The organism is Paraburkholderia sp. SIMBA_030, from assembly GCF_046535245.1.
Classification (GTDB): Bacteria; Pseudomonadota; Gammaproteobacteria; order Burkholderiales; family Burkholderiaceae; genus Paraburkholderia.
The window spans coordinates 172152-229340 of record NZ_JAWRXB010000002.1 but is presented as its reverse complement, the minus strand read 5'-3'; the positions used below and the strand labels follow the sequence as shown (position 1 = coordinate 229340).

Annotated in this window: 51 protein-coding genes and 2 pseudogenes (2 of these 53 running past the window's edge); 40 read left to right on the top strand and 13 right to left on the bottom strand. The window is 62.9% G+C overall.

The genetic code is table 11. The features are described from left to right. Both SB772_RS04170 and SB772_RS04165 read left to right on the top strand, forming a co-directional pair. Nucleotides 1–657: the 3' portion of a DUF1479 domain-containing protein gene (locus tag SB772_RS04170; RefSeq protein WP_410832016.1), read on the top strand. Its footprint begins 591 nt before the window's first position; 657 of the gene's 1248 nt are visible here — the last part of the coding sequence; its start codon lies beyond the left edge, outside the window; its stop codon occupies nucleotides 655–657. Between the two features lie 204 nt (nucleotides 658–861). Then, complete coding sequence (locus SB772_RS04165) at nucleotides 862–1185, top strand: hypothetical protein (RefSeq protein ID WP_410832015.1); 324 nt, start codon at nucleotides 862–864, stop codon at nucleotides 1183–1185. A gap of 102 nt (nucleotides 1186–1287) precedes the next feature. Here SB772_RS04165 and SB772_RS04160 read toward each other — a convergent pair whose 3' ends face one another. Continuing rightward, the gene (locus tag SB772_RS04160) at nucleotides 1288–2199 is read right to left on the bottom strand and encodes a LysR family transcriptional regulator (RefSeq protein ID WP_410832014.1); all 912 of its coding nucleotides are present in this window, start codon (nucleotides 2197–2199) and stop codon (nucleotides 1288–1290) included. A gap of 113 nt (nucleotides 2200–2312) precedes the next feature. Here SB772_RS04160 and SB772_RS04155 point away from each other — a divergent pair, with 113 nt between their 5' ends. Together SB772_RS04155 and SB772_RS04150 are read left to right on the top strand one after the other, a co-directional pair. After that, entirely contained in the window at nucleotides 2313–3407 is a 1095-nt protein-coding gene (locus tag SB772_RS04155; RefSeq protein ID WP_410832013.1) for a tartrate dehydrogenase, read from the top strand. A gap of 89 nt (nucleotides 3408–3496) precedes the next feature. Then, nucleotides 3497–4792: an MFS transporter gene (locus SB772_RS04150; protein ID WP_410832012.1), complete on the top strand. Its 1296-nt coding sequence runs from the start codon at nucleotides 3497–3499 to the stop codon at nucleotides 4790–4792. A 111-nt stretch (nucleotides 4793–4903) separates the two neighbouring features. Here the strand turns inward: SB772_RS04150 and SB772_RS04145 are convergent, their stop codons facing one another. Further along, nucleotides 4904–5191: a hypothetical protein gene (locus SB772_RS04145; protein WP_410832011.1), complete on the bottom strand. Its 288-nt coding sequence runs from the start codon at nucleotides 5189–5191 to the stop codon at nucleotides 4904–4906. Between the two features lie 332 nt (nucleotides 5192–5523). Between SB772_RS04145 and SB772_RS04140 the strand changes: the two genes are divergently transcribed. The 5 genes from SB772_RS04140 (at nucleotide 5524) to SB772_RS04120 (ending at nucleotide 11053) form a co-directional block, all read left to right on the top strand. Beyond that, nucleotides 5524–6654 (top strand): VIT1/CCC1 transporter family protein, encoded by a 1131-nt coding sequence (locus tag SB772_RS04140; protein WP_410832010.1) that lies wholly within the window; start codon nucleotides 5524–5526, stop codon nucleotides 6652–6654. A 284-nt stretch (nucleotides 6655–6938) separates the two neighbouring features. Then, on the top strand, nucleotides 6939–8114 hold the full coding sequence (locus SB772_RS04135) for a quaternary amine ABC transporter ATP-binding protein (RefSeq protein WP_410832009.1): 1176 nt from the start codon (nucleotides 6939–6941) through the stop codon (nucleotides 8112–8114). Further along, on the top strand, nucleotides 8107–9009 hold the full coding sequence (gene choW / locus SB772_RS04130) for a choline ABC transporter permease subunit (protein ID WP_410832008.1): 903 nt from the start codon (nucleotides 8107–8109) through the stop codon (nucleotides 9007–9009). The genes SB772_RS04135 and choW overlap by 8 nt, the downstream gene beginning before the upstream one ends. Nucleotides 9010–9016: 7 nt before the next feature. Continuing rightward, nucleotides 9017–10015 (top strand): GlxA family transcriptional regulator, encoded by a 999-nt coding sequence (locus tag SB772_RS04125; protein ID WP_410832007.1) that lies wholly within the window; start codon nucleotides 9017–9019, stop codon nucleotides 10013–10015. Between the two features lie 102 nt (nucleotides 10016–10117). Next, the gene (locus SB772_RS04120) at nucleotides 10118–11053 is read left to right on the top strand and encodes a choline ABC transporter substrate-binding protein (RefSeq protein WP_410832006.1); all 936 of its coding nucleotides are present in this window, start codon (nucleotides 10118–10120) and stop codon (nucleotides 11051–11053) included. A 110-nt stretch (nucleotides 11054–11163) separates the two neighbouring features. Here the strand turns inward: SB772_RS04120 and SB772_RS04115 are convergent, their stop codons facing one another. Continuing rightward, nucleotides 11164–12246, bottom strand: a complete 1083-nt coding sequence (locus tag SB772_RS04115; RefSeq protein ID WP_410832005.1) for a GlxA family transcriptional regulator — start codon at nucleotides 12244–12246, stop codon at nucleotides 11164–11166. A gap of 293 nt (nucleotides 12247–12539) precedes the next feature. Between SB772_RS04115 and SB772_RS04110 the strand changes: the two genes are divergently transcribed. The 7 genes from SB772_RS04110 to SB772_RS04080 all read left to right on the top strand — a co-directional run bounded on the left by SB772_RS04110 (nucleotide 12540) and on the right by SB772_RS04080 (nucleotide 21098). After that, nucleotides 12540–13934, top strand: a complete 1395-nt coding sequence (locus SB772_RS04110) for an L-serine ammonia-lyase (protein WP_410832004.1) — start codon at nucleotides 12540–12542, stop codon at nucleotides 13932–13934. A 37-nt stretch (nucleotides 13935–13971) separates the two neighbouring features. Then, nucleotides 13972–15216, top strand: a complete 1245-nt coding sequence (locus SB772_RS04105) for a sarcosine oxidase subunit beta family protein (RefSeq protein WP_410832003.1) — start codon at nucleotides 13972–13974, stop codon at nucleotides 15214–15216. Nucleotides 15217–15230: 14 nt separating this feature from the next. After that, nucleotides 15231–15545: a sarcosine oxidase subunit delta gene (locus SB772_RS04100; protein ID WP_410832002.1), complete on the top strand. Its 315-nt coding sequence runs from the start codon at nucleotides 15231–15233 to the stop codon at nucleotides 15543–15545. Continuing rightward, nucleotides 15542–18544 carry a sarcosine oxidase subunit alpha family protein gene (locus tag SB772_RS04095; RefSeq protein WP_410832001.1) on the top strand — a complete coding sequence of 1001 codons (3003 nt, stop codon included), beginning with the start codon at nucleotides 15542–15544 and terminating at the stop codon, nucleotides 18542–18544. The genes SB772_RS04100 and SB772_RS04095 overlap by 4 nt, the downstream gene beginning before the upstream one ends. Beyond that, nucleotides 18534–19190 carry a sarcosine oxidase subunit gamma gene (locus SB772_RS04090; protein ID WP_410832000.1) on the top strand — a complete coding sequence of 219 codons (657 nt, stop codon included), beginning with the start codon at nucleotides 18534–18536 and terminating at the stop codon, nucleotides 19188–19190. Before SB772_RS04095 ends, SB772_RS04090 begins: the two co-directional genes overlap by 11 nt. Before the next feature lie 57 nt (nucleotides 19191–19247). Further along, nucleotides 19248–19511, top strand: a complete 264-nt coding sequence (locus SB772_RS04085; protein ID WP_410831999.1) for a hypothetical protein — start codon at nucleotides 19248–19250, stop codon at nucleotides 19509–19511. A 168-nt stretch (nucleotides 19512–19679) separates the two neighbouring features. Continuing rightward, nucleotides 19680–21098 (top strand): MFS transporter, encoded by a 1419-nt coding sequence (locus tag SB772_RS04080; protein ID WP_410831998.1) that lies wholly within the window; start codon nucleotides 19680–19682, stop codon nucleotides 21096–21098. A gap of 74 nt (nucleotides 21099–21172) precedes the next feature. Here the strand turns inward: SB772_RS04080 and SB772_RS04075 are convergent. The 6 genes and pseudogenes from SB772_RS04075 to SB772_RS04050 all read right to left on the bottom strand — a co-directional run. Further along, nucleotides 21173–21262, bottom strand: a pseudogene (locus SB772_RS04075) (VapC toxin family PIN domain ribonuclease); the annotation flags it as partial. A 335-nt stretch (nucleotides 21263–21597) separates the two neighbouring features. Then, nucleotides 21598–21759 carry a DUF1328 domain-containing protein gene (locus SB772_RS04070; RefSeq protein WP_410831997.1) on the bottom strand — a complete coding sequence of 54 codons (162 nt, stop codon included), beginning with the start codon at nucleotides 21757–21759 and terminating at the stop codon, nucleotides 21598–21600. Between the two features lie 326 nt (nucleotides 21760–22085). Continuing rightward, nucleotides 22086–22979 carry a bestrophin family protein gene (locus tag SB772_RS04065; protein ID WP_410831996.1) on the bottom strand — a complete coding sequence of 298 codons (894 nt, stop codon included), beginning with the start codon at nucleotides 22977–22979 and terminating at the stop codon, nucleotides 22086–22088. 3 nt (nucleotides 22980–22982) lie between these two features. Further along, the gene (locus SB772_RS04060; RefSeq protein WP_410831995.1) at nucleotides 22983–23972 is read right to left on the bottom strand and encodes a cytochrome d ubiquinol oxidase subunit II; all 990 of its coding nucleotides are present in this window, start codon (nucleotides 23970–23972) and stop codon (nucleotides 22983–22985) included. A 16-nt stretch (nucleotides 23973–23988) separates the two neighbouring features. Beyond that, complete coding sequence (locus SB772_RS04055) at nucleotides 23989–25383, bottom strand: cytochrome ubiquinol oxidase subunit I (RefSeq protein WP_410831994.1); 1395 nt, start codon at nucleotides 25381–25383, stop codon at nucleotides 23989–23991. Next, nucleotides 25376–27724: an FdhF/YdeP family oxidoreductase gene (locus SB772_RS04050; RefSeq protein ID WP_410831993.1), complete on the bottom strand. Its 2349-nt coding sequence runs from the start codon at nucleotides 27722–27724 to the stop codon at nucleotides 25376–25378. Before SB772_RS04050 ends, SB772_RS04055 begins: the two co-directional genes overlap by 8 nt. Before the next feature lie 242 nt (nucleotides 27725–27966). Here SB772_RS04050 and SB772_RS04045 point away from each other — a divergent pair, with 242 nt between their 5' ends. From SB772_RS04045 to SB772_RS04020, 6 genes are all read left to right on the top strand, one after another. Beyond that, complete coding sequence (locus tag SB772_RS04045; protein ID WP_410831992.1) at nucleotides 27967–28350, top strand: response regulator transcription factor; 384 nt, start codon at nucleotides 27967–27969, stop codon at nucleotides 28348–28350. Nucleotides 28351–28573: 223 nt separating this feature from the next. Beyond that, on the top strand, nucleotides 28574–30775 hold the full coding sequence (locus SB772_RS04040) for a PAS domain S-box protein (protein ID WP_410831991.1): 2202 nt from the start codon (nucleotides 28574–28576) through the stop codon (nucleotides 30773–30775). Continuing rightward, on the top strand, nucleotides 30765–31439 hold the full coding sequence (locus SB772_RS04035) for a response regulator transcription factor (RefSeq protein WP_410831990.1): 675 nt from the start codon (nucleotides 30765–30767) through the stop codon (nucleotides 31437–31439). The genes SB772_RS04040 and SB772_RS04035 overlap by 11 nt, the downstream gene beginning before the upstream one ends. Before the next feature lie 288 nt (nucleotides 31440–31727). Beyond that, nucleotides 31728–32687 carry a helix-turn-helix domain-containing protein gene (locus SB772_RS04030; protein WP_410831989.1) on the top strand — a complete coding sequence of 320 codons (960 nt, stop codon included), beginning with the start codon at nucleotides 31728–31730 and terminating at the stop codon, nucleotides 32685–32687. After that, on the top strand, nucleotides 32674–32871 hold the full coding sequence (locus tag SB772_RS04025; RefSeq protein WP_410831988.1) for a hypothetical protein: 198 nt from the start codon (nucleotides 32674–32676) through the stop codon (nucleotides 32869–32871). Before SB772_RS04030 ends, SB772_RS04025 begins: the two co-directional genes overlap by 14 nt. 21 nt (nucleotides 32872–32892) lie before the next feature. After that, complete coding sequence (locus tag SB772_RS04020; protein WP_410831987.1) at nucleotides 32893–33288, top strand: DUF3331 domain-containing protein; 396 nt, start codon at nucleotides 32893–32895, stop codon at nucleotides 33286–33288. Nucleotides 33289–33458: 170 nt separating this feature from the next. Here SB772_RS04020 and SB772_RS04015 read toward each other — a convergent pair whose 3' ends face one another. Further along, complete coding sequence (locus SB772_RS04015) at nucleotides 33459–33809, bottom strand: hypothetical protein (RefSeq protein WP_410831986.1); 351 nt, start codon at nucleotides 33807–33809, stop codon at nucleotides 33459–33461. Between the two features lie 440 nt (nucleotides 33810–34249). On the opposite strand from SB772_RS04015, the gene SB772_RS04010 reads away from it, so the two are divergent. The 5 genes from SB772_RS04010 to SB772_RS03990 all read left to right on the top strand — a co-directional run bounded on the left by SB772_RS04010 (nucleotide 34250) and on the right by SB772_RS03990 (nucleotide 39323). Next, nucleotides 34250–34372: a hypothetical protein gene (locus tag SB772_RS04010; protein ID WP_410831985.1), complete on the top strand. Its 123-nt coding sequence runs from the start codon at nucleotides 34250–34252 to the stop codon at nucleotides 34370–34372. A 95-nt stretch (nucleotides 34373–34467) separates the two neighbouring features. Next, a complete protein-coding gene (locus SB772_RS04005) occupies nucleotides 34468–34692 on the top strand; it encodes a YtcA family lipoprotein (RefSeq protein ID WP_410831984.1) in 225 nt (74 codons plus the stop codon). A gap of 22 nt (nucleotides 34693–34714) precedes the next feature. Continuing rightward, the gene (gene mdtN, locus SB772_RS04000; RefSeq protein WP_410831983.1) at nucleotides 34715–35770 is read left to right on the top strand and encodes a multidrug transporter subunit MdtN; all 1056 of its coding nucleotides are present in this window, start codon (nucleotides 34715–34717) and stop codon (nucleotides 35768–35770) included. Between the two features lie 3 nt (nucleotides 35771–35773). Beyond that, on the top strand, nucleotides 35774–37837 hold the full coding sequence (locus tag SB772_RS03995) for an FUSC family protein (protein WP_410831982.1): 2064 nt from the start codon (nucleotides 35774–35776) through the stop codon (nucleotides 37835–37837). Further along, nucleotides 37830–39323 (top strand): efflux transporter outer membrane subunit, encoded by a 1494-nt coding sequence (locus SB772_RS03990; RefSeq protein WP_410831981.1) that lies wholly within the window; start codon nucleotides 37830–37832, stop codon nucleotides 39321–39323. Before SB772_RS03995 ends, SB772_RS03990 begins: the two co-directional genes overlap by 8 nt. On the opposite strand, the gene SB772_RS03985 is transcribed toward SB772_RS03990, so the two are convergent. After that, nucleotides 39315–40337, bottom strand: coding sequence for a LysR family transcriptional regulator (locus SB772_RS03985; protein ID WP_410831980.1), 1023 nt, complete (start codon nucleotides 40335–40337; stop codon nucleotides 39315–39317). The genes SB772_RS03990 and SB772_RS03985 overlap by 9 nt on opposite strands. A gap of 347 nt (nucleotides 40338–40684) precedes the next feature. Here SB772_RS03985 and SB772_RS03980 point away from each other — a divergent pair, with 347 nt between their 5' ends. From SB772_RS03980 to SB772_RS03940, 9 genes are all read left to right on the top strand, one after another. Further along, nucleotides 40685–42181, top strand: a complete 1497-nt coding sequence (locus tag SB772_RS03980; protein WP_410831979.1) for a UbiD family decarboxylase — start codon at nucleotides 40685–40687, stop codon at nucleotides 42179–42181. Between the two features lie 13 nt (nucleotides 42182–42194). Beyond that, nucleotides 42195–42860, top strand: a complete 666-nt coding sequence (locus SB772_RS03975) for a UbiX family flavin prenyltransferase (RefSeq protein ID WP_410831978.1) — start codon at nucleotides 42195–42197, stop codon at nucleotides 42858–42860. Next, complete coding sequence (locus SB772_RS03970; RefSeq protein WP_410831977.1) at nucleotides 42857–45919, top strand: xanthine dehydrogenase family protein molybdopterin-binding subunit; 3063 nt, start codon at nucleotides 42857–42859, stop codon at nucleotides 45917–45919. Before SB772_RS03975 ends, SB772_RS03970 begins: the two co-directional genes overlap by 4 nt. Further along, nucleotides 45916–46737 carry an FAD binding domain-containing protein gene (locus SB772_RS03965; RefSeq protein WP_410831976.1) on the top strand — a complete coding sequence of 274 codons (822 nt, stop codon included), beginning with the start codon at nucleotides 45916–45918 and terminating at the stop codon, nucleotides 46735–46737. Before SB772_RS03970 ends, SB772_RS03965 begins: the two co-directional genes overlap by 4 nt. A 29-nt stretch (nucleotides 46738–46766) precedes the next feature. Then, nucleotides 46767–47294 (top strand): (2Fe-2S)-binding protein, encoded by a 528-nt coding sequence (locus SB772_RS03960; RefSeq protein WP_410832249.1) that lies wholly within the window; start codon nucleotides 46767–46769, stop codon nucleotides 47292–47294. Next, a complete protein-coding gene (locus SB772_RS03955; protein ID WP_410831975.1) occupies nucleotides 47287–48873 on the top strand; it encodes an AMP-binding protein in 1587 nt (528 codons plus the stop codon). The genes SB772_RS03960 and SB772_RS03955 overlap by 8 nt, the downstream gene beginning before the upstream one ends. Beyond that, nucleotides 48866–49672 carry an enoyl-CoA hydratase/isomerase family protein gene (locus SB772_RS03950; protein ID WP_410831974.1) on the top strand — a complete coding sequence of 269 codons (807 nt, stop codon included), beginning with the start codon at nucleotides 48866–48868 and terminating at the stop codon, nucleotides 49670–49672. Before SB772_RS03955 ends, SB772_RS03950 begins: the two co-directional genes overlap by 8 nt. Before the next feature lie 36 nt (nucleotides 49673–49708). Continuing rightward, nucleotides 49709–51451 carry a GMC family oxidoreductase gene (locus SB772_RS03945; RefSeq protein ID WP_410831973.1) on the top strand — a complete coding sequence of 581 codons (1743 nt, stop codon included), beginning with the start codon at nucleotides 49709–49711 and terminating at the stop codon, nucleotides 51449–51451. Between the two features lie 112 nt (nucleotides 51452–51563). Continuing rightward, nucleotides 51564–52943: an MFS transporter gene (locus tag SB772_RS03940; protein WP_410832248.1), complete on the top strand. Its 1380-nt coding sequence runs from the start codon at nucleotides 51564–51566 to the stop codon at nucleotides 52941–52943. Between the two features lie 109 nt (nucleotides 52944–53052). Here the strand turns inward: SB772_RS03940 and SB772_RS03935 are convergent, their stop codons facing one another. Further along, nucleotides 53053–53994, bottom strand: a complete 942-nt coding sequence (locus SB772_RS03935; RefSeq protein ID WP_410831972.1) for a LysR family transcriptional regulator — start codon at nucleotides 53992–53994, stop codon at nucleotides 53053–53055. 449 nt (nucleotides 53995–54443) lie between these two features. On the opposite strand from SB772_RS03935, the gene SB772_RS03930 reads away from it, so the two are divergent. Then, nucleotides 54444–54950: a DUF421 domain-containing protein gene (locus tag SB772_RS03930; protein ID WP_410831971.1), complete on the top strand. Its 507-nt coding sequence runs from the start codon at nucleotides 54444–54446 to the stop codon at nucleotides 54948–54950. Nucleotides 54951–55007: 57 nt separating this feature from the next. Further along, nucleotides 55008–55481, top strand: a complete 474-nt coding sequence (locus SB772_RS03925; protein ID WP_410831970.1) for a PRC-barrel domain-containing protein — start codon at nucleotides 55008–55010, stop codon at nucleotides 55479–55481. 406 nt (nucleotides 55482–55887) lie between these two features. Here the strand turns inward: SB772_RS03925 and SB772_RS03920 are convergent. Next, nucleotides 55888–56163 (bottom strand): annotated as a pseudogene (locus SB772_RS03920) (divalent metal cation transporter); the annotation flags it as partial. Between the two features lie 131 nt (nucleotides 56164–56294). Between SB772_RS03920 and SB772_RS03915 the strand changes: the two are divergent. Beyond that, on the top strand, nucleotides 56295–56648 hold the full coding sequence (locus tag SB772_RS03915; protein WP_410831969.1) for a hypothetical protein: 354 nt from the start codon (nucleotides 56295–56297) through the stop codon (nucleotides 56646–56648). Further along, on the top strand, nucleotides 56645–57189 hold the 5' portion of the coding sequence (locus SB772_RS03910; RefSeq protein ID WP_410831968.1) for a CHAD domain-containing protein. Its footprint extends 298 nt past the window's final position; the window shows 545 of its 843 coding nt (coding positions 1–545); its start codon is at nucleotides 56645–56647; the stop codon falls past the right edge of the window. The genes SB772_RS03915 and SB772_RS03910 overlap by 4 nt, the downstream gene beginning before the upstream one ends.

Genomic DNA, 57189 nt, shown 5'->3' with positions numbered 1-57189 from the left:
GCGCACTGTGACGGCGGCTCCGTCGAGCGCTGGATCGAGGAAAATTTCCGCAAGGTCTATCGTCACGTGTTCGATGGCAACTGGCAGCGCTATGACCCGTTCGATGCCGCGTTCAGAACCGAGGTACGGGAAATCGCCTCGCCGGCGGTGTGCTCGATGTTCCGTACGTTTCAAGGTTGGACCGCCTTGACGCCGCAAGGGCCGGGAGACGGAACGCTGCAACTCGTACCGATTGCGAACGCGATGGCCTATATCCTGTTGCGCGCGCTTCAGGACGATGTCGCGGACGACGACCTGTGCGGCGCGATGCCCGGCCGTGCGCTGTCGATCAAGCCTGAATGGCATGCACCGTTATTCCGTGCGTTGTCGTCGATACCGAAAATGGCAGCGGGGGACACGGTCTTCTGGCACAGCGATGTGATCCATGCGGTCGAGGACGCGCACAACGGCACCGGCTATAGCAATGTCATGTACATCGCATCGGCGCCTGCCTGTGCGAAAAACGACGAGTATCTGAAGCGCCAGTTGCCAGGCTTTCTCAGCGGGGAAAGTCCACCGGACTTCCCGGCCGATCACTTTGAAGTGGACTTCCATGGACGTGCCACTGCCGACGACCTCACGCCGCTCGGAAGAGATCAGCTCGGCTTCAATCTGTAGCGAACGGAACGGCTGACGGCGCAGGCGCGCGCCGTCAGCGGCTCGGCGCCGTATCGCGGCAACCGGCGCCGTCGGTACCTGAAAATGCATTTGGCTGTAAGCTCTATTCGGCGCGCGCGAAGCACGCGTGCGCTTTCGCCGTTGTGAACGAAGATTCGCGGAAAGACTTTAACGACGTTGCCAACTACCGAGAGGGAATATCAGATGAAGTTTTTTGCCATGAAGAGAGTCATGCTTGGGCTGGCGGTCACGGCCATGGTCGCAGGCAGCATTCCGCTGGCTGAAGCGCAAAGCGCAAGCGCTGCGGGCGCCACCGCCGACGTCGCCACACCAGACATGGCGAGCAGCGCGAAACCCACCAAAGCCGAACGCAAAGCGGCCCGCAAACAGGCTCGCGCGAAGAAAAATGCTGAGTTGAAGAAGCTGGAGGATGCAGGCTATCAGCCGGGCAGAAACGACCCGAACTATCCGACCGATCTGCAGAATGCGCAGAAGAAGGCCGGGATCGGGGCAGGCGCGAGTCAGTAACGTGCGCGGTCGCCGCGCGAGGCGGAATAGCGCACGCGCGGCGACCGGTCCGGAACCAGGCAGGGCGTTGCGGCCCGCCTGAAGAAATCTCGGCCGCGGCGCTCAACGCGCGCCGAGCGTTTCTATCAACATATCGACGAACGCCTTGACCCGCGCCGTCATCTGTAACTGTTGCGGGTACACGGCGTAGATGTCCGCACCCGGCGTCCGATATTCCGGCAGCACATGGATCAGGCGTCCATCGGCCAGATACTCGGCAACGTCCCATTCGGCCCGCATCAGAATGCCGTGTCCGTCCAGCGCCCACTTCACCGCGATCTCGCCGTCGTTAGTGGTCAGATTGCCGCGCACGCGCACCGTCTCGGTTTTTTCGGCCGCACCTCGTCCGCTTGTTAGCCGCCATAGGCCGTAGCCGTCGCCGCCCTGGCGAATGCCGATGCAGTTGTGCTGCGCCAGCTCCGCAGGGCTGCGCGGCGGACGCCGCTTTGCAAAATAGGCCGGCGCGGCACAAAGCAGCCGCCGGTTCGGCGCCACTCTGCGCGCAATCACGCGCGCATCCGGCGGTTCACCGAAGCGCACGCAGACATCGAAGGCGTCGTCGCTGAGCGGCGGAGGGTCGACGGATAGCTGCAACTGCACGTCCACCTCCGGATAGCGCCGCACAAACTTCGATATCAGCGGCGCCACGTGACTGCGGCCGAAACCGAGCGTCGCGTTCACGCGCAGCAGGCCTTTCGGGGCCGCCTGCGAACCGCCCAGCAATTGCGCCAGATCGTCCATCTCGCTCAGGATGCGCCTCGCGCGCGTGAGATAGAGCTCGCCCTCCGGCGTGAGGCTCATGCGCCGTGTGGTCCGGTTCACGAGCGCCACGCCCGCGCGTAATTCCATCTGCGCCAGATGCTTGCTCACGGCCGCCGTGCTCAAGCCGAGTTCACGCGCAGCGGCTGTCAGGCTGCCGCTGGCGGCCAGCGTGGAAAAGAATGCGAGGTCGTCCGGCTGTATCGACGAAGTCATCGGAGCGGGTTGATTGTCAACTTCAGGTTAAGGATGCTTTGAGTCTAGCAGCGTTTTCATGCCGGCTCCTCGTTCTACGATGACGCTATACGTTCAACACCATGGAGACGCCAGTGAAGACCTATCGCATCGCAACCATCCCCGGCGACGGTATCGGCAAGGAAGTCGTGCCGGCGGGCCAGCAAGTGCTCGAAGCCATCGCCGCGCGAAGCGACGGCTTGAAATTCGAATTCGAGAATTTCGGCTGGGGCGGCGACTACTACCGGCAACACGGTGTGATGATGCCCGCCGACGGTCTGGATGCAATCCGCGACAAGGACGCGATTCTGTTCGGCTCGGCGGGCGACCCGCACATTCCCGACCATGTGACGCTCTGGGGATTGCGCCTGAAGATATGTCAGGGCTTCGACCAGTATGCGAACGTGCGCCCGACCCGCATTCTGCCGGGAATCGATGCGCCGCTAAAACGCTGTGGCCCGAAGGATCTCGACTGGGTCATCGTCCGCGAAAACTCGGAGGGCGAATATTCCGGCGTGGGCGGGCGCGCGCACCAGGGCCATCCGATTGAAGTCGCAACCGACGTCTCGATGATGACCCGTGCGGGTGTCGAGCGGATTCTTCGTTTCGCGTTCCGTCTGGCGCAGTCGCGGCCGCGCAAGCTGCTGACCGTGATTACGAAGAGCAATGCGCAACGCCACGCAATGGTCATGTGGGATGAGATCGCATTGGAAGTGTCGAAAGCGTTTCCCGACGTTCAATGGGACAAAGAACTCGTCGACGCCGCCACCGCGCGCATGGTCAACCGGCCCGCGACGCTCGACACCATCGTGGCCACCAATCTTCATGCGGACATCCTGAGCGACCTCGCCGCTGCACTCGCCGGCAGCCTCGGCATCGCGCCGACGGCGAATCTGGACCCGGAGCGCCGCTATCCGTCGATGTTCGAGCCGATTCACGGCTCCGCCTTCGACATCATGGGCAAAGGCCTGGCTAACCCGGTCGGCACGTTCTGGTCGGTCGTGATGATGCTCGAGCATCTCGGCGAGCGCGCCGCCGCGCGCAAGTTGATGGATGCAATCGAACGGATCACGGCTGACCCCGCGCTGCACACGGGCGACCTCGGCGGCAAAGCCACCACGGCTCAGGTGACCGAGGCCGTGTGCGCGATCCTCGCCGAGGACTCTGCAATCAAGTTCCAAGCCGCCTGAACGCCGGGCGTACGTGACGCAAAAAACATAACGCCCGGACGAACACGTACACGTGCACGCGTCACGGGCGGGGTTCAATGGAGACTGGCATGACCCATGAATTGCAAGCCCGCGTGGTTCGCAAGCTGACCTGGCGCATTCTGCCTTTCGTGATGCTGCTTTACTTTGTCAGCTTTCTCGATCGCGTCAACGTCGGCTTTGCAGCCATGACGATGAACAAGGACCTCGGCCTCTCGCCGACCATGTTCGGACTGGGTGGCGGCATCTTTTTTCTCGGCTACTTCCTGTTCGAGGTGCCGTCGAATCTCATTCTGAACAAGGTTGGTGCGCGCATCTGGATTGCCCGCGTGATGGTGACGTGGGGGTTGGTTTCTGCCGCCTCGGCGTTTGTCGTCGGGCCTCACTCGTTCTACACGCTGCGCTTTTTGCTCGGTGTCGCCGAAGCCGGTTTCTTCCCCGGCATCATCCTCTATCTCAGCCAGTGGTTTCCGGCCCGGCAGCGGGCCGTCGCCGCTGCCGCGTTCATGGCAGCAGCACCTTTGTCGACCGCCATCGGTTCGCCGATTTCAGGTGCAATCATGCAGATGCCTGCTTTGTTCGGCCTGAAGGACTGGCAATGGCTGTTCATCATCGAGGCGATTCCGGCAGTGATTCTCGGCTTCATTGTTCTGAAGGCGCTCACGGACTCGCCCGACAAGGCAAAGTGGCTCGCCGCGGATGAAAAGGCATGGCTCATCGCAACCTTGCGCGAAGAGCGTCTGGGGCGCGAGTCGCATGCGGGCCACGCCGCGGGTGCGCTCGCCGCGCTGCGCGACGCTCGCGTGTGGGTCATGTCGATGATTTACTTCGGCACTTCGGCAGGTCTTTACACGTTAGGCCTGTGGGCACCGCTGATCATTCGCCAGTTCGGCTTTAGCGCGTTCGGCACAGGCGCATTGAACGCGATTCCGAGTGTGCTGGCTGTGATTGGCATGGTGCTGTGGGCTCGACATTCGGACCGCAGCGGCGAGCGCACCTGGCACGTCGTCATTCCGTGCGTGGCGGCGGGCATCGGGCTCGCATGGGCGGGTTTTGCAGACACGGCGGTTGCGGTGGTGCTGGCGCTGGTGGTCGTGAACGTCGGCATCAGCGCAGCGAAGGCGCCGCTTTGGGCCATGCCGAGTACATTTCTCTCGGGCGCCGGCGCGGCCGCGGGCATCGCCATGATCAACTCGATCGGCAACCTCGGCGGTTTCGTCGGTCCGTTTGCGATCGGCTGGTTGAAAACCGTCACAGGTGGATACGCCGCCGGACTTTACGTGGTTGCTGCGAGCCTCGCAGTATCAGCCATGCTCGCTTTGGCTATCGGCCGGCGAGGATATCGGACTGCGCCCGCGCCGCAATGAGGACGCCGGGTTTCTGAATAGAGACGCGCCCAACGCCCGCGCCGTTAGTCGTTAGCTGACTTTGCATCTTGCGGACGGCGCGGGCGTGCAGGGCGTCGATGCGCGGCTTTTTCAATGGTCGAACACCGGCGAATGCTTGCCGGCGAAGCGAGCCACCGACCCCTGCGAAGAACCGCCGGCAGGCGCACCGTATCCCGAGCTGTCGGCAGAAGCCGAAGCCTTGCGTGCGGGCTGCTGATATTGCGGGCTCGACGGGTTGCTTTGCGCATCGTGCATCGAAGCAGCGTTTGACGAGGCTGACGTCGCGTCGTTCATCGGCGTGTTCGTCTGCTGTGCGAACGACAACGTCGGGATCGCGAGGATCGACGCGATAAGAATGACGTGTTTGATTGCTTTCATGATGCTTCTCCAAAAGTGTGATGGTGCAGCAGCGCCGGCCAATCCGGTCGATGCGTTCACACAGAATAAGCAGTTTTCTTTAACTTATCCTTAGGCGAGATTCAATGCTCCGATGGTGCATCGGAGCACGGAAATTGCTGCGAGATAGCGGGCACGTCCTGCGTTTTAAGTGAACCCGCTTAAGCATGTCTTAAGCATGCAGGACATGCGAAGCCGAATCGTGACGAGAACCGTTGGCGTTCTCGCTCAAGCCCCGTTTTAGGGGCTTTGTGATTTCCGTGCGTGAATCGAGTACGCTTGGTTATTAAAGACTCGCATGCGGACACTTCATCATGGCATCCAAACACGAATTAAAGCGCTACAGGGCCAATTTCTCCGATGAACTTCATAGTGCCGCGCTGTACGAAACGCTGGCGGAGGTCGAAAAGGATGACACGCGCAAGGAGGTCTATAGCGACCTGGCAAAGTCCGAGCGCGAACACGCGCAGGTGTGGGCCGACAAGCTGAAGGCCAGCGGGGTTCCGGCGAAAGGGGCCGGGCAGGCGGTCAAAACCCGCCTGATGAAGGCACTGGTGCGCATTTTCGGCGCGGGCTTCGTCTTGCCCACGCTCGCCGCGGCCGAGTACGCCGACCGTAACAAATACCAGGGGCAACCGGACGCGCGCCGCATGTCGGCCGACGAGCATCACCATGCCGCAGTGGTCCAGACGCTCGCTCACGGCCGCGGCGATCCGGACATGTCGCAGGGCGCGCGGATTGCGGCAGCGGAGACATGGCATAAGGGCGTGTCGTCGGGTAACGATCTGCGCGCAGCCGTGCTGGGCGCGAACGACGGGCTGGTTTCGAACTTCTGTCTGATCATGGGCGTGGCAGGGGCGGGCACAGGCAACAAGGCCATTCTGTTGACCGGACTCGCCGGGCTGATAGCCGGAGCGTGCTCGATGGCCTTGGGTGAATGGCTGTCGGTGACCAATGCTCGCGAGCTGGCGAGTACCCAGATCGCGAAAGAAGCCGAAGAACTGGAAATTTCCCCAGAGGCCGAAGAGCACGAACTCGCGCTGATTTATCGCGCCAAGGGTCTCGACGCAGGTGAGGCCAAACGCGTGGCATCGCAGATGATGCGCGACAAAGACAAGGCGCTCGATACATTGACGCGCGAGGAACTCGGACTCGACCCGGCAGAGCTGGGTGGAAATCCCTGGTCGGCTGCGGGCGTCTCCTTTTGCCTGTTCTCGATCGGTGCGATTTTTCCGGTCATGCCGTTTCTGTGGACACACGGGTTTAACGCAATCGTGCAGTGTGTCGTTCTCAGCATGCTTGCGCTCGCGTCCATCGGCGTCTTCACGTCACTCTTTAACGGCAGAAGCTCAGCGTTCTCCGCGCTGCGGCAGGTGGTTATCGGGCTGGTTGCCGCTGCGTTCACATTCGGGGTTGGCAAGCTGCTGGGCGTCTCCATTTCCTGACAGCAAGCTGAGGCTGGCCTACGCGTTGCCGCCGAAGCCCCAAAAAGCGCTTTTATTGCACTGCAACGCCGCCACTTGCACCAACGCGACACGCCCGCTGACCGCTTCAATCCCTCGCAAACCCTTGTCCCACAAGGCTCCGAGTGCCACGCGCCGGCGTCCGCGCCGTTGCGCTGTCGCATTTTCACATGTGGTTGTCGCAAATAGTCGGCTAGCCGTACTTTTTTCTGGCAACTATGTATGCACAGCGCGGACGGACGTCCGCCACGCTAGGAGAGCATTCAATGAATTCCCCCAAGGTCGTGGTTGAAGGGCTGTGCAAGGTGTTCGGCACCAACCCGAAACAGGCGATCGGCATGCTGGCAGGCGGCGCGACGAAAGAAGAAGTGTTCGCGCGCACCGGTCAGATTGTCGGCGTCCACAACGTGTCATTCGAAGTCAAGGAAGGCGAAATCTTCGTGCTGATGGGCCTGTCCGGCTCCGGCAAGTCGACGCTGATTCGCCTGATCAATCGCCTTGTGGAGCCGACAGCCGGCAAGGTGCTGATCGACGGCCGCGATGTCGCCAGCGTGCCGCGCTCGGAACTGACGGCGCTGCGCCGCAAGGACATGAGCATGGTGTTCCAGTCGTTCGCGCTGATGCCGCAACGCACCGTGCTGTCGAACGCTGCGTTCGGGCTCGAAGTGGCGGGCCTCGGCCGCAAGGAACGCGAGCGGCGGGCGATGACCGTGCTCGAGCAGGTCGGTCTCGCGCCGTTCGCCGAGAAGCTGCCGGCACAACTCTCGGGCGGCATGCAGCAGCGCGTGGGTCTCGCGCGGGCGCTGGCGGTCAATCCGTCGCTGATGATCATGGACGAGGCGTTCTCCGCGCTCGACCCGCTCAAGCGCAAGGAAATGCAAAACGTGCTGCTCGACCTGCAACGCGAGCAGCAGCGCACCATTCTGTTCGTGTCGCACGATCTGGAAGAGGCGATGCGCATCGGCACGCGGATCGCGATCATGGAAGGCGGCAAGGTGGTGCAGATCGGCACGCCGCAGGAAATCATCACGAATCCCGCAGACGATTACGTGCAGGCGTTCTTCGAAGGTATCGACACGAGCCGCTATCTGACAGCCGGCGACCTGATGCAGACCGATGTCGTGCCGCTCATGCACTCGCCGCACATCGACGCGTCGAGCGTTGCCGCCACGCTGAACGGCAGCGCCGGGTACGCGTTCGTGCTCGACGGCGAGCACCGGATTCGTGGCTTCGTTTGCCGCGATGCGACGGGCAGCGCGTCGCCGCAGGTCAACCACATCGAATGCATTCGCCATAGCACGCCGCTCGACGACGTCGTCGAGCGCGTGGTGGCGAGCCGCGCGCCGTTGCCGGTCGTCGACGCCGACGGTTTCTACTGTGGTTCGATCAACAAGACGAACGTGCTGAACGTTCTTACGCGTCATCGAGGTTCCCATGTCTGAAATCATTCCGCTTGGCGCCTGGGTCGATCACGGCGTCCACTACCTGCTCGACCACGACGCGAAAACCTTCGATTCCATCGGCAAGGTGATCGAAAGCTTTGCCGCGCTGATCGAGCACGGCCTGCAATCCGTGCCGATGTGGGCGCTGATGGCATTCTTCGTCGGCATCGGCCTGTGGCGGGTCGGCTGGCGCTTCGCGCTGTTCACGCTGCTGGCGATGCTGCTGATCTACGGCACCGGCTTCTGGGATCAGATGGTGATTACCCTGGGCCTGACGCTGTCGTCGACCTTGATCAGCCTGCTGCTCGGCGTGCCGCTCGGCATCTGGACCGCGAAAAGCCGCTATGTCGAAATGATGGTGCGCCCGGTGCTCGACCTGATGCAGACGATGCCCGCCTTCGTTTATCTGATTCCGGCCGCGATGCTGTTCGGTCTTGGCCGCGTGCCGGGGATTCTGTCGACCGTGATCTTCGCGATGCCGCCCGCGGTGCGCCTCACCTCGCTCGGCATCAAGCACGTCAACCGCGAAATCGTCGAAGCAGGGCAGGCGTTCGGCTGTACGCCTTTGCAGCTGCTCTACAAGGTGCAGTTTCCAAATGCGCTGCCGTCGATCATGACCGGCGTGAACCAGACCATCATGATGGCGCTCTCGATGGTGATCATCGCGTCGATGGTCGGTGCGGGCGGTCTCGGCAACGACGTGCTGGCGAGCATTCAGCGCCTCGACATCGGACTCGGCTTCGAAAGCGGCCTCTCGGTGGTGATGCTCGCGATCATTCTCGACCGCATCACGGAAAGTTTCGGCCGCTCGCCGGGCATGGCGCGCGCACCGCTTCTGTCGGGGCTGCGCAGCGTGATGCGCGTGCGGCGTGCGCCGGCGGCGCAACACAGCTGAGCGGCGTATGAAGCGCGACGCGATCACCCCAGTCGAGGCGCAGTCCGATTCGCCGCTGTCCGGGCTCGCGCACTTCGGCTTTCTGACGCTGCCGAACTTTTCGATGATCGCGTTCACGAGCGCGGTCGAAGTGCTGCGCATGGCGAATTACGTGGGCCGCGAGCAGCACTACAAGTGGTCGGTGATCACGCCCGACGGCGAACCGGCACGGGCAAGCAACGGCATCGTCGTGAAGCCGACCACGACGCTGGCCGAAGCGGGCATGCCCGATGTGCTGATCGTTTGCGCGGGCTGGCACGTGCGCGATTATGTGGACGACACGGTCATCGCGTTGCTGCAGGACGTCGCATCGAAAGGCATTCCGCTCGGCGGTCTCTGCACGGGTCCGTATGCGCTGCTGGCGGCGAACCTGCTCGACGGTTATCGCTGCACGGTGCACTGGGAAGACATGTCGCCGCTGCACAAGAGCTATCCGCACGTGCGTTTTGCCGATGAGCTGTTCGTAATCGACCGAGACCGGCTGACCTGCACGGGCGGCACCGCGCCGCTCGATCTGATGCTCAACCTGGTCGGCATGAGGCTGGGGCAGGCACATGCGGCGCAAGTGTCGGAGCAGTTCATCGTTGAGCGGATTCGCGGTTCGACTGACTATCAGCACATTCCGGTCGATGCGCGGGTCGGTTTTTCGCGCGCGGAACTCATCGAGGTGGTGCGGCTGATGGAAGCGAATATCGAGGAACCCCTGTCGCTCGATGAACTTGCGCGGCTCGTGCACCTGTCGCAACGTCATTTGCAGCGCATGTTCAAGATGTTCCTGAGCGTATCGCCGACGCACTATTACCTGACGCTGCGCTTGCGGCGCGCGCGCGAGCTGCTGCGCAATACCGATGCGACGATTGCCCGCGTGACGACCGTCTGCGGCTTTCATTCGCCGTGTCATTTCAGTAAGGCATACCGCGCGCAGTTCGGCCATGCGCCGAGCGTCGAGCGGCGGCTATCAGCGTAGATGTGCCAGCTGTACCAGCGTCATTTCGCCGGTGCACACCCGGCGGCTTGGCAGTCTGCATAAAAACATCCAATCCGGCATCAACCACCCTGAGGAAAAACCATGAAACGTCTGTGGGCCGCGTCGCTGTGCGCGTTGTCAATGTCGGCTCTTTATGCTGCCGAACCCGCCACCTGCCAGAACGTCCGGTTCGCCGACGTCGGCTGGACCGACATCGCGGCGACCACCGGTCTCGCGTCGACGGTGCTCGAAGGGCTCGGCTACAAGCCGACCAAAACGATCGCCTCGGTGCCGATCACGTTCGCGGGCGTGAAGAGCAAGCAGATCGACGTGTTCCTCGGCTACTGGTCGCCGACCATGGACCCGATGATCGATCCGTTCAGAAAGGCAGGCCAGGTCAACGTGCTGCCCACGCCGAACCTGACCGGCGCGAAATATACGCTGGCCGTGCCGGATTACGCGTATCAGGCGGGCATCAAATCGTTCACCGACATCGCGAAGAACTACGACAAGCTCGACGGCAAGATCTACGGCATCGAACCGGGCAACGACGGCAACGCGCTCATCAAGAAGATGATCGACAGCAATCAGTACGGCCTCGGCAAGTTCAAGCTGGTGGAGTCGAGCGAAGCGGGCATGCTGATCGAAGTGAATCGCGCGATCCGCGAGAAGAAGCCAATCGTCTTCCTCGGCTGGGAACCGCATCCGATGAACGTGCAGATGAAGATCGACTATCTGTCCGGCGGCGACGACGTGTTCGGCCCGAACTACGGCGAAGCCAAAGTGCTGACGGTCACGCCGACCGACTACGCGGCACGTTGCCCGAACGTCGCGAAGCTCGTGTCGAATCTGCAGTTCACGACCGATATCGAGAACCACGTGATGGCGCCGATCATGAACAAGATCGATGCGAACAAGGCGGCGCGCGACTGGCTGAAGGCGAATCCGGCGGTGCTCGACAAATGGCTCGCAGGCGTGAAGACGTTCGACGGCAAGGACGGCTTGCCGGCGGTCAAGGCTTACGTCGCGGGGAAGTGACGGTTCAGGTTGGTGTTTCGCGCCGTTCTGGCGGCGCGGAAGCCGAACGGCGGGGAAGCGACGGCTTAAGTTTAGCTCCCATGCGATTTTGATCGGCGCGCAAACCGGGCTCAGATCGCCTGAGCCCGACCCGGAAACGTTTCGTCATACCCGGCGCCGTCTTCCGCTTGCGCGGCCGTGCCGCGCTGCTCGCGGTACATCATCGGCGGCAGGCCGAATTGCTTGCGGAATTCGCGGCCCAGATGCGACGCATCGGAAAAGCCGCAACTCGACGCGATATCCGCCACGGTCTTATCCGAACTCGTCAACAGCCATGCGGCGGTGCGCAAGCGCACCTGCTTCGCGTACGCTTGCGGCGCTTTGCCGGTTTGCGCCTTGAAGAGGCGTTCGAGCTGGCGCGGCGACAAATCGAGCTTGCGCGCAAGCTCGTCGAGCGACAGCGAACGTCCCACGTGTTGCTCCATCAGCAGGATCGCGCGCTTCACCTTCGGATGCGCGGCGGGTGCAAGGCCCGGCGGATGCGGCTGCGGCGCGTTGCCCTTCTGCATGTCGTCCACCAGCAGGATGCGCAGCGCTTTTTGCACCGTGGCGGTTTCGAAGTGGCGCAGCAAAATCGCCGCGGCCACGTCGATCGACGCTCGCCCGCCCGAGCAGGTGATGCGCCTGCGGTCGATCACGAACAACCGGTCGGCAACCAGAGCTTCTTCATCGACCGACGGAAAGCGCTCGATGAAATCCCAGTAATGAAACCAGCTCACACAGATGCGGTGGCCATCCAGCACGCCCGCGCGCATCAGCGAGAACACGCCGGTGCACATGCCGACGAGCGTCGCATCGGTCGCGGCGGCGCGGCGGATGAAGGCCAGCGTCGCCTCGCTGGCGGCCGGTCCCGAATGTAGCAGGCCGCCTACCACGACGACGTAGTCGAACGGCTCCGCGTTGTCGAAGGTTTCCCACGGCGTGATCTGGATGCCGCAACTCGCGCGCACCGGAGCAAGGGTTTCCCCGATGACGCTCCACGAACAGCGCACGGGCTTGCTGAAGTCGCCTTCGTCGGCGGACAGGCGCAGCAGGTCGACGAAACCCGAGAACGCCGTCAGCGTGAAGTTCGGCAGCAGGATGATGCCGAAGCGGATGCGTTGCTTCGCGGTGCCGTCGATCGATTGAAGGGGAAGCGGTTCAGCAGGGTTCATGCACGGAGCTGGCAATGGAAAGGGTTGAATCCAAGCATAGCACTCGGGATCGGGGCCGCAGAGACGGTGGCATCAGGATCGCCAGCGGCGGCTATGACGCCTGTCGCAAATGCGTCAGAAGTCATCGCAAATGCGCCGCCGCGCCCGGCCGGCGGCCCGCTTGACGACACTATCCCACGGTGATGCCGTTTTTATTCTATCGGTCCAAATTGACGTGCGGTGCAATGGCGGCTAGTACAGGCCAAACCCGGCCAACCCAGCCAACCCTGGTAGCGCAACGCATAAGGCACGCCATGAACGTCAGCGTCTTCGATCTGTTCAAGATCGGCATCGGTCCGTCGAGTTCGCACACGGTCGGTCCGATGATCGCTGCATGCCGCTTCGCCTCCCATATCGAAGACGCCAACCTGCTGGCTTTCGTGCGCAGTGTCAAAGCCGAACTGTTCGGCTCGCTCGGCGCCACCGGCAAAGGGCACGGCACCGATAAGGCTGTGCTGCTCGGCCTCGAAGGCAATCTGCCCGATCTGATCGATCCGGATCTGATCGAACCGCGTCTTCAGGCGATCCGGGAGACGAAGCAACTCGTGCTGCTCGGCAAGCATCCGGTCAGATTCGACGAGCGCGAACACCTCGGCTTCTTTCGCAAGCTGATGCCGGGCGCGCCGGGCTCGGGCATCGTGCATCCGAACGGCATGCGCTTCCAGGCATTCGACGAAAACGGCCAGTTGCTGGTGGAGAAAGAGTATTACTCGATCGGCGGCGGCTTCGTCGTCAATCGCGAAGGCGACCGCGTGAACGGCCTGCGCGCCGGCGCGGACGTGCCGTATCCGTTTCGCACCGGCGACGACCTGATGCGCATCTGCCGCGAAACCGGTCTGTCGATCGCGCAGGTGACGCTGCGCAACGAATGCGCGTCGCGCCCCGAACAGGAAGTGCGCGACGGCTTACTCGCGATCTGGCGCGTGATGTCGGCCTGTGTCGAGCGCGGCTGCAAGGTGCGTGGCGAGTTGCCCGGTCCGATGCACGTGAAGCGCCGCGCCGCCGATCTGTGCGCGCAGCTGCGTTCGCATTCGGAGGAATCGCTGCGCGATCCGCTGTCGATGCTCGACTGGGTCAATCTCTACGCGATGGCCGTCAACGAAGAAAACGCGGCTGGCGGGCGCGTCGTCACGGCGCCGACCAACGGCGCGGCCGGCGTGATCCCCGCAGTGCTGCATTACTACGTGAAGTTCATGCATGCGTCGAACGACGACGGTATCGTCACCTTCCTGCTGACCGCCGCGGCGATCGGCATCATCTACAAGGAAACGGCGTCGATCTCGGGCGCCGAGGTGGGCTGCCAGGGCGAGGTGGGCGTCGCGTGCTCGATGGCCGCGGCGGCGCTCGCGGCAGTGATGGGCGGCACGCCGACGCAGGTCGAGAACGCCGCCGAAATCGGCATGGAACACAACCTCGGCATGACCTGCGATCCGGTCGGCGGACTCGTGCAGATTCCCTGCATCGAGCGCAACGCGATGGGCGCGATCAAGGCGCTGAACGCGGCGCGCATGGCGATGAAGGGCGACGGGCAGCACTACGTGTCGCTCGATAACGTGATCAAGACGATGCGCGAAACCGGCGCGGACATGAAGACGAAATACAAGGAGACGTCGCGCGGCGGTCTCGCCGTGAACGTCATCGAGTGCTGAACGAATTACGAAGCAACAGTAACGACAAGGACCCAAGATGAGCCGCTATTCGATATTCAGCCTGTTGCGCAACGGGATGTCGTATCACGAGAACTGGGAGCGTCAGTGGAAGAGCCCCGAGCCCAAGCGCGAATACGACGTCGTGATCGTCGGCGGCGGCGGGCACGGTCTGGCCACGGCCTATTACCTGGCGAAAGAGCACGGCGTGCGCAACATCGCGGTGCTGGAGAAAGGCTGGATCGGCGGCGGCAATACGGCGCGCAATACGACTATCGTGCGCTCGAATTACCTGTGGGACGAATCGGCCGCGCTTTACGAAAAGGCGATGAAGCTGTGGGAAGGGCTGTCGCAGGATCTCAACTACAACGTGATGTTCAGCCAGCGCGGCGTGATGAACCTCGCGCACACGTTGCAGGACGTGCGCGATACCGAACGGCGCGTGAACGCGAACCGGCTGAACGGCGTCGATGCCGAATTCCTGACGCCTGAGCAGATCAAGGAAATCGAGCCGACCATCAATCTCAACAGCCGCTATCCGGTGCTCGGCGCGTCGATTCAGCGCCGCGGCGGCGTGGCGCGTCACGACGCGGTCGCGTGGGGTTTTGCACGCGGCGCGGATCAACATGGTGTGGACATCGTCCAGAACTGCCAGGTCACCGGGATTCGCCGCAACGGCAGCCAGGTGACCGGCGTGGATACCACCAAGGGTTTCATCAAGGCGAAGAAAGTCGCGATCGTCGCGGCGGGCAATACGTCGACGCTCGCCGACATGGCCGGTGTGCGCTTGCCGCTCGAAAGCCATCCGCTGCAGGCGCTGGTGTCGGAGCCGATCAAGCCGGTGGTCAACACGGTGGTGATGTCGAACGCGGTGCACGCGTACATCAGCCAGTCCGACAAAGGCGATCTGGTGATCGGCGCGGGTGTCGATCAGTACACCGGCTTCGGGCAGCGCGGCAGTTTCCATATCATCGAAGGCACGCTCGAAGCGATCGTCGAAATGTTCCCGGTGTTTTCCCGCGTGCGGATGAACCGCCAATGGGGCGGCATCGTCGACGTGTCGCCGGATGCTTGCCCGATTATCAGCAAGACCGACGTGAAGGGGTTGTATTTCAATTGCGGCTGGGGCACCGGCGGCTTCAAGGCGACGCCGGGTTCGGGCTGGGCCTATGCACACACGATCGCGAAAGACGAGCCGCATCCGCTGAACGCGCCGTTCTCGCTCGACCGTTTCTACACCGGCCACCTGATCGACGAGCACGGCGCTGCCGCCGTCGCGCACTGATAGGAGAAAAACAGATGCTGCTGATCGAATGCCCGTGGTGCGGGCCACGCGCCGAAACCGAATTTTCCTGCGGCGGCGAAGCGGATATCGCGCGCCCGCCCGACACCGAGAAGCTGACCGACAAGGAGTGGGGCGACTACCTGTTCATGCGCAAGAATCCGCGCGGTGTACATCGTGAGCAATGGTTGCACACGCAGGGTTGCCGACGCTGGTTCAAGGCGCAGCGCGACACGGTGAGCTACGAAATCCAGGGCTACGAGACGTTCGAGCGTCCGCAGCTCGCCATGGATGACAACGAGGCCAAGACACACGAGGGCAAGTCACAATGAGCCAGCAAGACCGACTCCCCAGCGGCGGGCGCATCAACCGCGCCATCGTGCTGAATTTCACGTTCAATGGCCGGAAGTATCAGGGCTACCAGGGCGACACGCTCGCGTCCGCGCTGCTCGCGAACGGTTTGCATTTTGTCGCGCGCAGCTGGAAGTATCACCGCCCGCGCGGCATCGTCACGGCGGGTGTGGAAGAACCGAATGCGATCGTGCAGCTCGAAACCGGCGCTTACACGGTGCCGAACGCGCGCGCTACCGAAGTGGAGCTGTATCAGGGGCTCGTCGCGAACAGCGTGAACGCGAAGCCGAGCATCGAGAAAGACCGGATGGCGATCAACCAGAAGTTCGCGCGCTTCATTCCGGCGGGCTTCTACTACAAGACCTTCATGTGGCCGCGCAAGTTCTGGCCGAAGTACGAAGAAGTGATTCGGGATGCGGCCGGTCTCGGCAAGGCGCCCGAGCAAACCGATGCGGACCGCTACGACAAATGCTTTGCGCACTGCGACGTGCTGGTGGTCGGCGGCGGCCCGACGGGGCTCGCGGCCGCGCATGCGGCGGCGCTGTCGGGCGCGCGCGTCACGCTGGTCGACGATCAGCCTGAACTCGGCGGCTCGCTGCTGTCCTGCCGCACGGATATCGACGGCAAGCCGGCGCTGCAATGGGTGCAGAAGATCGAAGACGAACTCCGGCAGATGCCTGATGTGAAGATCCTGTGCCGCAGCACCGCGTTCGGTTATCAGGACCACAACCTGGTCACGGTTACGCAGCGTCTTACGGAACATCTGCCGGTGTCGCAGCGAAAGGGCACGCGCGAACTGATGTGGAAGATCCGCGCGAAGCGCGTGATTCTCGCGACCGGCGCGCATGAACGGCCGATCGTGTTCGGCAATAACGATCTGCCGGGCGTGATGATGGCCTCGGCCGTGTCGACGTATCTGCATCGCTATGCGGTGTTGCCGGGACGCAATGCGGTGGTGTTCACGAACAACGACGACGGTTATCAATGCGCGCTCGACCTGAAAGCGGCCGGCGCACAGGTGACCGTGGTCGATCCGCGCACGGGCGAGTCGAAGGGCACGCTGCCCGCGCTCGCGCGGCGCTACGGCGTCAAGGTGATGAATGGCGTGGCCGTCACGGCGGCGCACGGCAAGCTGCGGGTGTCGTCGGTTGACGTCGCGTCGTATTCGAACGGACAGGTCGGGACAAAGCAGAGCCAGCTGCCCTGCGATCTGCTTGCGATGTCCGGCGGCTGGAGCCCGGTGCTTCACCTGTTCGCGCAGTCGGGCGGCAAGGCCCACTGGCACGACGACAAAGCCTGCTTCGTGCCCGGCAAGGCGATGCAGGCGGAGACGAGCGTCGGCGCTTGCGCGGGCGACTTCACGCTGGGACAGGGCATTCGCTTCGCGGTCGATGCCGGTGTAGAGGCGGCGCGCGCGGCCGGCCATATCGTCGCGCGGCCGAATCCGGTCCAGGTCGCTGAAATCACCGAGGCGCGGATGCAGCCGCTGTGGCTGGTCGGCGGCCGCGAGCTTGCCACGCGTGGGCCGAAGCAGTTCGTCGACTTCCAGAACGACGTCTCGGCGGCCGATATTTTCCTTGCCGCGCGCGAAGGCTTCGAATCCGTCGAGCACGTGAAACGCTATACCGCGATGGGCTTCGGCACCGACCAGGGCAAGCTCGGCAACATCAACGGCATGGCGATTCTCGCGCAGGCGCTCGGCAAGACGATTCCCGAGACCGGCACGACCACCTTCCGCCCGAACTACACGCCTGTCACGTTCGGTACGTTCGCCGGCCGCGAGCTCGGCGAGTTTCTCGATCCGGTGCGCAAAACGGCTGTGCACGAATGGCACGTGGAAAACGGCGCGGCGTTCGAGGACGTCGGCAACTGGAAGCGTCCTTGGTATTACCCGAAGCCGGGCGAGGACATGCACGCGGCGGTCGCGCGCGAATCGCTCGCGGTGCGCACGAGCGTCGGCATTCTCGACGCCTCGACGCTCGGCAAGATCGATATCCAGGGCCCGGACTCGGCCAAGCTGTTGAACTGGGTCTATACGAATCCGTGGAGCAAGCTGGAAGTCGGCAAGTGCCGCTACGGCCTGATGCTCGACGAAAACGGCATGATCTTCGACGACGGCGTGACCGTGCGCCTCGCCGACCAGCACTACATGATGACGACCACCACCGGCGGCGCGGCGCGCGTGCTCACGTGGCTGGAGCGCTGGCTGCAAACCGAGTGGCCGGACATGCGCGTGCGGCTCGCATCGGTGACGGATCATTGGGCGACTTTCGCGGTGGTCGGGCCGAACAGCCGCAAGGTCTTACAGAAGGTCTGCCACGATATCGACTTCGCGAACGCTGCGTTCCCGTTCATGAGCTATCGCGAAGGAACCGTGGCGGGCGCGGCATCGCGCGTGATGCGCATCAGCTTCTCGGGCGAACTCGCGTATGAAGTGAACGTGCCCGCGAACGTCGGACGCGCGGTGTGGGAAGCGCTGATGGCGGCGGGCGCGGAATTCGATATCACGCCCTACGGCACTGAAACGATGCACGTGTTGCGCGCGGAGAAGGGTTACATCATCGTCGGCCAGGATACGGACGGCTCGATGACGCCTTACGACCTCGGCATGGGCGGGCTGGTCGCGAAGTCGAAGGACTTTCTCGGCAAGCGCTCCCTGACCCGCTCCGACACCGCCAAGGCGGGGCGCAAGCAACTGGTGGGGCTGCTCGCGGACGACCCGTCGTTCGTGATTCCCGAAGGCTCGCAGATCGTCGCCGGTCCGTTCCAGGGCGATACCGCGCCGATGCTCGGTCACGTCACGTCGAGCTATTACAGCCCGATCCTGAAGCGTTCGATTGCGATGGCGGTGGTGAAGGGCGGTCTCGAGAAGATCGGCGAAACGGTCACGATTCCGCTCGCGAGCGGCAAGCAGATTGCGGCCAAGGTCACCAGTTCGGTGTTCTACGACAGCGAAGGAGCACGTCAACATGTGGAATGAAACAGGAAGCGCGCAGTCGGCCGTGAACCGCGCTGTCGGCGAGCAAAATGGCGTGTGGCAGGAGTCGCCGCTGGTGGGTGCGGATGCGCTCTTGAAGAAGCATCAGGCGGTGGCGTCGGCGGCGTTCAGGTTGAGCGAGCGGCCGTTTCTCGAACTCGTGAACGTGCGCGGGGATACGCGCGATGCCACGTTCATGCGTGCGGTGGAAAGCGTGATCGGTTGCTTGCCGCCCGAGAAGCCGAACACTCTTGCCCGAGGCAATGGCTACGACATGCTCTGGCTCGGACCCGACGAATGGCTGGTGCGCTCAGCCGTCGCGCACGATGCGACCCGTACCGCGCCGTTGCAGGCGAAGCTCGAGACGGCGTTTGCGGGCATGTTCGCCAATGCGGTGGACATCGGCAGCGGCTATACGGTGCTTGAAATCAGCGGCACCCGTACGCGTGAGGTGCTGGCGCGCGGCTGCCCGCTGGACCTGCATCCGAAGCTGTTTGGCCTGGAACAGTGCGCGCAGAGCCACTATTTCAAGGCATCGATGACGCTGCTGCCCACCGGCGCCGACAGCTTCGATATCGTCGTGCGCCGCAGCTTTGCGGACTACTTCGTCAAGATCATGCTCGACGCGGCCGAGCCGCTGATGTCGTGAGGCCGTGCGAGCGGTGTTCGTCAGCATCGCTCGCGGCGCTCCCGGCTCCTGACTGACATGACGTCGACACGTCTGGCCACCGCGCGCCTCACCGAGCGCGCGTGCAATCAGGGCGATGCGCACGCCGCGCTCGCGCTGCTCGAACAGAGCATCGCGTTGCGGCATCGGCGCATCGCCCTGATTCGCTATCTGCTTGCGCAGCAACTCGGCGCGCCGTTGCAGGCGCGGCACCACGAATACGTCCGGAAAATCGCCGCGCGGCTGAGCGCGGACACGCTTGCGCGCATTGCCGGCGCCGCGCGTGCCCGGCTTCGCCCTTGATCTTCGCCTCTGATGCCCGGTTCTCGCGTGCGTGATGCGCGCGAGAACGACGCCCCCGTTCCATCCGGTTGACGTATTTCTTCTATGTGGCCGATTTATGTCGGCGTCTACTGAAATGCACGGATCGGAACACCCACGCGGCAGACGCCGCATCAACGAGGGGATGACATGTCTACTGCTTTTCAGCCGCGCGCGAGCGCTGCCGCCAGACTCGAACGACTGCCGTTCTCCGGTTATCACCGGACCATCTTCATCATCATCGCCGTCGCGTTCTTTTTCGATTCAGTCGATCTCGGCACGATGACTTTCGTGCTCGGCTCGATCAAAACCGAATTCGGTTTGTCGAGCGCGACGGCAGGTCTGGTCGCGAGTTCGAGCTTCTTCGGCATGGTGATCGGCGCGGCCATGGCCGGATTGCTGGCCGATCGCTTCGGGCGGCGCCCGGTGTTTCAGTGGAGCATGGTGCTGTGGGGGTTCGCGTCCTATCTGTGCTCGACCGCGCAGAGCGTCGATGCGCTGATCTTTTATCGCGTGCTGCTCGGCTTGGGCATGGGCATGGAATTTCCGATCGCGCAGACCTTGTTGTCCGAATTCGTGCCGGCGGCTTCACGCGGAAGGCTGATCGCGCTGATGGACGGTTTCTGGCCGCTTGGTTTCATCACGGCGGGCGTGGTGTCGTATTTCGTGCTGCCGCAGTTCGGCTGGCGTACCGAGTTCGCGTTGCTCGCGATTCCCGCCGTGTTCGTGCTGATCGTGCGCCGCGTCGTGCCCGAATCGCCGCGCTGGCTCGAACATCGCGGGCGCATCGCCGAAGCGGACAAAGTGCTTGCGGAAGTTGAAGCGAAGGTGATGAAAGCGGCGGGGCTGAGCCAGTTGCGCGCGCCCGTGATGCTGCAGGAAGCACCGGCGGTGAAAGGCAAGGGCGCGTTCCGCGAAATCTGGAGCATGGCCTACCGGCGCCGCACGATCATGGTGTGGACGCTATGGTTCTTCGCGTTGCTCGGTTTCTACGGACTCACGTCGTGGCTCGGCGCGTTGATGCAGCAGGCCGGCTTTGCGGTGACGAAGTCGGTGCTGTACACGGTGCTGATTTCGCTCGGCGGCATTCCGGGTTTTCTGTGCGCCGCGTGGCTGGTCGAACGTTGGGGCCGCAAGCCCACTTGCATCGCGTCGCTCGCCGGCAGCGCGGTAATGGCTTATGTCTACGGACAGACCGCGCTGCACGCGCAAACGCCCACGCTGCTGATCTGCACCGGGCTTGCCATGCAGTTCTTTTTGTTCGCGATGTGGGCCGTGCTGTACACCTACACGCCGGAGCTTTACGGCACCGGCGCGCGGGCGACGGGTTCGGGGTTCGCGTCGGCGATCGGCCGCGTGGGCTCGCTGATCGGCCCTTATGTGGTGGGTGTTGTGCTGCCGATGTTCGGGCAAGGCGGCGTGTTCTCGCTGGGCGCGATGTGCTTCGTGATCGCCGCTGCGGCGGTGTGGATACTCGGTATCGAAACGCGTGGGCTGGCGCTCGAGGCGCTGGTGTCCGAGGCGGTCGAATCGGACGCGCATGGGGTGCTGAGTCCGGTGCGGGATTGAACGCTTGCCGGACCAAGGTGTAAAAAAGAGGCCGCGAGTTTCCCGCGGCCTCTGACTTCCTTTCGTTCAACGCCTTAGACGTTGTAGGGTACCCGCACGCCGGGTTCATCCGCAGGAAAGTCCTTTGTGTTGCGTGAAACCAGCAGCAGGGAATTCACCTCTGCACCGATGATGCAGCCGATGCCGAGGAGGCCGGAGAGGGTGCGCCTGAGCGCATGCTCGCCGCGTTGCTGGAGTTCCTCTTCGGTACGCGGGGCTTCGGTCTGCAGTGCCGCAATGGACTTCCTTTGAAAAAGCGCCATGACACTCCCTTTGGTGGTCGGTGCAGCGAAGGTGAGTAATCGCGTGATTAATCTTTACAAGGCGATGCAAGTTATACATTGGCGCGGCAAGTGCCGGCGTGCGCGACAACGACGACGTCGCCATCCTCGTTTAATCGCCTGGTGAGCCGGGCATCTCATCCGGTTCGGGTTCGGGCGTGCCGACGTCGGTCTCGCGCCTACGTTCGGAACAGGCTGAGCAGCAGCGTAACGACGAACACGACCAGGAAAATGTAGAACAGGATCTTCGCAATTTCCGCCGCGCCGGCCGCGATGCCAGTAAAGCCGAACACGGCGGCAATTATGGCGATCACGAAAAATACGACTGCATAGTGAAGCATGGCGACCTCCTTCCTTGTAGTGAGCGATGGCTGTCGATGCAACGCCGGCCGGGTGGTATGGCGTGGCGCTGCACTGGCCGCGCGCCTTGTTCATGAAGTGCGGCACACCCTGCAGGTCCGCTTGCATACCGTGCCGCCGAGGGCACGGCGCGCGTCGTCCGGACGCCCGGATTTAGCAAGCGCTGTGCCTCAAGCGCCGATATAGGCGGACAGGGGCAAACGGCGCCTTGCAGGACACAGGGCCAGACCAATTGGAATTTTCTTCGGAAGATTCGCGTTGAGCTTGATAGTGGAGCAGAAAAAATTCGTTCAGCGGTGATACGGGCTCACGTCAGTTCATAATGCGCCTTGACAGTCACGGGTGGCGGCACCGGCTCGCCGCACATTTCGAGCAATGAACGCTCGATGTGCCGGACGATCGAATCGAGCGCAAGGCTGTTTGGCGACGTGCCGAACGGTTCAGCTATTTGCCCTGCAATCGCTTCGAGCGCGAGCAAGGTATACGACAGGAACACGGAAATCAGAGGCGTGGCGATACCGATCGAGTCGACCAGCCCAAACGGCAGCATCAGGCAATATGTGTAGACCGTACGATGCAGCAGCACCGCATAAGGGAACGGAATCGGCGTCGATGCGATCCGCTCGCAACCGCCCACTACGTTCATCAACTCGTCGAGCTGCCGGTTCCATGTCCACGCAACCGTGTGATCGACGGCGCCTTTCTGCACGAGCTTCGCTAACCGTTCGCGCAACTCGTGCACCACTGCGACGGCCGGATAGTGCAGATCAGGTTGAACGGGCAGATTGGCGCGCGGCTCGGTATGCCGCAACTGATGCTTGAGCAGCGTCGAGAATGCGATCACGCGGCGCACGAACGCCTGCCGGTCGAAGCCTGGATAGTCTTCGGGAACGTAAGCGATCACCGTCGACACGAGTGCGCGCGAGCTGATCAGCGCGCCGCCCCACAGCGTGCGCGCTTCGATATAGCGCTCGAAGCTTGCGTTATTGCGGAACGCCAGAAAGATCGCGAGCGTGAGCCCGATCAACGTGAACGGCGTCGTGTTCAGCGGAACCTTTTCGCCGAACAGCGTGCCGTCCGTGACGAGCGCGAACATCGCGACGAAGAACAGGAACACGAGTTGCGGAACGATCGATCGCAAGACCGAGCCGTCCCACACGAACAGCATCCGCAGCCAGTTCTGGTGCGACCGGACGATCATCCCTCACTCTCCCGCATGCGCACCGCCCACCACCTTGCCGCGGAAGAGGTAGTACTGGTACAGGTTATAGCCGATCATTACCGGGAAAATCAGGCCGATGCCGATCAGCATGAAGACGAGCGTCGGCGAGTCGGATGCAGCCTCGATGATGCCCAGCCTGGCCGGAATGAAGTCGGGAAAGAGACTGACGGCAAGACCCGCGAACGACAGAATAAAGAGCGCGACCGACGCGCGGAACGGCCCGCGCGCACTGCCCAGATAGAGCGACGCCATAATCAACGCAAATGCGAGTGCCGCGGCCACCCCGAGCGCGATCAACAGATGCAATACACCGGGCTGCGACCAGCGGTCGTGCCCGACCGTGCTGAAGAGCCACGTCGCAGCGGTCAGCAGCACGGCGGCCATCACGGTCAGCATGGCGCTCAGTAACGCGAGCCGTCGCGCCCATTGTTCGATCGCGCCAACTGTCTTGTTGACCAGATAGGTCGCGCCCAGCAGCGAATACCCCGCCACCACGCCAATCGCCGATACTACGACGAAGAGGTCGCTAAGCTCGCCCGGCACGAACCCCGTGATGATCTTGCCGAGCACGACGCCTTGCGACGCAGCCGCAATCAGGCTGCCTAAACCGAACACCTTGTCCCACAGCGGGCCATGGTCGACGCTATGACGGAACTCGATCGCCGCGCCACGCATGATGAGACCGGCGATCAGCGCCATCACGGGAAGATACAAAGCCTGCAGCAGCAGTGCGTACGCGGTGGGAAACGCGCCGAACAGGCCGCCGCCCAGCACGACGAGCCATGTCTCATTTGCGTCCCAAACATGGCCGATCGCCTGCGTCATCACATCACGGTCTTCACGGCGCTTGCGTAACAGGCTAAGTATGCCGACCCCGAGATCGAAGCCATCGGTGACCACGTAGAAAATCAGCATCAGGCCGAGCAAGCCGAACCACGTGACAGCGAGCATCGAATGAGTGGAGCTATCCATGAATCAACCTCGTTATCTAGTAGCCGGAGACGGTCGTCGGCGTTTGTGCGGCGACGGCGGCGGGCGGTGTGCTCGTCAAATCGGGGCCGGTGCGCAGCCATCGGCGCGCCAGGACGAAGAACGTAACCAGCAGCACGACATAAAATGCGAAGAACATCGCCATACTCATCGATACCGACGATGCAGCCACAGTCGAAACTGCGTCCTTCGTGCGCAGCAGCCCGTACACGATCCACGGCTGGCGTCCCACTTCACGCACGATCCAGCCCGCTTCCACGGCGACATACGGCAACGGAATGCACAGCACCCACGCGAGCAGAAGCTTGCGTTGCGCGAGCAGGGCGGCGAGGCTGCCGCGCGCCTTGCGCAGCGCATAGGCCGTCCAGAACGCGAGCAGCATGAACGCGAAGCCGATGCCCGCCATCGCGCGAAACGCGTAGTAGAGGAGGGCAATCATCGGCGGCTGATCGGCGCGCGCGAAATCGGTCAGCCCTTTCACCTTGCCGTGCAGCGAGTGCGTGCCGAGGATGCTGAGCATGCCGGGCACTTCGATCGACCAGTCGTTGTGCTGCTTCTCCTGATCCGGCCACGCGAGCAGCGACCAGGCCGCGCCCATTCCGGGCTTGTTGGTGTCCCAGTGTCCTTCGATTGCCGCGCCCTTGGCCGGCTGCGATTCGAACACGCTCACGCCGCTCGAATCGCCGAGCCAGATCTGTAGCGGCGCTACGAAAACGAGCACCGTCAACGCGATCTTGAACGAGCGCGCGAAGAACTCCGGGTTGCGTCGGCGAAACAGGTTCCATGCCGAGACCCCGGCGATCACGAACATGCCCGTCTCGATCGCCGCAACCCACATGTGCGATACACCCCACGCCATATCGGGGTTGAAGATCGCGGCCACGTAGTCGGTCACGACGATCTTGCCGTCGACTATGGAAATGCCCGCGGGCGTCTGCATCCATGAATTGGCGACCATGATCCAGAACGCCGAGATGCTCGACCCCAGCGCCACCATGGCGGTGGCGAACAGATGCACACCACGCGGCACGCGCCCCCAGCCGAGCAGCATCACGCCGATGAAGCCCGCTTCGAGCATGAACGCCATCGCGCCTTCGAAGCCGAGAATGTTGCCGATGAACTGACCGCTGAATTGCGAAAAGCCCGCCCAGTTGGTACCGAACTGAAACTCCATCGGAATGCCGCTGACTACGCCCACCGCGAAGTTGAGAACCAGCAGCTTGGTCCAGAACCGCGCGTGCCGGTAGTACATGAGTTCGCCCGTTCTGAGCCACAGCACTTCGAGCAGCAAGAGAAACGCGGAGAGGCTGATCGTCAGAATGGGCCACAGGATGTGAAAAATCGCGGTCATCGCAAATTGCGCACGCGACAGTTCGAGTACGTGACTAAGCATGATGAGTATCCTCATGTCCAAGCACTACGGCACGCGTGGCGGAATCCGGACCGACAGCGGCGGCGCGTACCACCTTGACCGGCACCGATTTGTACGAAGGCGTGCGGCTTTGCGGATCGAATGCATAGAGCGGCACGAGCGGATTGGCTTCAGGGTAGTACGCACCGCAGCAGCCGTCGGGCAGCGAATACTCGATCACCTTGAAACTGCGGATGATCCGTTCGATGCCGTCGGTCGACAGCGCAACGATGTCGACGCGTTCGCCCGGATGCAGGTTGCGCCTTTGCAGCTCCCGCGGATTCATGAAAATGACATCGCGCTGGCCGAACACGCCACGGTAGCGGTCCGAGTGCGAATAGAGCGTGGTGTTGTACTGATCGTGGCTGCGCATTGTCGTGAGCCACAGCGCGTCGGGATCGTTGTGGTAAGGGTTTTCCTCGAGCCCCTTGAAGACGAGGAAATTGGCACGGCCTGTCGGCGTGGCCCATACGCGTTCGCGGGCTGTCGAGGCCAGATGAAAGCCGCCCGGCACGCGAATGCGCTCGTTATACGCCTGGAACATCGGAAAGACGATTTCGATCGTATCGCGAATGCGGTCGTAGCTCGCGACCAGTTGTTCCCACGGCACACGCGAGTCTTCACCCAGGGTTGCACGCGCGATGCCCGCAACAATCGCCGGTTCGCTGCGCAGATACGGCGACGCGGGTTCATTGCGGCCAGCAGACGCATGCACCATCGACATCGAATCTTCGACCGTGATCGATTGCGGGCCGTCGGCCTGAATATCGATTTCGGTGCGGCCGAGGCAGGGTAGAATCAGCGCGTCCTTGCCGTGCACCAGATGGCTGCGGTTGAGCTTTGTCGCGATGTGCACGGTCAGATTCAGCTTGCGGATCGCGGCCTGCACGCGCACCCAGTCTGGGATCGCCGCTGCAAAGTTGCCGCCTAGCGCGATGAACACCTTCGCGTCGCCGCACATCATCGCGTCGAGCGTCGCGATCACGTCGTTGCCGTGTGCCGTCGGCGCTTTGAAGCCGAATGCGCGCTCGATGCCTTCGATCAGTTGCGCAGACGGCTTCTCCGTAATGCCGACCGTGCGGTTGCCCTGCACATTCGAGTGTCCGCGCACCGGGCAGATGCCCGCGCCCGGCCGCCCGACATTGCCGCGAAGCAGCGCGAGATTCGCAATCTGCTGCACGTTTTCGGTGCCGCGATGGTGTTGCGTCAAACCCATGCCGTAGACGAGGATCGCGTTGTTCGCCCGCATGTAGATCTGCGCGGCGTTCGTGATGTCGGCGCGCGTGAGGCCGGCCTGACATACGATCGCCTCCCACGACGTTTCGCGCAGATCCGCGAGCAGCGCGTCGATGCCGTGCGTGTGCCCTTCGATGAACTCGATGTCGAGCACGCGCGGCTGGTCGGCGGCGAGCGCGGCGTCGTCGGCTTCGACGATCGCTTTCATCATCCCTTTGAGCACGGCCACATCGCCGCCCACATGCACCTGATAGAGAAACGTGCTGATCGGCGTGTAGCCGAGCGTCGCCATTTCGACGGGGTTCTGGGGCGACGCAAAGCGTTCCAGCGCACGCTCGCGAAACGGGTTGAACGACACGATCTTCGCGCCTCGCCGCGACGCCGAATGCAGGTCGCTCATCATGCGCGGGCTGTTGGTGCCGGGGTTTTGTCCGAAGATAAAAATCGCGTCCGCGTGTTCGAAGTCTTCGAGCAGCACGGTGCCCTTTCCGACGCCTATCGACTGCGGCAAGCCGACGCTCGTCGCTTCGTGGCACATGTTCGAGCAATCGGGAAAGTTGTTCGTGCCGAACTCGCGCACGAAGAGCTGATAGAGGAAAGCTGCTTCGTTCGATGCGCGGCCCGACGTGTAGAAATCGGCCTGGTCCGGATGATCGAGTGCGTTCAGATGCTGCGCGATCAACGCGAACGCGTTGTCCCATTCGATCGGGAGATAGCGGTCCGATGCGTTGTCATAGACCATCGGGTGGGTGAGGCGGCCGGCCATTTCGAGGTCGTAGTCGTCCCACGCGGCGAGTTCGGAGACGCTATGCGCCACGAAGAACTCCGGCGTGCAGCGTTTGGCCGTCGCTTCCCACGCAACGGCCTTCGCGCCGTTCTCGCAGAACTCGAACGACGACGTATGCTTCGGATCGGGCCATGCGCAGCCCGGGCAATCGAAGCCCTCTGGCTGATTCATGTGCAACAGCGTGCGTGCGCCCGACACCGCCACGCCCTGCAACGCGAGCGCTTCGCCCGTTGCCTTCAGCGCGCCCCAGCCGCCGGCCGGCTCGCTGTAGATGCGTATCACCTGCTTTTTCTTGGCCATATCGATTTCCTTTCCGCTCTCAGCGAGCCATTGGATGCCATCATCGGCGTCCGGAAAGGCGGGGTCTTTTGCAAATGCCCGTCGATTTCGAATTCGCACGCGCAACGTAAGCGTGGAGGCCTTACCCTATACACACATATGATGTTCGCGGCAGGGGTTTTTCCATAAGATGGGAACAGCTGAACGGCGGGCGAGACAACATCGTGCTGCCGTAATCGCATGTATGGCAGAGGATAAGTCGCTTGCACACCCATCGGATAGCTTCCATTATCGACGACGACGAATCCGTCCGCATCGCCACATCGAGCCTGGTTCGTTCACTGGGTTGGGATGTCCGGCTCTATGCGTCGGCCGAAGATTTCCTCGCCTCCGGCCAGATCGGCGAGGTCGCGTGCATCATCTCCGACGTGCAGATGCCTGGCATGACCGGGCTCGAGATGCAGCGGCGCCTGCTCGACGGCGGGATTACGCTGCCGATCATCTTCATCTCCGCTTTCGTATCGGAAACGGTGCGCCGTCAGGCGCTGGACAGCGGAGCGATGTGCGTACTGAGCAAACCTGTTGATGGCGCGGTCGTGTCGCGTTGCCTCGAAACGCTCCAGGCCGAAGGCGGCGAGCTTCATTGAAGTCCGCTAGCAGCGGGCCTTGATTATTGGATATTGAAGGATTCAGATAGAATAAGTACCGGATTAAATGGGTCGGTGTCCTGCATGTCTGACTTTGATGTGCCGTTCTTGCGGCGCGAGACAGGGTTCCGGCACTCGTCAACGAACGTTTGCCTCGAATGCTTATGCCAACATCGCGCCGTTTAGCCTCCCGCCTTCCTGCGCGGCGCGCTCAATCGTCGTCATGATATTCCGCTCACGCTCCGACGAACCGATGCGGCATGACGCGCGCCTGCTGTGCGTTCTCGCGGCCGCCATCGCGCTGGTCGTATTCCTGATCGACGCGCTCATGCCGCACGATAACGCGATTGCAGTGCTGTATGTGGTCGTGGTGCTGCTCGTCGCATCGACACGGTCGCGGCCTGCTGCGATCCTCACCGCATGGAGCTGCGTGGCGTTCACGTTAATCGCGTTTGTGAAGGCGCATGACGGGCACTACCCGAGCGGCGCGATTGAGCGCTGTATTGTCAGCCTGCTCGCCATCGTCACGACGTCGGTGCTGGCGATGCGTAATCAGAAGAATACCGCGACACTGCAGGAACAGTTGCAGTTGCTCGATCTGACGCATGACGCAATCGTCGTGTACGACATGAACGATCTGATCACGTTCTGGAATCACGGCGCGGAAGCACTCTACGGATGGACCGCGCACGAGGCAATCGGCTGGCCGATTCATGAGCTGACGCGAACCCGCTCGTCAGTCTCACTCGGCGAGATTCGTAGCAAGATTTTGCGTTCGGACCACTGGCAAGGAGAATTGCAGCGCGTGCGCAAAGACGGCGCCACCGTCATCATTTCGAGCCGCCTGGCACTGTGGCGCGATGCGAAGGGCAAGCCGCGCGCCGTGCTCGCCACCAACAACGACATCACCGTCCGCAAGCAGATGGAAGGCGAACTGCAGCGCCAGAAGGACGAATTGCGCGCGACTATCGATGCGATTCCGGGCATGGTCTGGAGTTCGTCGAGCGACGGGCGGCTGGGCTTCATCAACCGGCGCTGGAACGAACTGGGCGTAACGCGTGCCGAAAATGGTGGCGATATCTGGCGCTCGATCCTTCATCCGGACGATTACGCCGCGGCGCAGCACGCCTGGCAAGAAGCCATTGCAACGGGTGCGCCGTTCGAAAACGTCGCGCGCATCCGGCGCAGCGATGGGGTGTACCGATGGATGCATATCGGCGCGGAACCGCTGCGCGATAATGCCGGCAACATTTTGCGCTGGTACGGCGTGAATACCGATATCGAAGAACGCAAGCGGGCAGAGCAGGCGCTCGAGCGCAGCGAAGCATTCCTGTCGGATGCGCAGCGCCTGAGCCGCACCGGCAGCATTGCGACGCAACTGCCTGGCGGCGATATGTGGTGGTCCGACGAAACGTATCAGATCCTCGACTATTCGAAGCACGTCACACCCAGTTTCCAGCTGATCCTCGAGCGCTCGCATCCCGAAGACATCGCGCTCGTCAGGCACGCTTATCAGCCGAACGGCGCGGGCGCGCCGATCGTCGACGTCGAACATCGCCTCGCGATGCCCGATGGAAGTGTCAAATATGTGCATTACGTCGCGCGTCTTGCGGCACCGCAGTCGGCGAATCCCGAGTACGTCGGCGCGCTGATGGACGTGACAGAACGACAGGTGGCGCAGGAAGCGCTCGACCGCTCGACGGCCGAGCTCGCGCACGTGACGCGCGTGACGATGCTCGGCGAACTGGCCGCGTCGATCGCGCACGAGGTCACGCAGCCCCTCGCGGCGATCGCCACGTGCGGCGACGCCGGCCTGCGCTGGCTGAACCGTTCGCAGCCCGATCTGAAGGAAGTCGGACAGTCGATTAATCAGATGATTCGCGACGCCAGGCGCGCGAGCGATGTGATCCGCCAGATACGATCGATGGCGCAAAAGCGCGATCCGAGTCACGCGATACTCAATCTGAACGCTATAGTGAGAGAATCCATCGAACTGGTGCGACGTGAACTGGATGGGCACCGTGTCGAAGTGGATGCCGATTATGCGTGTCCGCCGCCGTCAGTGTGTGCCGACCGTGTGCAGTTGCAGCAGGTCATCATTAACCTCGTGATGAACGGCGTGCAGGCGATGTCGGGTATCACGGGACGGCCGCGGGAATTGCGGATCCGCACGCGCTGCTTCGATGCGCGGCACGCCCAGGTGATCGTAGAAGACTCCGGCACGGGCATCAGCGAAGAGAATGCCGGGCGGCTTTTCAACGCATTCTTTACGACGAAGGCGGAAGGCATGGGAATGGGACTGTCGATCTGCCGCTCGATTGTCGAGGCGCACGGTGGCCGCATTTGGGCGGAATCGCAAGAGGGAAAGGGTGCTGTGCTGCAGTTCCTTCTACCGCTCGATGAGGGAACCTGTCATGAGCAGTGAAACGGGCAACGCCGCGAGTCACTCGATTGTCTATGTCGTCGACGACGATGAGTCGATGCGTGAAGCGCTCAGTCTGTTGTTGCGCTCGGTGGGCTTGCGGGTTGAAGCGTTCGCGTCCGCACATGAGTTTCTTGCGTTCCAGATGCCGGATGTGCCGAGTTGTCTGATTCTGGATGTGCGGCTCAAAGGGCAGAGTGGCCTCGCCGTGCAGGAACAGATCGCGGCGGGTGAATTGCGTGTGCCGATTATTTTCATGACCGCGCATGGCGATATTGCCATGTCGGTCAAGGCGATGAAAGCCGGCGCGATGGACTTTCTCGCGAAGCCATTTCGCGACCAGGACATGCTGGACGCCGTGGCGACTGCCCTCGGCAAGGATGAAGAACGTCGCCAGGCGGACCGCTCGGTCGCGGATCTGCGCCGCCGCTACAAGTCGCTCACGCCGCGCGAGCGCGAAGTGATGGCCTTTGTCGCGAGCGGCTTGATGAACAAGCAGATCGCCGCCGAAATGAAGGTGAGTGAAATCACGGTGAAGATTCACCGCGGTCAGGCGATGAAGAAGATGGAGTCACGCTCGCTTGCCGATTTCGTGCTGAAGGCGGAAGCACTCGGCGTCAAATCACCACAAGGCATCACTACGCCACCGCGCGTTCAGCGCGGTTGAATCGCGCAGGCATTTGCCTCCCGAACGGCGAAACCGCATCGCCGTTCGTTTTTCCCTCGAATCCCTCGCAATGTGACGCTCCGGTGCGCCAACGGTCGCCGTCGCTCACCTATTGCATCCACATATTTCGCTACCCGCATTAAACCTTCATATAGGTTGACCCACCCATTCGACGCCGTAGGCAACCGTATGTACGGCTAGGCACGTGCGCTCCGTTTGATTAACTTTGAGTCATCGCGGTGTCGGTGTTTCGACCGCAGGCAGATCACTCTATCGGACGGAAATATCATGGCCAGCTCGCTGCTCCCGTATCCTGAACCCGGTGCCGACATCGCGCCGAAACGCATCGCCAGCGCAATCGACACCGAGGATCAATGGCGCGGCCCGCGCGCGTGTCGCGCGCCGTCGCACCGGCAGCATGGCGATGTGCTTGTGTCGCGCTGGACGCGCAACATCACCACGCCGCTCGAAGTCGTCAATCACGGCAACGAGTCCGATCACTGCATCGGCCTGGCTCTGAAATGCGTGTCGCTGACCTTTAATCATGGGGGCCGCAGGCTCATGCAAGGGCGGGTGACGGCGGGCGCGGTTCAGGTCACGGCGCCCGCCGTGCCCGTCAGCGCTGTTTTCGAATCGCCTGTCGACGTGCTGCATCTGTTCGCGTCGCAGCAAGTTCTCGCGGAGTGCTACGAAGATCTGTTCCAGCGTCCGCATGCGGGCGACATCGTACTTGGCGACCCGAAGCTGATCCGCGATCCCGCACTCGACCGGCTTGGACAGGCGCTCGTCGTGTCACGGACCGGCGACGCCGCGGTGGACAAGGTCTTTACTGAAAGTGTCGGTCTTGCCATCGTGTCGCGCATCGTCGCGCGTCAATTCACTGTGTCGAACACGCAGGACCGCGAAGGGGCCGCGTTGCCGCAGTGGCGCATGAACCGCGTGATCGAGTACATCGATGCGCACCTGTCCGAAGCGATCGGCCTCGCCGACATTGCCGCGAGCGCCGGCTTCACCCGCATGCATTTCGCCGCGCAATTCCGGCGCGCGACGGGCTTGCGTCCGCATGAATACCTGCTGCGCCGCCGGATCGAACACGCACAGCATCTGTTGCTGAACTCGAAGCACAACGTCTTCGATGTCGCGCTGAGTTGCGGCTTTCGCTCGCAAGCGCATTTCACGACTGTGTTCAAACGCTTCGTCGGCGAGACACCTTATTGCTGGAGGATGAAAGCGAATGGCGCTCAATAAGCACGTTCATTCGTTTCTCGCGATCAGTGAGGCATTTCTGAAGCACACCGGCGATTCATCGTCCAACGACGACAGCCGCGAAGCCGACGAGACCTCTGTGACGGCCTATGCGCACGGCCAAGCGGTCTGTAAATGCCGCGACCCGCTCGCGATAGCCGCCGTACAAAACCATTCGATCAGGTAACCCTTAAACAGGAGTCGCGACATGCTGGCAAACGCAAACATCATCGATCCATGGATGCAAACCATTGGCCTGTTGTCCGTGCCCGCAGGCGAGTCGAAAGGCTGCGGCAGTGGGCTGAATGAAAGCAACAGGGCGCGTCACGTGGACGGCACGGTGCTTCACGGCGTCAGGGTGAGCCTGTTGGACCGGCCAACGTCTTCGACGGCAACCATCTCCTGGCGTGACTCGACCCGGTGTTGCTACGGCGACCAGGTCTGGTGCTCGTCGCGCGCTCGCACCGAGGGCGTCTGTGCGATGAGCGGGCGCCCGATTCGTCGCGGCGACGCGGTGTACAAGCCGCGTCCCTGCCGGCCAGTGCCGCGCAATGCCGGCGCAATGATCCTGACGTCCGCTCTCGACGATGTAACAGAAACCTGATGCAGACCGGCTGAAAGCAAACTTGCTGGAATTCCTGCAGTCGTAATGCACAGACAAAGACTGGCGATTCTCTCTACGAGTATCGCCAGCTTTTGTCTAACTACCTTGTCCTAACCGTGTGGCGGCTGATGCGCTTCCATCCGCGCCATCAACACCGACTCGCCGCACCATTACGTCCAATACTTGAAATCCGTAATCGTCCGCTGATAGGCGGGCGTATGACGTGGCGCGCGCGCACTGGCGTCCGCGCGGTGGCGGCTCTGCTGCCGCGAATAAACCGACGATTGCGTATGTCCGGATTCCAAAGCGGGAGTGTGCAGCGGCTTCGACAGATCCGTGACTTGCGAAGGCTCCGGGTTATCTGCGGCTACGCGTTCGAGCGGCAGTTGAACGTCCGCTCCGACAGTCATGAACGCCCGCATCAACCCTGGTGCCGGTAGCGCGCATGCTGCACCGATCGTCAGGCAAAGGGCTGCCGCGACGTAACCGGTTCGGAACCACGGAAATCTGATTGCGTTCATTGTGCGTTCTCCGCAGTGCGCTCTGGACCACATGCAAGGCGCGCGAGGAAGTGGTTGGACATGAATCGAGTATCGTCGTGCGAACCGGTCCTTTCTTTCGCGCTAGCACGCCGCTTTGTCTAATCGCACCCGCATGCGACGACGGTTTGAAAACCGGCGCTTTGAATCGAGGTGGCCTGAACTACCGACGGATGCGCGACCGGATGTCTGTGGTCGCGCAGCGTTCGCTAACCGCCGATCAGCGACATATGTGGACATCGACCAACCGGGTAGCCGTACAGGTTCTTTGGTACGGATGTCCACACTCGTGCATGCAGACAAAGACCGTGCGACTGCGAAAGAGGCAATGACAGGCGATCGCTAGAATCCAGACATGCTTCAAGGCTGACTGCGAAGTGCCACGCCAGCAGCGAAGACTTTAATCTGAACGGAGAAGCGACATGGCAAAGATGGCTGCAGACGACATGGTGGGCGCGCTAGAAAAGGCGGGCGTGAAGCGCATTTATGGTGCTCCCGACCGGGTTCCGCACCCGGTGGAGCAGTGGTTGCGTAACTTTCTCTGAACACAACGGTGATGTCTGTGACGGTAGGTAGCCAGAAAGGTGGACGTCGTTGCATAGGCGTCGCTCACAAATCGTATTTCGTGCGGGTGATCTGGATGGTGCTCCTTTTGCAAGGTTGCACCAGGTCTCCATCGACGAGTGTGTTGGGTGCGTATTACCCTGATTGGCTCTTCTGCATCGTCGCTGCAGTGGCGGGGGCAGTCCTGATCCGCCTGCTGTTACGACGCGCGTCGCTCGACGAGTGGCTCGGTCCGCCAGCAGTTGCTTATCCGGCACTGGTCGCGTTGCTGGCATTCGCGGGTTGGTTGCTGTTCTTCTGACGTCTATCGAGAGTGGGAACACATGGCGGAAAGTGCTCAAAACCCAAAGAAGAAGCTGTTGACGGGTCTTCTATTGCTGGTCGCGATCGTGTTGGGGATCGTGGTGGTCTGGCGCGTGGATACCGAACCCCGAACCGATGACGCCTATGTGTACGCGGATACGATCAACGTCGTCCCCGAAGTAGCGGGGCGGATCGTAACGCTCGCAGTGCGTGACAACCAGCGCGTGAAAAAAGGCGATCTACTTTTCGAACTGGATCGGCGCCCCTTCCAGGATGCACTCGACAAGGCCCGTGCATCGCTCGTGCAACTGGATGAACAGATCATGCTGACGCAAAGGTCGGTCAACGCGCAGGTACTGAAGGCATCGGCTGCACGCGCGGGCGTCGAGCAGGCACGGTCCGCCGCGAAGCAGGCTGCGGACACACTGCAGCGGATGGAGCCACTGGTGGAAAAGGGGTATGTGTCGGCGGATGAGCTGGACCGGGCGCGCACGTCGGCGCAAAGCACCGCAGCGGAACTCGCGTCGGCCGAACTTCAGGCGCGCGAGGCGATGGCTGCCGTCAGCGGGGTGGATGCGCTGCAAGCCCAGCGCTCGGTCGTGCAGGCAGAAATCGCCTCTGCAGAGCTGAACCTCGAATACGCAACAGTCCGGGCACCGTTCGACGGTGTCGTCGTATCGCTTCGCACCACGCGCGGTCAGTTCGCGTCCACCTCCGCGCCCGTGTTTACCTTGATCGACACGACCCGTTGGTATGTCGTCGCGAATCTGCGCGAGACGGAACTCGCGAAAGTTCAGCCCGGCACGTTGGCCACCCTTTATCTGATGAGCAACACATCAAGGCATTTTCAGGGGAAAGTTGATTCGGTCGGATTCGGCGTGTCGCCCGAAGATGGCGGGAGTATTGCTCAAGGCCTGCCGCAAGTGCAGCGCAGTATCAACTGGGTCCACGTATCACAGCGTTTCCCCGTGAAGATTCTCGTCACGGACCCGGAACCGGGCCTCTTTCGCATCGGTACTTCCGCGGTCGCGACGTTTCACCCGGTTGGCCAGCATGATCAGCGCACCGCGAGCTGACAGATGAATCAATTGTTCCTGTTTCTGCGTGACGAGCTGGCGTCATTTCCCGGCCGGATGAACGTTACTTTGCGTTGCATCGCCGCTGCAGTCGTCGTGATCGTGGCGTCGATGACGCTCCAGGTGCCTTACCTTGCGGTGTCGCTGATTGTGGTGTTCTACGTGACGCAATCAAACGTCGTAATCACGCGCATGATCGGCATCCTGTTTTTCGTGGGTACCACGCTTGCGATTGGCTGCACCGTGCTATTGCTCAAGTGGACGTTCGACTATCCGCTGCTGCGGATCGTATTCGCCAGCATCATATTTTTCTGTTGCGTGTATGCGATGCGCGTATTCCAGTTCGGCATCGTTTTCTTTATCGCTGCCCTCGTCGTCATTTACGCGCAGACGTTCGTCGACGTCACTCAGAATGCGGAAGGGATCGTCCGCACGACGCTGTGGGTCTGGGTTGCCGTGTGCTACCCGATTGCCCTCACACTGGTCATCAATACGCTACTGCTGCCAATGGAGCCGCGCCAACAGCTGCGCCGGTTGATGGTGTCGAAGCTCGCCGCGGTGCGGGCAAGACTGGACGCGTTGCTCGACGGCGCATCCGCGCTTCCTCCGATGAAGGAGCTCGATGTGGAAGCCGCCACGACTTCGCTGCAGAAACTGCTGAGATTTACCGCGATGCGCGGTGAGCCAAACGCGCTTGCGCAGGCGCGTGATCTCGCGACCGTGACGACAGTGTCGAATCTCTACGCCGCTGCATCGAACCTGCGCCTGCTGCCGGGCGGCTCCGGGCCTCTTGCGACGGGCGTGGTGTCTTTGGGCGAAGGGTGTGCGGCATTGGCCGATTCGATCAAAAGAGATGAACCGTTTTTACTTCCGCTTACCGCACGCGAGGCGTCTGCCGCCGGCATGCCCTGGGTGTTGCAGGCGATGCAGCGTACGTTGCTGGAGCTTGATGCGTTCAAGGCCGCGCAGGCCGACGCGATGCATATGCCGCCGGGCCAGCCCGTTGTCGCACCCGATGCGTTGAGCAATCCTGTCTACGCCCAGTTCTCGCTCAAGACCTTGCTGGCCGTGCTCGTGTGCTATGTCTTCTACAACGCGGCCGGATGGCAGGGGGTTCATACGGTAATGCTGACGTGCCTGATCGTGGCCCAACCCAGTCTCGGCGCGTCGGGCCAACGGTCCGTGCTGCGATTATGGGGAGCTGCGGTCGGAAGCCTGCTTGCACTCTTCACGATCGTTTTCATTCTTCCGCAGATTGACGGCATCGCAGCGCTGCTGGTGGTCGTTGTGCCCGTTCTGTTCACTGGCGCATGGATAGCAGCAGGCTCTGAACGCATCAGCTACGCGGGCGTGCAATTGATGTTCACGTTCTCGCTGGCGTTCCTCGAACACTTCGCTCCGACCTATGACCTGACCGAGGTTCGGGATCGCATGATCGGCATCTTCCTCGGTATCGCTGTCGCGACCTTCGTGCAGGTGAGCATCTGGCCGGAAGGCGAGGCCGCTTTGCTCAGACGCAGGCTTTCGGCCACTCTCCGGTCGACGGCGAAACTCCTTGCGATGGGGCCGTCGACGGAAGATCAGACAACAATCGGCAAGCAACGAATGGCGGCGTGGGCCTCGCTCAGCGACTGCGAAGGTCTGCTCTTGCGCGTCGCGCTTGAGCCGACCTGGCGCGAAGGCGAAGAAGAGCGTGTCACGCTTCGCGCGAATTCTGTGCTTGCAGCCGCCCGCGAATTGTTGCTTGCCGCCGATGCCTTTCGAAGTGCGTTCGATGTTGCCAGGCCCCAACTTTCCGCGCGTGCTGGAGATGCTGCGCGCGATTTCCGGTCCAGTGCTATCTCGGCTATCGAGGAATATGCGACTGGACTGATGGCGCCACAACCTTCCGCCAGAACGCCCAGTGTGCCGGCCGGCCACGTTGACGTTGACGGCGTTGGAGGCCGCGAGGCGGAGCTGGTCGACGAAATCAATCGTGTTCTGCGAGCAGTATCGAGCTTGCCGGACTGGTTGGAGCAGAAGGCCTCCTTCCCATTAACGCTTCGAGCAGGCACACACCATGAATGATGCGATGTTCGCCATGTGGCGTGGCCGTTGTGCCTTGCAATCAGGGTGCTGCGCCGTAGCGGGTGCGGCACTGCTCAGCGGCTGTGCGTTGATTCATCATGACAGCGATGCCGTTCCGCAGGTGGAGGCGGCTCGTGTGCAGGTTTCGCCGAAGCTCGATTTACCCACCGGCGATTGGCCGTCCGACAGGTGGTGGCTTCAGTACGACGACCCGCAACTGACTGACTTCATCGATCGTGCCCTCGTGGCGTCTCCGACTATGGTACTCGCGCACCAACGTGTGGCGCAGGCTCATGCGCAGGCAGAACTGGCGGTGGCAGCAGCCGGGCCGCAGCTCGCCGCGACTGGAGCCATCGATCGCGAGCGTGTCTCATCTCATGGATTCCTGAGCGCATACGCGGGGTCCGATCCGGCGATCGGCGCGAGCGGTCCCTGGTACACGACGGGACTCGTCGGTTTCGACGGCGCGTGGGACCTGGACATATGGGGGCGGCACCGGGCAGAGATTGCGGCGGCCGTGGGGGTCCAGAACGCGCAAAAGGCAGAGGAAGCGGAAGTCGCACTCGAGCTTTCGACAGACATCGCGCGAATTTACTACACCGTCCAAACCGCGCGTTCCGAGATCGATCTGCTCAAACAGCAAAGCGACGCGATTTCGATCGAAGTCGACGCGCACCGGTCGCGATTCGCGCGTGGACTCGAGCCCGACACGACAGCCAAACAGGCAGAAGCCAGGCTTCTCACGGTGGATCAGCAGATCGCGCAGACATCCGAGCAGGTGACGAACGGGCGGGAGTCGCTTCGCGCGCTGATAGGCGCGGATTCGCGCGGACTCGGCAACATGGCGCCGCAGCCTCTGCCCATCGTTGCGACCGGCGTTCCGGCCAGTCTCGGCTTTCAATTGCTTGCGCGCCGCCCTGATTTGCAGGCGTTGCATTGGTATATCGTTTCGTCGTTGAAACGCGTGGACGCAGCAAAAGCGGCGTTCTATCCGAGCTTCGATATCAAGGCGTTCTTCGGCTTCAACGCGTTGGACCTGTCTCAACTTTTTCTTCATGCAAGCCAGCAGATCAATATCGCACCTGGTCTCTACCTGCCGGTGTTCGACAGCGGCCGTCTGAATGCGTCGCTTGGCGGCGAGCGTGCATCGAGCAACGCCACCATTCTGCAATACAACCAGGCCGTATTGAACGCCGTTCGGGATGTGGCGCAAAACGGAAGCGCGCTGAAAGACCTGGGTGAGCGGACCGCGATGCAGCAGAAAAAGCTTCAGGACGTGCAGTTTGTTTTCGACAGCGCGTCGACCCGCTATGGGCGTGGACTGGTCGACAGGCTGCAGGTGGAAGAGGCGCGCGAGACGGCGATTCAGGAACAACTCGCGTTGCTTGAACTGACGGGCCAGAGTCTTCAGACGTCCATTGCGCTCACCAAGACGCTGGGCGGTGGTTATCAGGCGACAGTCGACGCGCAGTCACGATCACGATGAGCCGCGCGGGGTCGGTCGCTCACCGATTACAGGTTCGCTGCCAGTCCCGTGTCGGGTTCGAGTCGAATTTGTCATGGCAGGGGGTAACCGGTGCGTGCTGCCATCGGTCGGCGCCGATTCGCTCGACACTTCACGTAATTCGTCGGCGATGATGTTGATCAGCGCTTCGGCAGCAGCGCTTAACGGCCGCCGCGGATGACTGATGCGCACGATATGGCGTACGATGCGCGGCGCGAGAATCGGATAGGCGCGCAACGTCCCTTGACGCACTGCGCGTTCAACCGCGATGCGCGGCAGGATCGTCGCAAAGTGGGTGCTTTCGACGAGCTTCACGATCGTGCTCAACACATCGATTTCGAAGCGCGGCGCAAGCAGCACGTCCTCATGCTGCGCGGCCGTATCGAGCACGCCGCGCAGGCCGTGGCGCTTGGTGGGCAGCACGAGTTCGAGTTCGGGCAGTTGCGCGAGCTCGATCGCATGCGGCAGATCGGGGCCGTGTTCGGCGCTGGTGACAAGCACCATCTCTTCGTCGAGGAGCGGCTGCGAGTCGAGCGACAGGCGCGAGCGCGGCTTGTTGATCAGCGCGGCGTCGAGCTGGCCGCCCGACACCCAGTCGATGAAGGTCGCGGTGTAGCCGTCGGCGACGGTGACTTCGACATGCGGATAGCGCGCGTGAAAGCGCGACAGCGAATCGGCCAGCACGCTTTCCGTCACCGATGCGATCAGCCCGATCGACACGTGGCCCGTCACGATCTGGTCGCGCTGAACCATTTGCTGACGCGCATGCGCGAGATCGCGGATGATCGGCAGAAAGAGGCGGTACATCAGCCGTCCGGCGGCGGTGGGCGCCATGCCGTGCGCGCCGCGGTCGAACAGTTGCTGATGCAGTTCTTCCTCGAGCTTCGCGATCTGCATGCTGAGCGCCGGCTGCACAATGTTCAGGCGCTTGGCGGCGCGCGTCACGGAGCCGTCCTCGAACAGCGCGATGAAATACTGGATCTGCTTCAGGTCCATGAGAGGTCCATTTGACGTCCGGCAGGAGCGCCGCGGGGTGCATCAGGAACGTTAATATCCGCTGCGCGGCCCATCAAGGTAACTCACGAAAGCCGGTGAAAACAGCACGCCGCGTAACTGTCTGAATAGTTGACAAAGACCATTACCGCAAAGCGTTGTCTATTGATAACCGAGCGCACGAAGGCCGTCATCGGGGCTAACACTGATATCAAAACTAATGATGAAATACATCAAAAAACAATATTAGAAGTTATAGCGCGTTCTCGCTACGCTTCATTCCAACTTGCTGCATGTCCGCCCGACAGACTCGTTCCGGCGCCCGACGGCAAGCATCGATGGAGACGTAGATGAACTCACGCGATGCCGCAGCCTGCGGCACACCTCAATCCTCGTGGGCGCCCCAGGGCACCGCGCCGACGCTGCGCCACTGGCTCGAACGCCTGTCGGCAACGGGCCGCGTCGCGACGATCGATCAGCCGGTTTCACTCGAACACGAACTCGCGGCAGTCGCCAAACGGCTCGACGGCGAACAGGCCGCCATCTTTCTCAAACCCGGCGGCCACGCCATTCCGGTGGTGAGCGGCTTCATGTCGAAGCGCGCGTGGATCGCCGAAGCGATGGGCGTGCCCGAGGCCGCGCTGCTCGAACGCTTTCGCGATGCGGCCGGGCATCCTGTTGCCTGGCACGAACTGCCGCGCGAAGAGGCCGCGTGCCAGCAGGTCGTCCACACGCAGGGCATCGATCTGCACGCATTGCTGCCGATCCCGACACACAGCGAGCACGACAACGGTCCCTACATCACGGCCGGCCTCGTGATTGCGCGTAATCCGCGGACCGGCATCCAGAACGTGTCGATCAACCGCATTCAGGTGCACGACCCGGACCGCATGGCGATCCTGATGTTGCCGCGTCATCTGCTGGCGTTCTATCAGGCCGCGGAAGCGGCGGGCGACGCGCTCGACGTGGCGATCGCGATCGGCGTCGATCCGTTGACGATGCTGGCGTCGCAGGCCATTTCCCCGATCGACAACGACGAACTGGAGATCGCCGGTGCCTTGCACGGCGCGCCGCTGCCGGTCGTGAAATGCGTGACGAACGACGTGCGTGTACCCGCGTTTTCGGAAATCGTGATCGAGGGCCGCATCCTGCCCAAGGTGCGCGAGCCCGAAGGTCCGTTCGGCGAATTCCCGAAGTACTACAGCGCGCGCGAAGCGCGTGAGGTGATCGAGGTGACAGCGGTCACACACCGCGAACAGCCCATCTATCACACGATTGTTCCGGCCGAAATGGAGCATCTGCTGCTCGGCGCCATTCCGCGCGAAGCGACACTGCTGGCGCATCTGCAGCGCAGCCATCCGGGCGTGAAGGACGTGGAGTTGTCGGTGGGCGGCGTGTGCCGGTATCACCTGTGGGTCCAGTTCGACAAGAAGCGCGAAGGCGAAGCGAAAAACGTGATTTTGTGCGCGTTCGGCGCGCACTACGACATCAAGCAGGTGGTCGTCGTCGATACCGATGTGGACGTGCACGATCCCGCCGAAATCGAATGGGCGATCGCGACGCGCTTCCAGGCGGATCGCGATCTCGTGATTGTGGCCGGCGCACAGGGCTCGCCACTCGATCCGTCGACGACCGTCGGCCAGCCCGACGATGCGCCGCCGCACATGCAGGGCGTCAGCGCCAAGATGGGTCTCGACGCGACGCGCCCGGTCGTCTATCCGGCACATGTATTCACACGCGTGCGGATTCCGGGGCAGGACACCGTCGATCTCGACCGGCTCGTCGCCACGAGCAACGCGGCGTTCGATGCCTACCTGCACAGCGGCCAGCTGCGCGACGCGGTCTGAGCGAGGCACGGCCATGCAGTCAACGCAAACGCGTGAACGGATCGTCGTCGGCATTTCGGGTGCGAGTGGGGCAGTCATCGGCGTGCGACTGCTGGCGACCTTGCGCCGGCTCGGCACGCACGAGACGCATCTGATCGTGTCGCCGTCCGGCGCAATTACCGCTGCGCAGGAGCTCGGTCTTACGCGTACGGACCTCGACGGCCTTGCCGACGTCGTCCACAACGTGCGCGACATCGGCGCGACGGTGGCGAGCGGTTCGTTTCTCACCGCGGGCATGGTGATCGCGCCGTGCTCGATGAAAACGCTGGCGAGCGTCGCCAACGGTTTCGCCGACAACCTGCTGACGCGAGCCGCGGACGTGATGCTCAAGGAGCGCCGTCGCCTCGTGCTGGTCGCGCGCGAAACGCCGCTCAATCTCGCGCACCTGCGCAACATGACGCTCGCCACCGAAATGGGCGCGATCGTGATGCCGCCGGTGCCCGCGTTCTATGCGCATCCCCAAACCGTCGACGACATCGTCGATCACACGGTCGGCCGGATCATGGATCTGTTCGGCATCGAGCATCACGAGATTGCGCGCCGCTGGAGCGGTCTTGCCAGCGAGTTCAGCCGACGCGACAACGACGATGGCGACGACGCCCATGCAACCGGCACGCGCGGACAGGGAGCAGTGAAATGAATCAGCGCGATACAGTCGCCGAACTGGTTGCGGATGCACGTGCCGCTGGCGAGTCCGAAGCGTCCGCTGAACGCCAGCGCCAGCGCCATGTGGGCCACTCGATGGAACGCCTTGAGGATCCGGCGATCCTGACCGGCCGCGGACGTTACGGCGACGACATCGCCGTGAAACCCGGCACGCTGCACGCCGCGGTGTTGCGCTCGCCGCACGCCCATGCGGAACTGCGCAGCATCGATACGGACGCTGCGCTGAAACTGGCCGGCGTGCGCGCCGTGCTCACACGTGACGATCTGCCGGGTTGGTCGCGGCCGTTCGTGGTCGGCGTGAAGTCGCCGATGGAGCAGTGGGCGCTCGCGATGGATCGCGTGCGCTATGTCGGCGAACCGGTTGCCGTGGTGCTGGCCGAATCGCGTGCGCTCGCTGAAGACGCGCTCGATCTGATCAAGGTCGATTACCAGACGCTGTCGGCGGTGACGTCGATCGAAAACGCGATCGCCGACGCTGCGCCCGTTCTGCATCCGAAGGTCGGCACGAACGTGATCAGCGATCGTCACTATCGCTATGGCGAGCCCGAAGCGGCATTCGAACGCGCGCCGCATCGCGTGACAATCGACGCGCACTATCCGCGCAACACGTGTGCGCCGATCGAATGCGGCGTGGTGATCGCCGAGTATCTGTCCGGCGATGAAGGCTATGACGTCACGTCGAATTTCATGGGGCCGTTCTCGCTGCATGCGGTGATGTCGATGGCGCTGAACGTGCCGGCAAATCGTCTGCGGCACAAGGCGCCGCGCGATTCGGGCGGCAGCTTCGGCGTGAAACAGGCGGTGTTTCCGTACGTGGTGCTGATGTGCCTTGCGTCGCGCAAGGCCGGTGCACCGGTGAAATGGGTCGAGGATCGCCTCGAACATCTGAGCGCGGCCACATCGGCCACCGCGCGCCTGACGACGCTCGAAGCCGCCGTCGAAGACGACGGCCGCATCACCGCGCTTTCATACGACCAGATCGAGGACTGCGGCGGCTATCTGCGTGCGCCGGAGCCTGCAACGTTCTACCGGATGCACGGTTGCCTAACGGGCGCGTACGCGATTCCGAATCTCGTCGTGCGCAACCGCGTGGCGCTCACGAATAAAACGCCGACGGGCCTCGTCCGCGGTTTCGGTGGACCGCAGGTGTTTTTCGCGCTTGAACGTCTGATGCAGCGCATCGCGATCGAACTGAAGCTCGATGTGCTCGACGTGTATCGCCGCAACTTCGTCGCCGCCGATGCGTTCCCGTATCGCGCCGCAGCGGGTGCGCTGCTCGATTCGGGCAACTATCAGGAAGCGCTGCGCCGGTCGCTCGCTGAAGGCGGCTACGACGAACTCGTCGCGCGTCGCGATGCTGTGCGCCGCGAAGGGCGTCTGTACGGCATCGGCTTTGCGGCGATCGTTGAGCCTTCCGTGTCGAACATGGGCTACATCACGACCGTGATGCCCGCCGGGGCGCGCAAAAAAGCCGGCCCGAAGAGCGGCGCAATTGCGAGCGCGACAGTCAGCGTCGATCTGCTCGGCGGCGTGGTCGTGACGGTTGCATCGACGCCGGCGGGGCAGGGACATATGACGGTCTGCGCGCAGGTCGTAGCCGATGTGCTCGGTCTGAATCCGCGGGACATTGTCGTCAACGTCGAGTTCGACACGCACAAGGACGCGTGGTCGGTTGCGGCAGGTAACTATTCGAGTCGTTTTGCCGGTGCGGTGGCCGGCACGGTGCATCTGGCAGCGATGCGTGTGCGCGACAAGGTGGCTCGCATCGTCGCTAAGCAATCGGGTTGTGCGCCCGAGGACATCTGTTTCGAAGACGGCCGCATCTTTGCGAAGGGCAAGGAAGAGCGCGCGATGCCGTTTGGCCGCGTCGCGAGCAATGCGCCGCACTGGGCGCCCGCGCTGTTGCCCGAAGGCGAAGAGCCGGGCCTGCGCGAGACGGTGTTCTGGACGCCGCCGAACATGGACGCGCCCGACGAGCAGGATCGCATCAACACATCGGCGGCCTACGGTTTTGCGTTCGACATGTGCGGCGTCGAAGTGGACCGCGCAACCGGCCGCGTGCGCATCGACCGCTATGTGACCGCGCACGACGCCGGCACGCTGCTCAATCCGGCACTCGCCGACGGCCAGATTCGCGGCGCGTTCGCGCAGGGCGTGGGCGCGGCACTGATGGAAGAGTTCCGCTACGGCGCAGACGGCAGTTTCCAGTCGGGCACGCTCGCCGACTACCTGATGCCGACCACCTGCGAAGTGCCTGATCCGGTGATCGTGCATCTGGAAACGCCGTCGCCGTTCACGCCGCTCGGCGCGAAAGGGCTCGGCGAAGGCAACAACATGAGCACACCGCCGTGCATCGCAAATGCAGTGGCCGATGCACTCGGCGTCGACGATATCCGCTTGCCGCTCACGCCCGCGAAGGTGATGCACCTGATCGGCATCGACGATCCACCGCCTTCACGTCCCGAGTTACGTGAAGCGGCAGCGGCCGCCGCGCCGAAGAAGCCGCTTGCAGGCGGCAAGGCGCTGACGGCGCGGGGCACTGTCGATCTCGACGCCACACCCGAAGCGATCTTTGCGGTGCTGATGGACCCGCAGGCGCTCGCGAAGGTCATTCCAGGCTGCCACGCGCTCGAAGCGACCGGACCGAACCAGTATCGCGCGGATGTGACGGTCGGCGTCGGCATGATCAAGGCGCGCTTCGAAGCGCGGATCGGGTTGTCGGATATCGATGCGCCGCATCGTCTGCGTCTGGCGGGCGCCGGCATTTCGCCGCTTGGCACCGCGCGTGGCGAAGGGCTCGTCGAACTGACGCCCACGGAGCAGGGCACGCGGCTGTCGTACGACTATGAAGCGCAGGTGTCGGGCAAGGTTGCGGCAGTCGGCGGACGGATGCTCGAAGGCGCGGCGAAAGTCGTGCTGCGGCAACTGTTCGAATCGCTGGGCCGGCAAGCGTCAGGAAGACCCGTCGATCAAGGCCGCGCGCAAGGCTCGTGGCTCTCGCGCTTCCTCGCATTCTTCAGGAGCGGAACATGAAACCGGCACCGTTCGATTATCTGCGCGCCACGAGTACGCAACATGCGCTCGAAGCGCTCGCGCACGGCGGCGAAGACGCACGCGTGCTGGCCGGCGGCCAGTCGCTGATGGCGGTGCTGAACATGCGCCTCGCGCAACCGCGCTGGCTCGTCGATATTTCCCGCACCGACGAGTTGAATACGGTGCGTCTCGACAACGAGGCGGGGCAGCTCGTTATCGGTGCGGCGGCGACGCAGGGCAGCGTCGAGTGGCGCCCGTCGCTGCGCGACGAAGTGCCGTTGCTCACACTCGCGTTCCCGCACATTTCGCACTTTCAGATCCGCAATCGCGGCACTGTGTGCGGCTCGATCGCTCACGCGGATCCGAGCGCCGAGTTGCCTCTCGCATTGGCAGCCCTCGGCGGCGATGTGCTGCTGCGCTCGACAAAGCGCAAGCGCGTACTCGCCGCCGAGGACTTTTTTCAGGGGATGTTGATGACGGCGCGCGAGCCGGACGAACTCGTCGAGGCCGTGCGTTTTCCGCTGCAAAAGCCGGGCGAGCGCTACGGCTTCGCGGAATTCTCCGCACGTCATGGCGATTTCGCCCTGGTGTCGTGCGCGGCGGTGGTGACGGATAACGCGATCCGGCTCGCGGTGGGCGGCGTCGCCGACCGGCCGGTGGTGGAGCACTGGCCGCATCTGCAGGGCGACGATCTGCGCACTGCATTGATCGATTTGAGCTGGAAGCTGGGCGCGCAGGACGACGCGCATGTTAGTGCGACGTATCGCCGGCATCTGGTCCGGCAACTGGGATGGCGCGTGATCGAGGAGGCGAAGTGAGCAAGACCCCGAAGACCCCTGTTAGTACCATGCCGCAGGGCATACAACCGCGCGGCGAACGGCGGCGGATCACCGTGACGCTCAACGGCCGCGAACGGAGCGGCTATTGCGAGCCGCGCGATCTGATGTCCGATTTTCTGCGGCACGAACTGGGCGCAACCGGCACGCACGTCGGATGCGAACACGGCGTGTGCGGCGCCTGCACGGTTCACATCGACGGTGTGGCGGGACGTTCGTGCCTGATGCTCGCGGTGCAGGCGGATGGCCGCCGCATCGATACAGTAGAAGGCCTCGCGCCCGACCAGACGCTCGGCGACCTTCAGCAGGCGTTCCAGCGTCATCACGCGCTGCAGTGCGGCTTCTGCACCGCCGGCATTCTGATGTCGTGCGCCGACTATCTGAAGCGCGTGCCGGATCCGAACGAGGCGCAGGTGCGCGACATGCTGTCCGGCCATCTGTGCCGCTGTACAGGCTATACGCCGATCGTCGCCGCCGTGCTCGATGTGGCGGCGCGCCGCCGCCAGGCGCAGGAAGAGAAGGAGACGAGCGATGCTTGATCTCGGCCGAACCTTCCTGCAAAGCGTGGAGCGTAGCCCGAACGCGCTGGCGCTCGTCGATGGTGAACAGACGCTCACATACGCGCAGTGGCACCGGATCATTCTGAACGTTGCAGACGGTCTGCGCGAACTCGGTCTCGCACACGGCGACCGTTTGCTCGTCGTGCTGCAAAACCGCTGGGAAATGGCGACGCTGCACTGGGCGTGCCAGTTCGCCGGCGTGGCGATCGTGCCGCTGAACTGGCGTGCGAAACCCGAAGAGCTCGATTACTGCGTGACCGATGCGGGCGTCAAAGCCATCGTGTACGAGCCGGTTTCCGCCGAAGCCGTCACGGAAAGTGCCGCCGCGAAGACCGTTCCGCGCATTGCGCTGGACGATGCGGCGGGCGCGTCGATTTTGTTCGATGCACTGCTGCTCGAGCGTCGGCGCGAAGGCGCAGCTACTGCTGCGGCCACCACGCAGGCCACCGCGGAAGACTACTCGCTGATCCTCTACACGTCCGGCACCACCGGCAAGGCGAAGGGTGTGCCCCGCCGGCATCGCCACGAACGCGCCGCCGCGCTCGCGCACGTCGCACAGAACCTCTATCGCCGCGGCGAACGTACGCTCGGCGTGATGCCGCTCTATCACACGATGGGCGTGCGCTCGCTGCTGTCGATGGCGCTCGTCGACGGGCTGTTCGTCTGCGTTCCCCGCTGGAATGCGACCCTTGCGCTTGATTCGATCTGCACGTACCAGCTGACGTGTCTGTATCTGGTGCCGACGCTGTATCACGATCTGCTCGCCGCGCCGGAGTTCGCGCGCACCGACACAAGCTCGGTGACGAAACTCGGCTTTGCCGGCGCGCCGATGAACGACGGTCTGCTGAAGCGCCTTTCAGCTGCTTTCAAGCCGGAACTGTTCGTCAATCACTACGGCTCGTCCGAGGTCTACACGTTCAGTATCGATCAGGACGCGACGCTGAAACCCGGCAGCGCGGGCCGCTCCGGCATCAATACGCGGCTGCGCGTCGTGAAGCTCGACGCGAAGTCGCCCGACGAACTCGCGCAAACCGGCGAAGAAGGCCAGATCATCGCGGACCTGCTCGGCGACGAGTCGTTCGAAGGCTACTGGAACCGGCCCGACGCGAACGCGAAGTCGTTGCGCGACGGCTGGTATTTCACCGGCGACACCGGCTACTTCGATAACGACGGCGATCTCTACGTGTCGGGCCGCGTCGACGACATGATCATCAGCGGCGGCGAGAACATCTCGCCGGTCGATATCGAATCGGTGTTGTCGCTGCATCCGGCGGTGGACGAAGTGGCCGTCGCTGGCGTGAAAGATGAGCGCTGGGGGCAGCGTGTCGTCGCCTTCATCAAGCGCAGCGAATACGTCGAAGCCCAGACGCTCGATGACTTTTGCCGGACGTCCGATCTAGTCAACTTCAAGCGCCCGCGCGAATACGTGTTTGTCGACGACATTCCGAAATCGCCGGTCGGCAAGATCCTGCGCCGCAAGCTGTCCGCGGGCGAGTACGAACCGGAGCACGGCGCCGCACAACCTGACAGAACCACGAAAGGAGTAACACATGACTGACCTGACTCATCGCGGCCAGACGCTGCTGCAGGAACTCGACGGCTTCTCGATCGAAATCGACGCCGCGCGCGAACGCGCCGACATCATCCTGCACCGCCCGCCGTTCAACGTGATCTCGATGCATGCACGCGACCAGCTGCGCGCTGCATTCGAAGGACTCGACGAAGACGACCGCGTCCGCGTGATCGTGCTGCGTGCGAAAGGCGAGCACTTCTCGAGCGGCGGCGACATCAAGGGCTTTCTCGAAGCGTCGCCGGAACACGTGTCGAAGCTGGCGTGGAATGTCGCCGCGCCCGCACGCTGCTCGAAGCCGGTGATCGCGGCCAATCGGGGCTTCTGCTTCGGCGTCGGTTTCGAACTGTCGCTCGCCTGTGATTTTCGTATCGCGACCGACACCAGCTTCTACGCACTGCCGGAACAGAAGCTCGGCCAGATTCCGGGTTCGGGCGGCTCGGCGCGTCTGCAGAAGATGGTCGGCGTCGGCCGCACGAAGGACATCGTGATGCGCTCGCGCCGCATTCCGGGCAAGCAGGCGTACGACTGGGGCATCGTCGTCGACTGCGTGGCCGATGCGGAACTCGAAGCCGCGACCGATGCACTCGTCGACGAGTTGCGCGCGTTCTCGCCGCTCGCGCAGCGCACCGCGAAGAAGCTGCTCAACGACACCGAAGACGCGCCGCTTTCGATCGCGATCGAACTGGAAGGACATTGTTATAGCCGGCTGCGCAGTTCGGACGATTTCCGTGAAGGCGTCGAAGCGTTTCATGGCAAACGCAAGCCCGTGTTTCGCGGTAGCTGATAGCAGCGCATAGATCAAGCAATTCAGGAGACAGGCATGGAGCGCGTAAGCGGGCGTTTCGATTATGTGATCGTCGGCGGCGGGTCGGCAGGATGCGTGCTCGCGCATCGGCTGTCGGCCGTGCCGTCGGTGAGCGTCGCGTTGATCGAGGCGGGCGCGGATACGCCGCCGGGCGCGGTGCCGGGGGCGATCCTCGACAGCTATCCGATGCCTGTTTTCTGCGGGGAGACCTGGATCTGGCCAGAGCTCAAGGCGAAGGCCACGCAGAAGTCGGCGGCTAAAGTCTATGAGCAGGGCCGCGTGATGGGTGGCGGTTCGAGCATCAACGTGCAGTCGGCCAATCGCGGCCTGCCGCGCGACTACGACGACTGGGCAGCCAACGGTGCGACCGGCTGGGCGTGGGATGACGTGCTGCCGTATTTCCGCAAGCTCGAGAGCGACGTCAACTTTCCATATGGTCCGCTGCACGGAGCGGATGGGCCGGTGCCGATCCGCCGCATCATGCCGGAGCAGTGGCCGCCGTTTTGCAACGCGTTCGCCGACGGATTGCGGAGCAACGGCTTCGCGGCGTTGCAGGACCAGAACGCGCAGTTCGGCGACGGTTATTTTCCCGGCGCGTTTTCGAATCGCGACGACCGGCGCGTATCGACCGCGGTCGCATATCTCGATGCCGAAACACGCAAGCGGCCTAACCTGCATATCTTTTCGAACCTGCGCGTCGAGCGCATCGTGATGGAAGGAGCGGCTGCAAGCGGCGTGGTTGCCGTTTCGCCGCACGGCGAGCGGCTGCGCTTCAAGGCGTGGGAAACGATCGTGTGCGCCGGCGCGTTGCAGTCGCCGGCACTACTGATGCGCGCGGGCGTGGGCGACGCGAGCGAACTGCGCGCACTCGACATCGAGTGTGTGCTCGATCTGCCGGGCGTCGGGCGGAATCTGCAGGACCATCCGTCGCTGACGTTCTGTCATTTTCTCGAACCGCGCTTTCGCATGCCGCTCGCGCGGCGCCGCGCCGCCATGACGGCCGCGCGGTTCACGTCGGGCGTCGCGGATTGCGACGCGTCCGATCTGTATCTGTCGAGCGCGACGCGCGCCGCGTGGCATGAACTCGGTAACCGGCTGGGCCTGTTTTTCCTGTGGTGCAACCGTCCGTATTCGCGCGGCCGCGTGCAACTCGTCTCGAACGATCCGTTCGCCGCACCACAGGTCGATCTTAATCTGCTCGACGACGAGCGCGATGTCGCGCGGCTCGCCGCCGGCGTGCGCATGCTGGCGCGTGTGGTCGCGGCCTCGGGACTGAGTGAGGATCAGCGCGACTTTTTCCCGGCCGCTTTTTCGCCGCGCGTGAAGGCGTTGAGCCGCGTGAGTAAAACCAATGCCGTGATCACGTCGCTGCTGGGTCTGCTGCTCGATACACCCGCACCGATGCGCCGGGCGTTGATCGAACGCTTCTTCACGCGCGGCGTGCAGATGTCGTCGGTGCTCACAAACGAGAGCGCATTGAACGACTTCATTCGCGCGAACGTGTTCGGCGTCTGGCATGCGAGCGGCACTTGCCGCATGGGCGATGCGCGCGAGCGCAGCGCCGTGACAGATACCGAAGGGCGCGTGCATGGCGCGCATGGGCTGCGGGTGGTCGATGCGTCGCTGATGCCGCGTCTGCCGTCTGCCAACACGAATATTCCGACCATCATGATCGCCGAGAAGATCGCCGACGCGATGCTTGGCAAGACGCAGTTTGCGGCGCAAGACCAGCGCGGCCTCGCTCGCCTGACGTCATAACGATTTTCGTCAACGCAACAAGAGCGCGCCGTGCCTTTGATCAGGCCGAAGCGCGTCGCACATCGGGTGAGTTCGCATCTGGGCCAGCCCGGTATTAACCCAGGAGATGATGATGTCCGTTGCAGCGCAAAGTGGTGCCGCCGTGCCCGCAATCAACAGGCGGCAGGTGATGGGCGCAGTGGTAGCCTCGTGTCTGGGATGGGCACTCGATCTGTTCGATCTGTTCGTCCTGTTGTTCGTCGCACCGGTCGTCGGCCGGTTGTTCTTCCCCTTCGAACACGCGATGCTGTCGCTCGCCGCGGTGTATGCGTCGTTCGCGGTAACGCTGCTGATGCGGCCGCTCGGATCCGCGTTGTTCGGCTCGTATGCGGACCGGCGCGGTCGCAAGGGCGCGATGATCCTCGCGGTGGTCGGCGTCGGTCTGTCGACGACTGCGTTCGGTTTGCTGCCGACCGTCGCACAGGTGGGCGTGATCGCGCCGGTGCTCTTTCTGCTGCTGCGTCTCGTGCAGGGCGTATTCGTCGGCGGCGTGGTGGCGTCGACGCACACGATCGGCACGGAATCCGTTGCGCTGAAGTATCGCGGCGCGGTGTCGGGGCTGATCGGCGGCGGCGGGGCAGGCCTTGGTGCGCTGCTCGCTTCGCTGACGTATCTCGCGATGTCGTCGCTGTTTCCCGGCGAACTGTTCGACGTGTGGGGCTGGCGCTGCATGTTCTTCACCGGGATCATCAGCTCGGTGCTCGGACTCTTCGTCTTCAATAGCCTCGAAGAATCGCCGCTGTGGAAGAAGCTTGCCGCGGAAAAGGCCGCGCGTGCCGCCGCCGACAAGACGCGTAACGCGCCGGTCGAGGTAGTTCGTTCGCCGATCCGCACGCTGTTCTCGCGCGACTATCGTTCGATCCTGTTCGTCAACCTGCTGCTGACGATCGGCGGCGGCAGCGGTTATTACCTGACGTCGGGTTATCTGCCGACCTTCCTCAAGGTCGTCAACCACGCACCGAATGGGACGGCTGCTGCGATCCTGATGTTGTGCAGCGTGGCCGTGGTGATCGCATCGGTCGCGGCCGGTCACCTGAGCACGTTCATCGGCCGCAAGCGGACCTTCATGTTGCTCGGCGCAATCCGTCTGTTTGCGTTGCCCGCACTGTTCCTGCTGTTGCCGACGGCGCAGACCATCACGATGGTCGGTGTCTACGCGGTCATCCTGAGTGCACTCGGTAGCGCCGGTTATGCGCCGATCCTGATCTTCCTGAACGAGCGGTTTCCGACGGCGATCCGCGCGACCGGCACGGGTCTATCGTGGAATATCGGCTTTGCGATCGGCGGGATGATGCCCACGTTCGTCTCGCTGGTCGCGAAGACGCCGCTCGATCTGCCGATGACGCTTGCCGTGTTCGTCGGCGCGATCAGCGTGATCTTTCTCGTCGGCGCGTTCGTCGTGCCGGAGACGCTCGGCAAGCTCGACAACACGCCGGTGCGCGACCCGTACTGATCGCGCGACTGCGCGCGGGACGCCGACCTGCGACACGCTGTTCGGTACCCGCAGCGACGCGCGTCGCGACGCGCGCCAGCCGGCGGAAGGCCAGCGCCAGGGAAGCGGCTCACGCTTCGTTGCCGTCGGCCGGATCGGGGTCCGCGATCTCGATCCCCGTTGTGACGCGGCGGATCTGGTCGGCGATGATGTCGATGAGCGCGGTCGTGGCCGGACCGATCGGCCGCTTCGGATGGCTCACGCGAACGATGTGACGCACGATGCGCGGCGACGTGATCGGCGTCGCGCGCAGCAGGCCGTCGTCGACCTTTCGCTGCACGACCACGCGCGGCATGATCGTCGCGATGCTGCTTTGTTCGACAAATTGCACGATCGTGGTCAACAGGTCGATCTCGAACTTCGGCTTGATCACGATGTCGGCATTCAGCAGCGCGGCGTCGAGCACGCCGCGCAGGCCGTTGCGGCGCGTCGGCAGCACGAGCTCGAGCTCCGTCAGCGCGGGTGCCGTGATGGTGTCGGGCAGCGCAGGGCCGTGTTCCGCGCTCGTGACGAGCACCATCTCTTCGAGGACCAGTGGATACGTATCCAGCGACAGGCGCCCGCGCGGCCGGTTGATGATCGCCGCGTCGAGCCGGCCCGCTTCCACCGCGTCGATCAGTTGCGCGCTGAAACCATCAGCCACCGACACCTCGACATGCGGATAGAGCGCGTTGAATAGCGCGAGCGATTCGGGCAGGACGCTCTGCGCTTCCGACGCCACCATCCCGAGCGAGATGCGCCCGGTCACGATCACATCGTGCCGGCTGAGCTGCTCGCGCGCGTGGTCGATGTCGCGCATGATCGGCAGGTAGAGGCGGTACATCTGCCGTGCGGCGTCGGTGGGCGTCATGCCATGCGGGCCGCGCTCAAAGAGCTGGCTGTTCAGTTCCGTTTCGAGCTTCGAGATCTGCATGCTGAGCGCGGGCTGCACGATATTGAGCCGCTTCGCGGCGCGCGTGACGGAGCCATTTTCGAACAGCGCGATGAAATACTGAATCTGCTTTAAATCCATGAGCCGGGAGGCGAGGAAGCGATGGCCAGACATCGAGTGTAACGACATCGACGTGGGGAGGTCAACGGCGAACCTGATTTCATCTTGAAGGAAGCACACTGGTTCCTCGGGTACTGTCACGTTGTGAAAGGTCGCGCGAGGTTGACGACCTCCTTGAGCATATCGTTGTCCGCGTCCAGCGGAGTGTAGCGTCCAAGGTTGCGGGGCAGCCTGCGAAGCGTCCGGCTTAAGATACGTGGCAGGTGTGCTGTAGCGAAGCGCGCCAGAACCTGTCGCATTTACGACGCCGCGGCATATTCCGTGCGTCATGCTCTCAGGCGGGCACCTGTTCGGGCAGCCCCATTGCCGTCGGCCCGATGGCGTTGGGACTGCCGGGTTACCTTGGACCCGCTGCCTAACTGGTCCGGAAGGTTCGACCGCCGGCCGGGATGCCGGAATGGGAGACAGGAATGGACGTGCTAACAGCTCTGTTCGGCGAAGGTAAGGACCTTGATTCACTGCAGACGGCGATGCGGGCTATCGTCGTGTTCTTTGCCGCGCTGATTTTTATCCGGATATCGGGTCGACGCTCTTTCGGCCAGCGCTCTCCGTTCGACTATGTGGTCGCGATTCTGCTGGGCGCCACGTTGAGCCGCGTGATAATTGGCGCGTCGCCAGCAATCCCAACGTTCGTCGCGTCGCTGGTTATTGTGCTCCTGCATCGCGCACTCGCGTGGGCCTGCGTCCGTTCGCGCCGGTTAGAGTTGCTGGCGGTCGGGGCGGAAAGAGAAGTCTATCGCGATGGGCAATTTGACAGCCATCAGATGTCCGCAGCGCTTATCACACGAACAGACATTCTCGAGACGGCGCGACAGGAACTGCATGCGCGGGACCTCGAAGACGTGGAGTCGGCCATTCTCGAGCGTAATGGTCAGTTGAGCCTGATTCGCAAGCGGGACCTTACGCAGCGCAAATGACGGTGCGGGCACACTGCTTGCGCGTCGCTATAGCACCATTTTCAAAGGAGGTGAATCATGGGCTCAATCAAGCCGCAGGGCCGCGCTCGCGGCGGAGCGAATATTGCCGGCAGTGGGATGGGCAAAGGGCCGGGGCCGGATATCATGGCCGCAGCAACGCTTGACGGGAATAAAGTGATGTCCTCAGACGGCGAACACGTGGGAAAGATTTCAGACATCATGCTGGACGTCCGAAACGGACGCATCGCCTACGCCGTGTTGTCCGAGGGAGGTTTCCTCGGGATGGGGTCCGACCTGCATGCCATCCCGTGGAGCGCGCTGACTCTTGATACAGACGAGAAGTGCTTCTTCGTCGACATTACGGCGCAGCGCCTCAAGGATGACCCGGGTTTCGACAAGGACCACTGGCCGGCAATGGCGGATGCGAAATGGGGAGAATCGACGTACAGTTACTACAACCGGCAGCCGTACTGGTCAGCGACCCAGGTAGTGGTGGAAAGCGACCCGACTATCAGACCGAGCGAGCACTGAAAAACTCCAACGGGTAAGCCGTCCAGCGCGAATGGCCGCTGTGCCGCCTTGACGTCTGTGGCACCGATGTTCTCATCGGTGCCACAGACGCGCCGGTCTTGAGCAAAGGAAAACGAAGACCGGCTACGCTCCACGTGCTGCGCTCAAACGACTATTTACTCAATCAGGAGACTACCGGTCGGCTCACATCCGGTGACGGAATCGAATTTGTGCGCTCACGAAAGCCACTCGCACGCAAACCATGCGACCAGCGCCGCGCCCGCGAATATCTATTCACGGCCCCTGTTCTACCTCGCCGTCATGCGCTTTCTCATCGCCAATATCGGGCAGCGCTCGCGCAACCGGCCGATTGCGTTGCCTACCGACGCGATGGAACGCGATCCCCAGCAGATGGGACGCATATCTAATGCTCGCGCATGTTCACCGTCAGCCCCTTGCCCGTCTGCGCCGCGATTCGCGCTGCGATAAGCTGGAACGCCACCATCGACGGATACGAGAGCGCGCACGTCCAGAGCATGTCGTAGCCGAATTGCGCGCCGGCCAGCGAATACGTCACCACGCCGCTCGGGTCGTTGTCCGTCGCGGTCGATACAAGTCCCGGGCCGACGTGGGCAGCCCACGAATGCGCGGGCAGCTCATCGCGCGCTTCCGTGCCACGTTCCTGTTCGCCGCCGAGAGACATGGTGCTCCTTGCGCTTGGCCGTTCCACGGACGCCGTCCGCGGGCGAATGGCGGTAGCGCCATATCGGCATGCGGCTTGCGAGGCATCGCTTCGAGAGTGCAAGCACTACAACGCTTGCAATAGGGGGTGCAATGAACATTGATCGACACGACGAGCGGCAAGACGAACAGAAGGACGCAACGAATGGCGGCGAAGCAGAAAAGGAACGAAAAGTACCGCCTGCGCGCGGCACGCCGGGCAGCTTCTTTCAACCGACGCCGCGCGACGAATTCATGCCGCGCCAGGGCGGCCGGCCGACTTACCAGACGGCCGAAGTTCCGCTCGGCACGGCCGACGTCCCCGAGCCTCCGGGCGGCGGAGGATTGCCGTCGCGCCGCCGGCCGGAAGCGCGCAGGCGATCGCCATCCAATCCCGAAGTGCCGGAAGCGCCCGAATCATCGCCAGAGGCGGACGAGCCGCGCAATCGCCACGAGGCGCCAAAATGAAGCACGATAACCTTCCGGATGCGACGCAGCAAACGGCGCAAGCGCAGTTCTCGTCGCTCGCCGAGCCCCTCGTCGACGATGCGATCGCGGCGGCCGGCAATCTGCAATCCGATCCGGATGCAGAAGCGCTCCACAAGCTAAGGGTTGCGCTGCGCAGATTGCGCACGCTGCTTTGGGCCTATCGGCCGCTCCTGAACCGGGAGTTCTACGACAAGCAGCGCGCGTTCTTCAAATTCCTCGCAGGCGCTGCCGGCAAAACCCGCGATTGGGACATTCTTATCCAATTGCTGTGCGAATTGCGGGGCCGCGAACGCGCCTCATTCGACGACTTGCGCTCGGCAAGAGGCAACGCGCTGGAAACGAGCCGCGAGACGCTGACGCAGGCCGGCATCAAGCCGGCGCTGCGCGACGCGCTCAAGGAGGCGAACACGGAGCTTAATACCGCGCCCGAGTTCGCCGCGTCGCGCAAATTCGCGCGTCAGCAGGTGGCGGTGGCACAAAAATCGTTCCGTAAGCGCGTGCGCCGGGCAGCGCGCGCGAG

Coding starts and splice junctions, on each gene's coding strand:
- SB772_RS04165 (WP_410832015.1), top strand. CDS start 862: ATGAAGTTTTTTGCCATGAAGAGAGTCATGCTTGGGCTGGCGGTCACG.
- mdtN (WP_410831983.1), top strand. CDS start 34,715: ATGGCGGAAAGTGCTCAAAACCCAAAGAAGAAGCTGTTGACGGGTCTT.
- SB772_RS04100 (WP_410832002.1), top strand. CDS start 15,231: ATGCTGCTGATCGAATGCCCGTGGTGCGGGCCACGCGCCGAAACCGAA.
- choW (WP_410832008.1), top strand. CDS start 8,107: ATGTCTGAAATCATTCCGCTTGGCGCCTGGGTCGATCACGGCGTCCAC.
- SB772_RS04040 (WP_410831991.1), top strand. CDS start 28,574: ATGATATTCCGCTCACGCTCCGACGAACCGATGCGGCATGACGCGCGC.
- SB772_RS04125 (WP_410832007.1), top strand. CDS start 9,017: ATGAAGCGCGACGCGATCACCCCAGTCGAGGCGCAGTCCGATTCGCCG.
- SB772_RS03915 (WP_410831969.1), top strand. CDS start 56,295: ATGAACATTGATCGACACGACGAGCGGCAAGACGAACAGAAGGACGCA.
- SB772_RS03975 (WP_410831978.1), top strand. CDS start 42,195: ATGCAGTCAACGCAAACGCGTGAACGGATCGTCGTCGGCATTTCGGGT.
- SB772_RS03970 (WP_410831977.1), top strand. CDS start 42,857: ATGAATCAGCGCGATACAGTCGCCGAACTGGTTGCGGATGCACGTGCC.
- SB772_RS04110 (WP_410832004.1), top strand. CDS start 12,540: ATGAACGTCAGCGTCTTCGATCTGTTCAAGATCGGCATCGGTCCGTCG.
- SB772_RS04095 (WP_410832001.1), top strand. CDS start 15,542: ATGAGCCAGCAAGACCGACTCCCCAGCGGCGGGCGCATCAACCGCGCC.
- SB772_RS04140 (WP_410832010.1), top strand. CDS start 5,524: ATGGCATCCAAACACGAATTAAAGCGCTACAGGGCCAATTTCTCCGAT.
- SB772_RS03995 (WP_410831982.1), top strand. CDS start 35,774: ATGAATCAATTGTTCCTGTTTCTGCGTGACGAGCTGGCGTCATTTCCC.
- SB772_RS03945 (WP_410831973.1), top strand. CDS start 49,709: ATGGAGCGCGTAAGCGGGCGTTTCGATTATGTGATCGTCGGCGGCGGG.
- SB772_RS04030 (WP_410831989.1), top strand. CDS start 31,728: ATGGCCAGCTCGCTGCTCCCGTATCCTGAACCCGGTGCCGACATCGCG.
- SB772_RS04020 (WP_410831987.1), top strand. CDS start 32,893: ATGCTGGCAAACGCAAACATCATCGATCCATGGATGCAAACCATTGGC.
- SB772_RS04145 (WP_410832011.1), bottom strand. CDS start 5,191: ATGAAAGCAATCAAACACGTCATTCTTATCGCGTCGATCCTCGCGATC.
- SB772_RS04070 (WP_410831997.1), bottom strand. CDS start 21,759: ATGCTTCACTATGCAGTCGTATTTTTCGTGATCGCCATAATTGCCGCC.
- SB772_RS03985 (WP_410831980.1), bottom strand. CDS start 40,337: ATGGACCTGAAGCAGATCCAGTATTTCATCGCGCTGTTCGAGGACGGC.
- SB772_RS04015 (WP_410831986.1), bottom strand. CDS start 33,809: ATGAACGCAATCAGATTTCCGTGGTTCCGAACCGGTTACGTCGCGGCA.
- SB772_RS03935 (WP_410831972.1), bottom strand. CDS start 53,994: ATGGATTTAAAGCAGATTCAGTATTTCATCGCGCTGTTCGAAAATGGC.
- SB772_RS03990 (WP_410831981.1), top strand. CDS start 37,830: ATGAATGATGCGATGTTCGCCATGTGGCGTGGCCGTTGTGCCTTGCAA.
- SB772_RS04065 (WP_410831996.1), bottom strand. CDS start 22,979: ATGATCGTCCGGTCGCACCAGAACTGGCTGCGGATGCTGTTCGTGTGG.
- SB772_RS04120 (WP_410832006.1), top strand. CDS start 10,118: ATGAAACGTCTGTGGGCCGCGTCGCTGTGCGCGTTGTCAATGTCGGCT.
- SB772_RS03940 (WP_410832248.1), top strand. CDS start 51,564: ATGTCCGTTGCAGCGCAAAGTGGTGCCGCCGTGCCCGCAATCAACAGG.
- SB772_RS03950 (WP_410831974.1), top strand. CDS start 48,866: ATGACTGACCTGACTCATCGCGGCCAGACGCTGCTGCAGGAACTCGAC.
- SB772_RS04025 (WP_410831988.1), top strand. CDS start 32,674: ATGGCGCTCAATAAGCACGTTCATTCGTTTCTCGCGATCAGTGAGGCA.
- SB772_RS04055 (WP_410831994.1), bottom strand. CDS start 25,383: ATGCTTAGTCACGTACTCGAACTGTCGCGTGCGCAATTTGCGATGACC.
- SB772_RS04085 (WP_410831999.1), top strand. CDS start 19,248: ATGACGTCGACACGTCTGGCCACCGCGCGCCTCACCGAGCGCGCGTGC.
- SB772_RS04090 (WP_410832000.1), top strand. CDS start 18,534: ATGTGGAATGAAACAGGAAGCGCGCAGTCGGCCGTGAACCGCGCTGTC.
- SB772_RS04160 (WP_410832014.1), bottom strand. CDS start 2,199: ATGACTTCGTCGATACAGCCGGACGACCTCGCATTCTTTTCCACGCTG.
- SB772_RS03960 (WP_410832249.1), top strand. CDS start 46,767: ATGCCGCAGGGCATACAACCGCGCGGCGAACGGCGGCGGATCACCGTG.
- SB772_RS04150 (WP_410832012.1), top strand. CDS start 3,497: ATGACCCATGAATTGCAAGCCCGCGTGGTTCGCAAGCTGACCTGGCGC.
- SB772_RS04005 (WP_410831984.1), top strand. CDS start 34,468: ATGGTGCTCCTTTTGCAAGGTTGCACCAGGTCTCCATCGACGAGTGTG.
- SB772_RS04010 (WP_410831985.1), top strand. CDS start 34,250: ATGGCAAAGATGGCTGCAGACGACATGGTGGGCGCGCTAGAAAAGGCG.
- SB772_RS04035 (WP_410831990.1), top strand. CDS start 30,765: ATGAGCAGTGAAACGGGCAACGCCGCGAGTCACTCGATTGTCTATGTC.
- SB772_RS03930 (WP_410831971.1), top strand. CDS start 54,444: ATGGACGTGCTAACAGCTCTGTTCGGCGAAGGTAAGGACCTTGATTCA.
- SB772_RS04050 (WP_410831993.1), bottom strand. CDS start 27,724: ATGGCCAAGAAAAAGCAGGTGATACGCATCTACAGCGAGCCGGCCGGC.
- SB772_RS04080 (WP_410831998.1), top strand. CDS start 19,680: ATGTCTACTGCTTTTCAGCCGCGCGCGAGCGCTGCCGCCAGACTCGAA.
- SB772_RS03955 (WP_410831975.1), top strand. CDS start 47,287: ATGCTTGATCTCGGCCGAACCTTCCTGCAAAGCGTGGAGCGTAGCCCG.
- SB772_RS03965 (WP_410831976.1), top strand. CDS start 45,916: ATGAAACCGGCACCGTTCGATTATCTGCGCGCCACGAGTACGCAACAT.
- SB772_RS04060 (WP_410831995.1), bottom strand. CDS start 23,972: ATGGATAGCTCCACTCATTCGATGCTCGCTGTCACGTGGTTCGGCTTG.
- SB772_RS04135 (WP_410832009.1), top strand. CDS start 6,939: ATGAATTCCCCCAAGGTCGTGGTTGAAGGGCTGTGCAAGGTGTTCGGC.
- SB772_RS04115 (WP_410832005.1), bottom strand. CDS start 12,246: ATGAACCCTGCTGAACCGCTTCCCCTTCAATCGATCGACGGCACCGCG.
- SB772_RS03925 (WP_410831970.1), top strand. CDS start 55,008: ATGGGCTCAATCAAGCCGCAGGGCCGCGCTCGCGGCGGAGCGAATATT.
- SB772_RS04105 (WP_410832003.1), top strand. CDS start 13,972: ATGAGCCGCTATTCGATATTCAGCCTGTTGCGCAACGGGATGTCGTAT.
- SB772_RS03980 (WP_410831979.1), top strand. CDS start 40,685: ATGAACTCACGCGATGCCGCAGCCTGCGGCACACCTCAATCCTCGTGG.